This is a genomic window from Bacillus proteolyticus, from assembly GCF_001884065.1.
In the GTDB taxonomy this organism is placed as follows: Bacteria; Bacillota; Bacilli; order Bacillales; family Bacillaceae_G; genus Bacillus_A; species Bacillus_A proteolyticus.
The window spans coordinates 1-57,671 of the sequence record NZ_MACH01000072.1 but is presented as its reverse complement, the minus strand read 5'-3'; the positions used below and the strand labels follow the sequence as shown (position 1 = coordinate 57,671).

Sequence of the window (57,671 nt, the reverse complement as noted above, 5' to 3'; positions counted from 1 at the left end):
GGATACTTACCATATATTATCAAAAAATGGAGTGGAAGTTTCTATAACAACAGATCATCCCTATACACCCATTCAATATTTAAATGTTTGTGCTGCTGTCGCAGTAAGGGAAGGATTAGACGAGAAAACTGCATTGGAAGGAATCACTATATTTCCAGCGCGAAATTTACGTTTAGAGGATAGAATTGGAAGCATTGAGGTTGGAAAAGACGCCGATCTCGTGTTATGGACACATCATCCTTTCCATTATTTAGCCAAGCCTGTACTAACTATGATTGATGGGAAAATAATTTACAAAAAAAATAAAAAAAACTAGTTTATTTTTTTGACTAGATAAAGTATTATACGATTATAAACTGAATGAAACCATAATCAATTTGTGTCGTGATTATCATTTTCAAATTGATGAATGGGGAAGGCAAATGGTGCGCCACCAGCGTTATAAACTGGTTCTAGTGGGTTCGATTCCCACCCCGAAATTTTTTAAAGATTGATATAAAAATTTCGAGGGTGGGGTGCTTTTTCGTCATGCTACCCTCGTGTGAGGAGGAGTTAGTGTGTTGAAAAAACGCGACTTACACGACAGCCACGTTCTATACGAATTAATGGTGGATCCAGCTGTCTTCCCTTTTGTGCGTCAAAAGGCTTATTCTTATGAGGAATATTTATTTTTAACAAAACAAACGATTGAAGCTGAAGAGCGTGGGGAATTAATTTCACGCACAATTTTAGATGAATGGGGTAACCCTATCGGAACAATTACTTTATTTGATGTGCAAGAAAAAGCCGGATTCCTTGGAACATGGCTTGGAAAACCGTACCATGGCAAAGGCTATAATAAATTGGCGAAAGATTCATTTTTTAGCGAACTTTTCTATGAATTAGATATTGAAACAATTTTTATGCGTATTCGCAAAATAAATATTCGTTCTATTAAAGCTGCCGAAAAATTACAATATGTAAATCTAGCAAATGAAACAAGAAAAGCCGTTTATGATGAAATTAATGCAAATGAAGAAGTTTATAACTTATATGAAATTCCAAAAGATCAATATACACTTGCTACAATGCGAGATACAACATTCCAAGATGCTCATCAATTAAAAGAAGCATAGTCTAAATTTTTTGAAATGATAATTATTCAATACTAGTTTGACATATATGTATATCACCCCATGTCTTTGGAAACGATAGATAGTGACTTTAAGACACGAGGTGATTTGTAATGGATAAAAAGAAACGTGACAAAGCGAAAAACACATTATCTAGTACACAAGAAGTTCTTTATCAACGAGAATTTCGAAAAGCAGATCGTGCAGCGGGATATCGCTCAAAAAGTATTTAAAGTGAAACTGAATAATTAGAAGGTTTTCCCCCCTAATTATTCAGTTTCATTGCATAAGATTTTCCAATTAATTAGCAAAAAAGGTTCCTTATTTATAAGGAACCTTTTTTGTGAACAACTTTATCCACAAAATCCATAGAATTGTGCATAAATTCCAAAAATCTTTTGCGAATTCATTTATTTAACTAAACACCAAACACACGAATTGTGGATAATTTTCTAAAAATTGTGGACTATGTGGATATAGTTGTTAATATTCCGATTTTACTGTCTAATGAAAGCGCGATCCTTTGTGGATAAGTTAATAATTCAGGCTTACTTTTGTTACAATAATAAAAAAACCCTCTTTAAAAGTTTAAAAGAGGGGTTTCATATTAAGTAAAAGATTCGGCAAGAGCTGGTGATTTAATAGGTATACGACTCGGCTCTGCATGATTTTCTGCCAAAATTGCATCCACGATATGACCAGCTGGTTCAGGACGATAAATACTTTTCATCGCTTCTTTCATTTGGAGAAGCTTTATATCATCTTGCAATAACGCCTCTGTTTTTGCAAAAACTTCACTATCATCACGGATTACAACTGCAGCCCCTTTTCTTTCAAAATACAACGCATTTTCATTTTCTTGTCCTGGGACAGGCTTATATAAAATGACAGGTACTTGTAATGCTGCTGCTTCGCTTAATGTAATACCACCTGGCTTCGTAATCATACAAGAAGTAACACGGAATAACTCATCAATGTTTTCAACATAACCAAATACTTTTAAAGCATCAGAACTTTGCTCCTGCAGCCCCAATAATTCCTGCTTTAAAGCTTCGTTTTTCCCACAAACGACAACTACTTGTAAGTTTGGTACTGACATAAATGACTGGCATAGTTCTTTTACACTTCCTAGCACACCATGAGCACCTGCTACAATTAGTAAAATCTTTTTATCCTTACATAACTGATATTTATTATATATAATTTCTGGATTGATCTTTAGCTCAAAACTACTACGAATCGGAATCCCGGTTTCAACAATTTGCTCTGCAGGCACACCAATATCAACCATCACTTTTTTCACATGATCGGTTGCTACAAAATAACGATCTACTTCTCGATGGATCCATATTTTATGAACGCAAAAATCTGTTAATACGTTATAAACAGGAATAGAAATACCTATTTGCTTTTTCAATTCTGGTACAGCGATGATTGGAAAGGTATTAATAACAATATCCGGTTTCTCTACCTCTAATAGCAACTTCAAACGCTTTCTTCCAAAATTCGCATACCACGATGCTATTTTTTTATCATAAATTTTCTCTACACCATAATAAAACAAACGATATAATTCTTTTCCTATCGTATAGCTTTTTAAATATAAATATTTTGTAATATCGGTTATAACTGGATGTGATTCTCCAAACAAGTCGCATACAATTACATCTTTGATTCCTTTTTGGCGAAAGGTTTGTTCTAATGTTTTCGCTACTTGCACATGACCGTTACCGTAATGTGCAGTTAATATTAAAACCTTGGGGTTTTTTATCAAACAAATCCACTCCTAGCTTTTTGTTTCTCCATATTGCATATACGACAATAGGAAAAACATTTTCCTTAAACATTACATACTCGGATTCCAATATTCCCCTGTTAGCTATGTACCTGTCGTGGATATGCAAAGCATATAAGATTGACCCCTTAATCCTATCTGTGCTCATATCTTTACATTATACTTTCCTATAAGAGCTTTCGCAATAACTTACAAATGTTCTATATTCCATGATACTCACTCTTTTACTTCTTAATTCTTTTTACTATTTTGATTTCCCTTTACAATTATGTAAATTTCTCCGCTTACTCTTTACAAAAATATGGATATTCTTTCTTCAGTATACTCTGTTCTGAATATATACTCTAGATTTTATTATAAAGTGAAACTTTAATCAGTGGGGGTTTTATTCATCCCCCACTGATTATTAGCCTTCACCAATCGGGCGTTTACTGTCCACAAATAGCGGGATAAAGAAACAAAAAGTCTAATCCAATATTTGGATTAGACTGCTTTTAAAATATGTTTCGCATGCTCAACATTTTCTTCTGTCGGTGGATTCACATCCGCAAGTGGATACTTATGTCCAAGTGCCTCCCATTTATAAACACCAAGTTTATGGTATGGTAACACTTCCACTTTCTTAACATTCGATAGACTTTGAATAAAGCTTGATAATTTTTGCAGATCCTCTTCACCATCGGTAACACCAGGAACCAATACATGTCTTACCCAAATTGGTTTCTTTTTATCCGATAAATAACGAGCAAATTGTAAAATGTGTTCATTTGGTTTCCCTGTTAATTTACGATGTTTCTTTGAATCAATATGCTTCAAATCCAATAAAACTAAATCTGTATAATCCATTAAAATATCTAGCTTATTTTGGAATTCTGGTTCTTCAGAATAACAACCGCCAGAAGAATCGATCGTTGTATGGATACCATATTCTTTACACTTTTTAAACAACTCAATCAAGAAGTCTAGCTGTAATAGTGGCTCTCCACCGCTAACTGTTATACCGCCTCCAGAAGCTTCAATAAATGGAAGGTAACATGTCACATCCTGCATCACTTCTTCAACTGTTATTTCTTTACCTTTACCGATTTCCCACGTATCAGCATTATGACAATATTGACAACGTAATAAACACCCTTGTGTAAATATGACATAACGAATCCCTGGGCCATCAACAGTACCACAAGACTCTACAGAATGTATTCTTCCTTTTACCATGTTACTTCCTCCTTTATTGAAACAGCCTCCCCCCGCTATATATTAAAAGCGGAGGGACACTTTTTTCACTTACATGCTTTCATGCATTGTACGGTTAATTACATCAATTTGTTGTTCACGAGTTAATTTAATAAAGTTAACAGCGTAACCAGATACACGAATTGTTAATTGTGGATATTTTTCAGGGTGCTCCATTGCATCCATTAATGTTTCACGATTAAATACGTTAATATTTAAGTGATGTCCTTCTTTTATTGCATATCCATCAAGCATAGATACTAAGTTGCGTACTTGTACATCATCTTCTTTACCAAGTGCTTTTGGAATGATAGAGAATGTATTAGAAATACCGTCTTGTGCATCTTCATATGGTAATTTAGCTACAGATAATAGTGACGCTAATGCACCTTTTGTATCACGTCCATGCATTGGGTTTGCGCCCGGTGCAAATGGTTCTCCAGTACGACGTCCATCTGGAGTGTTACCAGTTTTCTTACCATATACAACGTTAGATGTGATTGTTAAGATTGACATTGTATGAACAGAATTACGGTATGTTTTATGTTTGCGAAGCTTGTTCATAAATGTTTTCACAAGATTTACTGCGATTTCATCTACACGATCATCATTGTTACCGTATTTAGGGAAATCTCCCTCAATTTCGAAATCAACTGCAATACCATTTTCATCACGAATTGGTTTTACTTTTGCGTATTTAATTGCACTTAAAGAGTCTGCTACTACAGATAATCCAGCGATACCTGTTGCCATTGTACGAAGAACATTTGTATCATGAAGTGCCATTTCAATACGTTCATAGCTATATTTATCGTGCATATAGTGAATTACATTTAATGTATTTAAATATAGACCAGCTAACCATTCCATTGTCATATCGAATTTATGCATAACTTCTTCATAATCTAATATTTCAGAAGTAATTGGTGCGTATTCAGGACCAACTTGTGCTTTTGACTTTTCATCTTTACCACCGTTAACCGCATATAGTAATGCTTTCGCTAAGTTTGCACGTGCTCCGAAGAACTGCATTTGTTTACCAATTCTCATTGCAGATACACAACAAGCAATACCGTAGTCATCGCCGTAATCAGGACGCATAATGTCATCATTTTCATATTGAATTGCTGATGTTTTAATAGACATTTTCGCACAGTAGTTTTTAAAGTTTTGCGGTAACTGTTTGGACCAAAGAACTGTTAAGTTTGGTTCTGGAGCCGGTCCTAAATTATCTAATGTATGCAAGAATCGGAATGAGTTTTTTGTTACTAACGGACGACCGTCTAACGCCATACCACCGATAGATTCAGTTACCCAAGTTGGATCACCAGAGAATAGTTCATTGTAATCAGGTGTTCTTGCAAATTTCACAAGACGTAATTTCATAATGAAATGGTCCACAATTTCTTGTGCTGCTTCTTCTGTTAAAGTACCATTTGCTAAATCTCTTTCAATGTAAACATCTAAGAATGTAGATGTACGTCCAAGACTCATTGCTGCCCCGTTTTGCTCTTTAATTGCTGCAAGGTAAGCAAAGTATAACCATTGGAAAGCCTCTTGTGCATTTGTAGCTGGCTTAGAAATATCGAATCCATGAGAAGCAGCCATCTGTTTTAACTCTTGAAGTGCACGCATTTGCTCAGATAATTCTTCGCGTAAACGCATTGTCTCTTCGCTCATTACACCGCCAGTTAAATTAAAATCAGCTTTTTTCGCTTCAATTAAACGATCTATACCGTACAATGCTACGCGGCGATAGTCACCGATAATACGTCCACGTCCATATGCATCTGGAAGACCAGTAATAACACCTGATTTACGAGCCGCTTTCATTTCTGGTGTGTATGCATCAAATACACCTTGATTATGAGTTTTACGCCAGTCTCTGAAAATACTGCTAAGTTCTTTATCCATTTCATATCCATACGCTTCACAAGCTTGTTCCGCCATACGAATACCACCATATGGTTGTAAAGAACGTTTAAATGGTTTATCAGTTTGGAAACCGACCACTTTTTCAATATCTTTATTTAAATATCCTGGTTCATGTGATGTAATAGAAGAAACAATTTTTGTATCCATATCAAGAACGCCACCGTTTTCACGTTCCTTTGTTGTTAAATCCATTACTTGATCCCAAAGTTTTTTCGTTTCTTCAGTTGCTTCCGCTAAGAAAGAGTCTTCTCCCTCGTAAACGTTTACATTATTTAAAATGAAATCGCGAACATCAATCTCTGCTTTCCATTTTTCACCTTTAAAGTTTTCCCACGCGTTTTTTACATTTTCTAATACTTGAGTCATCCTAATCTCCTCCATTTTTGATTAGTACAGGACTACGTTTTTTTATATAACAGCTTACACACTTAGAATACTACTTTTTTTCGAAAGTGGACGAAATAGTTGTGACATGTTTGTGAAATGTTGAGCAAATAACTACATACATAGTGTTAACCTCATGCAAAACTCTTTAGAATTAACCCTTTCTTTAATTGTATTTTTTTGGTATCCTTATATACGAGTCCTATTTTGTAATATAAAAACGATACCCATTGTAGAGCTGTAATACTCTTATCTCCTAATCTGTTATAGTTTTTATAACGGAACAAAAAAGTGTACATATGTTGTACACTTTTTTTGTTACCTATAAAACATCTCTTTTTCTATTTCCATCATAGAATCCACCACGACCGCCCTTTAATGCGATTAATTGCTCTACCCCTTCTATATGATCACCTATAATTCGCAAGACAGCTGGAGGATGACCTATTTTTGCAAAATGTTCACTAAGGCGAATACGGTTCATCTTATCGACCTCAACACGACTTACACATGCGATTTCGAATCCTGAAAGAATAGCTTTCACTTGCGCTACGCAAGGTGACAGTAAAGATCTATATCCAATTGATTTCAAACACGACCTGCTAAACGCATTAGGTACAGCAATAAGAGAGCCTACACCTAAATCTTTTCGATTACAAGCTACATTTAATGCATATTTAAATGCAGTTACAAAATGCAGTGGTACTCTCAAATCTAAATAATGATTTAAATCATTTAATGCGACATCTGTTCCATCTGCAATTGCTTTTGCAAAGGGATATAGCTCACTAGCAGGAATAACAAAATCGCCGTCTATAAATAACACAATTTCTCCTTTTGCAAAATAAGTTCCAAGCGAACGCCCCACATCGTTTCCAAGTGCTTCTTTATATACAATTGTTGTTGCTCCCTTGTCTTTTGCAATTGTTGCCGTTTTATCGGATGAACCATTTACAACAACGATGATTTCAAAAGGTTCAATTTTACGAAGCTCTTCTATAACGTTCCCAATTGTTTTCTCTTCATCTTGTACAGGAATAATTACCGATAATTGCTCTCCTTTATACAAATTAGATGTAACGCCCCATCCTTGAGAAAATCCTTCAAAATTTAAAGTATGATAGACACTCTCTCTTTTCCTATTCCCATCATAATATCCTCCGCGCTCATCGCTGCCTACTATCCGCTCTGCTACAGCTTCTATATGATCACCTATCATTCTTTTTTCAGATTGAGAAAGATCCGTGCCATATGCAGCATGCTCGAGTGGACGAAATTTATTCGGCGTAATAACGTCAATTGCACAATGACGACTAATTTTCCATTTACTTTGTGCTAAGCGTAAATGAGCCACAATAGGATTAACAAAACATTCATATCCAATACTTTGAGCGACTTCTTTCGTCAACGCATGGGGTACAGATAATAAAGAATCAATTTTTAATTCTTCGCGCTCTAACATTGCATTTAATATTTGGCGCCATACTGTAATAGAATGTGGTTTTTGATTCTTTAAAAATAATGCGTCCAAATTATTTAAAGCGATATCCGCCTGATCATGCAAAATCGGATTAAGGAATAATTGTAATTTTGAAGTTTGAATAGCAAAATCACCATCTACAAACAGTAATACATCACCTATCGCATGTTTCGCACCAACTGCACGTCCAACGTCGTTACCAAGTGACTCTTTATACTGGATTACTGTACATCCTAAGCTCTCAGCAATCGCTTCTGTGCCATCATTACAACCATTTGCTACTACAATAATCTCTACTGGATTTAGTGGTTTTACCGATTGAATCACATCTGAAATCGTATCCACTTCATTACATACAGGAATAATAACCGATAATGACTTAGCCATTGTTTTCTTCACGAAACCATTTAATAGTTTCTTTCAATCCCTGTTCCCACGTTACTGTCGCTTGAAATTGAACAAGTTCTCTTAATTTTGTTACGTCTGGTCTTCTATTTGGAATTTCCTCAAAACCATGTGGGTATACTTCTTCAAAAGGAACATGTACAATTTTCGAAGAAGAATTCGTTAGTTCTTTAATTACTTCTGCTACTTCTTTAATATTTTTTTCATTCTCAGAACCTATATTAATAATTTCACCATTTACATTCTCACCCATTGCGCGAATTGTTGCCTCGACCGCATCACTTACATACGTAAAGCAACGTGTCTGCTTTCCATCTCCATACACGAGAATATCATCACCTTGCAAAGCCGCACGAATAAATCGTGGTATTACTCCTGCATACGGACCATCTTTCGCTCTTGGACCATAAATATTAAAATAACGAACAATCGTTACAGGTAAACCTTCTAATGCGTATCCTAAACATAATGTCTCTTCTAACGTTTTACAAACTGCATAACTCCAGCGTATTTTAGAAGTTGCACCGTATAAACGATCTCCTTCTTCAAAGAATGGCGGCTCTCCCTTTCCATATACTTCAGAAGTAGATGCAAATACTACTTTCTTCTTCCCTTTTAACGCTGCTTGCAAAATGTTTCTCGTCCCATCAAAATTTGTTTCAATAAGCTCTACACTTTTTTCCATTGTCGTTTTAACACCTAATATTGCCGCTAAATGAAATACTACATCATGTTGATTTACTAATTCATAAATAGAACTTTTATCCAAAACACTTATTGGAATAACCCGAATTTCTTTCATTAATTCATCATGATATTTATTTTTCCCTTTATAGAAGTTATCCACAATCGTGACTTCATAACCTCTTTTCACCAATTCTTCAGCTAGATGCGACCCAATGAATCCTGCTCCACCTGTAATCAAACATTTCTTACTCATACACTCACCTTCTTTATAATTCCACGTGTATCTATTAATCGCTCAATGCCTTTAAATAGATTCCAATCGATATTAGAGTGATCCGTTACAATTAAAATACAATCCGCTTGTTTAATTCTTTGTTCATCTAATGGGACGGATTGATATAGTGTATCTCCAATTTTCGCTGTAGAAATATACGGATCATGATATTCTATCTTGTATCCTTCTTTTATTAATAATTGAATAATTGGCAACGCTGGTGATTCTCTCAAATCATTTACATCTTTCTTATATGCAATTCCTACAATTAAAATCGTTGCTGGTGATTGCACCACACCTTTTACTTTCCCGATTATTTTCTCTGGCATTTCTTCATTAATTACATGTGCTACCTCAATTAATTGACTAATTGCTCCAGCCTTTCTTATTCTCCATTGAAAATACAAAGGATCTACCGGGATACAATGTCCCCCTATTCCTGGTCCTGGCCAATACGGAGTAAATCCAAACGGTTTTGTAGATGCAGCTTCAAGCGCCTCATAAAAATTAATATTCAAACTTTCACAAAGTATATTTAACTCATTTACTAATGAAATATTAACTAAGCGCTGAATATTTTCAAATAGCTTACACATCTCGGCTACTTTCGGAGAGCTAACTGGAACGACTACATCAAATATAGTGCTATACAAATCCTGTACTTTTTGTTTACACTGCTCGGTTTGTCCACTAATAACTTTCGGAATTGTTTCGACTGAATACTGGCTATTCGCTGGATCAATTCGCTCTGGAGAATACCCAATATAATAATCTTCTCCTACCTTTTTACCTGTTTGAGAAATAATAGGAATGATAACTTCTTCCAGTGTACCTGGATATGTGGAGCTTTCAAAAATGAAGGTTTGTCCTTTTTGAAGGTGTTGTTGTATATAATAAGAGGCTGAAACGAGGGCACTTAAATCGGGTTCTTTATTCTCATTAATTGGCGTTGGCACAGTCACAATAACATACTCACTATTTTGGAACTCCGTAACACCTTTATCTGGTGTATTTACTATTAATTTTCTCTCGTTCAATAAATTTTGTAATACGTTAGAAGAAACATCAGGAATATAACTTTCTCCTTTGATTATTAATTCTATCTTCCTAGTATCTTTATCTAATCCAAGTACAGCATGTCCTCTTTCTGCAAAAAGGACAGCCAAAGGAAGGCCGACATATCCTAATCCAATAATAGTTACTTTACTACTAGCATCCATCTATATTTTCTTCTTCCTTTCTCAATTGTTGAATTATATCTCTATCCCGCTCTCCATCTGTAAATCCTCCGCGTTCGTCCGTATATTGTAATAAATACGCAATCGCCTCAAGCTGATCACCAAAAATACGGTCAAATGCTGGAATACGTCCATTTACAAACCCATGTTGCTCTGGGCGTACTCGATTTGTTTTTATAACATCTACAAATTCCACTGCTGTAATAGAACATTCTTCTAAAATAGCTTTCATTTGAGCTAATGGGGGAATGATAAGAGAATCATATCCAATTTTCTCTATTACCTTTTTACGCATAGCATGTGGTACTGCCGTTAACGAGTTGTTCCATAAGTCTGGTCGTTTTGCTACCAAATTCACGAAATATTTCCCCATACTAATTGGATCTGCCGGATGAAACATATCTAACAAACATTGTAAATCATTTAACGCCACATCATTCCCGTCTTCAATAGCATGCAAAAATGGAATTAGTTTTTTTGCCGGAATAGCAAAGTCACCATCAACAAATAAACAAATATCTGCCGTAGCATGCATAGCCCCTATCGCTCGTGCTACATTATGTCCAAGCGCCTTCGTGAATTCAACTACAATAACATTCTCTAACTTTGCTTGTTTAATCGTCTCACCATCTGCTCCATTTGCAACAACTATAATTTCATCTACACCTGCTTTTTTCACTTCTTGTATAACAGATCTTATAGTCATTTTTTCTTCTGACACTGGTATAATCGCACTATATTTCGCCTGTTCCTTCTTTAATAAAACTGGTTTATACTTCCCTATAAACTCTCTATCCCTGTTTCCCTCCGAAAAACCGCCACGTTTACCATATGTTTCGATTACATATTGCAAAGCACGTAAATGATCACCCATAATACGACTAGTCGCTTTCGGATAAGGAGAACCTGGTGATGTACCAGTATGCACAGGACGAACTTTATTTGTGTGAATTACATCGACCGAAGCCATATCAACAATATCTACTCCTCTAGACATCGCCATCGCTTGAAATAATGCTGGATCTGCTAAATTCCACCATCCAAGCCTCTCGATAACTTCTCTACTCATCGCATGTGGAATTGCGATTAATGATCCGACAACAAGCTCTTTTTTATTCAAATAACGATTCAACATACATTTTCCAACTGTCGTATAATGTGGTCTCACCTTTAAATACACAGACCATGTTAAATTATTCACAACAATTTGATGCCCCCGCTGGATTCCTTTCACGAAACGTTGTAGCTCTATATTATCAATAACGATATCACCATCTAAAAATAATACGATGTCACCATTTGCTTCTCTAGCTCCAATTGCCCTTCCAACATCATTGCCAAGAGAATGTTTATAATAAATCACGCGGCAATGATGTTGGAAGGCTATTTCTTTTGTCTCATCTGTCGATCCATTATCTACTACGATAATTTCATAAGGCTCGAGCTTCTCCACTTCTACTAAGACTTGTGATAAAGTACTTGCTTCATTATGCACCGGAATAACAACTGATACTTTCATACTTGCATCACTCTTACCCTTCCAAGCGAACATAAGAAATAATAGGAATACGTACAAGTACATCTTCCGGTGGTCCATAAGAAGGAGAAGTACGAACACTTACTGCCCCGTCCGTCACAGATAAAAGAATACCTGCAACGATTTCTACAGCTGTCACAACTTGCACTAACTCACCAACATGGTTACGCAATTCATCAGTAAATAACATATATAAGTCTCCTTTCTTACACTTCTTTAATTGATATAATACTTGTAAATGGTAATAAAACTTCAGTTCCTATTCCTTCTTGCAGCGTTAAGAAATCGTCACCAACTGCTACAATGACACCCGTTAACTGTCCAACTGTCACAGTAATTTCGACGTTTTTACCTAAATATTGCTTTGCAATTTCTTTAAATGGTGATGTATTACATTCTTTTAAAATGTTACAAATAATAGATTGGAATTGACTTGATTCTATAAAATCTTCCGTAGCTTGCTTAGAATTTCTTTGAATAAACCTTGCGAAGTTTTGCGAAAATAAAAGTCGTTCCACAGCAGGCAATAACTTATTATCTAAAAAATAATCTAATTGTCTATTAAACAATCTCGATAACTTTTTCCAATACTTACCGAACAGACACATACACTTCTCCTCCTATTATTTTTAAATTATAAAAATACATCCATACATCTTAATGTATACAAAACAAACTTTTTTGTGATAGGTAAGACATACATTTTTCAACGAAACAATATGTTCTAATCACATAAAAAAGATAGATGGTATCCCATCTATCTTTATATATATTTTAATTTTTAATTGTAACTATCGCAGAGACACTATAATAAACTGCTCGTGGTAATTCTGCCTGTTCACTTATATAAGCTGTAACAAGTGAACCACCACTTGCCGAGAAATACTTAGCAGCTTCTAACGGAATACCATCTTCTTTCACATCAATATGCGTGCCATCTCGCCAGTCTATTTTCTGCATTGTTGCTGAAAGGTCTCCAGTCACTTTACCCAATTCTTTACCATTCACCCCTAAAAAGATCCATTCCCACTTTGTTAAACTTAGTACTTGTTTCAACTCTCCAATTTTCTTTCCATCTACATCAGAAAAAATATAGAAATTACGTACTCCCATCTTCTTTTGAACACGCAACAATCTTTCTCCCGAGTGATTATATAAATAAAATTGTTGCTTATGTAGTCCCTTAAAAAGAAAAGAAAGTACAGCTTGCCATACACGTTGAATAACAAAATCATACTCTTCTTTTAAAAAACCTACTGTATTTCCATCTAATCCAAAGTACGTTATTACTTGAAATACCCCTACCTCTTTGCGAACAACAAATTTTTGTTGCTCAAATAATTCAGAAGTCTCTATATTATAATTTTCCTGTTTAAGCATTTTTGATCTTCGTTTTTCCGTAAAGCTATATATTAATAATCCAAATGCTGGTAGTACAACACCTATTAATTTTAGATTTTCTTTCTCCGAAGTGAATAGCATCCCTTTGTTATATTCCATCACTAATACAATTGCGACGATAATCCATACAATGACAGATACAAAGAAAATTCGTTTCGCATTACGTGCGTGATGCTTATGTATACTCATATCCCTCCCCCTTTTCCATTTATCCCGCATTAACGGGCAGTAAGACCCCCACTAATTAAAGTTTCACTTTATTTCATTATCCCATTGCACATACACTTCCTCAATAAAAAAAGACTATCCAAAAGGGATAGTCTTTTACACTTCAATATTTCGTAACATCGTATAAATATCGTTATTCACTTTACCAAACGATTTAATGTTATTTTGAATGTTAGATAATAAAACAACATATACACTACCATTTTTACTAAATCCATTTAAGCAATTCCAACCTGGCATTACACCATGATTTGAATAACTGCCCGGATCAACATACCAGCCAAATCCGTAATCTTTTTTGACGGCAGTAAACATTTGATTATAACTCTCTTTTGAAATTAATTTTCCAGAGAATAGTGCTTCATTAAATAAATATAAATCATGTGCGCTCGTATATATATCACCACAACCATATAGTTGTGACATGCTCGGAATGTTAGGTGTTGTCATATTATTATTTACTATTTTATAACCCGTTGATGGGAATCTTGTTTGTTCTAACGCTTTACCAAAACCAGAATGCTTCATACCAGCAATAGCAAAAATATGTTGTTCAATATATTCTTCTAATGGTTGTCCACTTACCTTTTCGGCAATGTAGGCAAGTATAGAGTAGTTCGAATCTGAATACTTCCATTTCTCTCCTGGGCCTGCAATACGCTTTTGATTGCCTATCCGCTTTATCAGTTCCTCATGAGAAATATCCTCTGTTCCCTGCTCATATTCCGGAATCCCTGATGTATGTGTTAATAGATGTTTTAGTTGAATGCTATTACCTTGAGGGAAATCTGGAATATACTTTGCAATCGTATCCTCTACCTGTAATTTATTTTGATCTTTGAGTTGCATAATAGTAGTCGCTACAAATGCCTTTGAAATAGAGCCAATATAAAAGGTCGTTTCTGAATTATTCGGTACTTGCTTCTCTTTGTTCGCCATACCGTATCCTTTATTCAAAAGAACTTTTCCGTTCTTCACAATAACAGCTGTCCCACTAAATCCTGTGTTTTGTAAATATTGATCCAATTGAGCGTTTTCATTAATTTCTTGAGGCGGCCCTTCAGCAGGTTTCTCTATAACTTGCGCCTGCTTTATCTGTTCTTCCTGTTCTTTTTGTTTTCTTTGTTTTTCAGCTTCTTGTCTTTTCATTTCTTCTTGCTTTTTTATCTCTTCTTGCTTCTTCATTTCTGCTACTGCTTTTAAAGTTTCCTCTTTTTTATTATGCGCAACAATTTTTGTATACATGAAATATACAAGTGAACATAGTAGGACGAGAATGATTGTTCTTTTTATGTATACAAACGGACGACGTACTTTCCCACTAACAGTATTTTTTTCCTGATCCATGATTACCCTTTTCCCCTTATTTACCGATAATTTAATTCATCTACACAAGACTTTTTTCAAATCATTTCAGTAGATTATAGACACTCCATTCTATGTCATCCCTACTTTATCACGCGCTGAACATATTACCAACCTATATGTATAAAAAAGAAAAAGAAAATTTACAAAAGTAAGATTCCCTTTAAAATTTCAACATAATAAAAGAGGATATCCTGTAAAAGACTGGTGTTATCAATCTTTTTGGATATCCTCTTATCTAACTATTTATACGTGTTTTTTCATATCATCGGCAACAGATTCAACATTTGTACCCACGATAACTTGTACACTTGTGTTACTTAATTTCATAACACCTTTTGCACCAGCACGTTTTAATGCTGCTTCATTTACTTGACCAGCATCTTTCACTTGTAAGCGTAGACGTGTTGCACAGTTATCAATAACTGTTAAGTTTTCTTTTCCACCTAAAGCTGCTACGTAAGTTTCACCAATTGAACCTGCAACTGGTGCATCACCCTCTTCAGCTAACTCATCGTCATCTTCACGACCAGGAGTTTTTAAATCGAACTTCTTAATTAAGAAGTAGAATACTACGAAGTAAATTGCTGCGTAAATTAAACCGATTCCCGCTAGCAATACTGGTTTTGTTGCAATGCCAAAGTTTAAAACGTAATCGATTGCACCGGCACTAAATGAGAAGCCATCGTGAATGCCAAGTGTTGTTGTAATGAATAAAGAAAGACCTGTTAATACTGCATGAATACCGTATAATACTGGTGATAAGAACATGAATGAGAATTCAATCGGTTCTGTAATACCAGTTAAGAATGAAGTTAATGCTAGACCACCTAACATACCTGTAACCATTTTACGCTTCTCTGGTTTAGCAGCCGCAATCATTGCGAAACACGCTGCTGGTAAACCGAACATCATGATTGGGAAGAAACCAGTCATGAACATACCTGCTGATGGATCTTTTGCAAAGAAGCGTGCAATATCACCATGAACGATATCACCAGCTGCATTTGTAAAGTCACCAAGTACAAACCAGAAGTATGTGTTCATTACATGGTGTAAACCGATTGGGATTAATAAACGGTTTAATAATCCGAATAAACCAGCACCAACTGACCCTAAGTTCACGATGCCGTGTGCTACCGCATCAATACCACTTTGAATTGTTGGCCAAATTTGACCGAATACTAATCCTAAAAGAAGCATTACAATAGAAGTAATGATTGGTACGAAACGTTTCCCCGCAAAGAAACCTAACCATTCTGGTAATTTAATCTTATGGAATTTGTTATATAGTAATCCAGCAACAACCCCAGCAATAATACCACCAAGTATGGCCATATTTATTTTTGGCGTTAACGCCGCTGCTTTTGAAACTTTTGTCATTGTATCTGCTAATTTAGTTGGATCTACTGAACCTACTAAATCCTGAACACTTTTTAATTTATCATTCAGCTCCGCTGCTGAATATGCCTTACTTAGAGCGTTCGTTGTATTTTGTAAAACAAGATATCCGATTGCCCCAGCAAGTCCTGCTGCTCCACTACCATCAATAGACAAACCGATTGCAACACCAATTGCAAAAATAAGTGCTAAATTATCAAAAATTGCTGCACCGGCCTGTGCCATAACAGGAATATTAAATACGTCTTCTTGTCCTAAACGAAGCAATAATCCTGCTGCTGGTAGTACGGCGATTGGAAGCATTAACGCTTTACCAATACGTTGTAAAAACTGCAACATTTTAATTCCCCCTATCAAATTTATGAAATCGTTATCATTATAAGTACGCCTTAGAAAACGCTTTCTATTACATAATCATAATAACATATAGTTGTATAGATGTGTAGTTTTTATTTTCGAACTTTTTATGGATAAGTTTTCTATTTCCAAACTGTTATATAAAAGGGAAATTCTCCTTGTTAGCTACACAATATACAGACAAAAAAACTTATTATAGCACAAATAACTTTCGTTTTATCATTCCACTTTTTCATGTTATTATTTATTTCTGAGCATATCGGGAAAAGTAAACTTAGTTAATTCGAAATAGGAGCGTTGGTACTATGCAGTGCATTGAAACAAACAACTTACAACAGTTGTTAGAACAAGTAAAACCATATACGAAAAAAGGAAAGCTTGCTACTTATATCCCCGAACTAGGAAATGCAAATCCAGATGATTTAGGGATTGCCATTTTCCATAAAGAAACAGAATATATCCATGCTGGCAACTCACAAACACTATTTACTCTTCAAAGTATTTCCAAAGTAATTACACTTGCACTTGCCCTTTTAGATCGTGGTGAAGAATATGTATTTTCTAAAGTTGGAATGGAGCCAACTGGTGATCCTTTTAATTCTATTATTAAGTTAGAAACGACAAGTCCTTCCAAACCTCTTAATCCAATGATTAATGCAGGTGCACTAGCTATTACAAGCATGTTGGCAGGAAAAAATAACGAAGAAAAAATGGAGCGTATTCTTCATTTTGCACGTGAAATAACAGATAATCCTACAATTAACTATTCTTCTAAAGTTGCCAATTCAGAATTAGAGACTGCTTACTTAAACCGTTCACTTTGTTACTATATGAAACAAAACGGCATTATAGATTGTGACATTGAAGAACTTATGGATTTATACACTCGTCAATGTGCAGTTGAAGTAAATTGTATCGATTTAGCACGTATTGGCTTAATTTTTGCAATGGATGGCTACGATCCATACAAGAAAAAACAAATTATCCCTAAACATATTACAAAAATTTGTAAAACATTTATGGTTACTTGCGGGATGTATAATGAATCTGGTGAATTTGCAATTCGCGTTGGAATCCCTGCAAAAAGTGGTGTAGCGGGCGGTATTTTCGGCTGCGTAAAAGGCGAAATGGGAATCGGCATTTTCGGACCCGCTTTAGATGCAAACGGAAATAGTATCGCTGGTTTTAAAATTCTTGAATTACTTTCTGCCCAAGAAGGCTGGAGTATATTTTAATTTCGGAAGTTATCCTGCTATACTAGCAGGATTTTTTATTTCACGAAAAATTTAGTTTCACCAATCATTAATAACAAAATAAAAACAATAATGAAAGTTTCGCTTTATTATGCATATTTGCTCCCCCCTCCTGAATAATATAGTACAACCTAACGCTATATGTGGAGGTGTAAAAGATGAAACTGATATTTCAAATGGAAAAACAACCTGTTCTTGAAAAAACAATTCTTCTTTTTATATTGAGTATTGTAGAAAGCTTGAAGTTAAAAGTTGTTTCACTCGATGAAGCTCACCGATACATATTCAATTTAGAGGTGCTTGAATTATTAATGGATCGGAACATCGATGATCAAGTACTAGAGCTTATTCATTTCGGAATGGGACTTGAAGACATTCATCATGTGCTTCCTGAAGAACTTGAGCATACTATCGAAGAATTAAAGTGGCTTTGCATCCAAGTATTAAGTGAGTACAGTATGCATGAAGAATCGGAACAATTAATTGAAGATATACGTTAAAAAAGCACCTATGTAGGTGCTTTTAATGTTTTTTTAAACTATTTTTATACGTTTCAATATTAACAGGTAATTCTTCCTCTTCTAATGTATGCTCATTTACATCTTTATGAATATGAGCACCTTTAGGCGGTTGATGATCATGCCCTTTTTTCTTATGATCAAATGCTTTCCCACGTCCCATACGGATCCCCCTTTCTTTAAAAGAAATCAGTATTAGTATGAAGAGAAGTATGTCGATATATGCAATCCCTTACCAAATTTCCAAGGAAATACTCGAACATTGTATTCTATTCTTCTTACAACAATTGGTCTATCCCAATGAGAATTAATAAAACGCCTGCAATTATAGTCGCCCATTTCCCTAAGTATTCAGCTAAAAATCGTTTTCCTACATACACAAAACCACTAATACAAATAAAACTAAACACCCCAGAAATACATGCTGTAAGCCAAAGATTTAAATTTGTTACTCCAGCATCAAATCCACCTGCAATATTATTTATAGATAATGCAACTCCTAAAACAATTGCTTCAGAAAAACCAATTGTTTTAGAACCATCAAAATCTGCTTTTTCTGGATCACGCAAAATCCCCATAAGTACACTACCATCCTTAAATTCTACGGTGTCTTTTTGACTCAAGAAAGGCTGACATAAAATAAATACCCCAATTATTCCTAAAACAATTGCTCCAATAAGGTTTGCTGTAAACTCCGAAATATATAATGCAATCCAATTCCCAAAAAATCCAGCTAGTAAAGTAAATGAAAATCCAAAAAATGCGATGATAAAATTGTTAAACCACGAAATTCGAATTTTACGAATACCATACGCAATCCCAACACCTGCATTATCTAAATTGGACGCAATTCCAATTAAAAGAATTGAAAATAAACTTGCCGTACTCATAGTACAGTCACCCCTTTTCTCATATTTCCATGTATATTATGAAAATGTTGAGCAACTGTGCCTGTCTGTTTCATATACTTGTAATAAATGCTCAACATTTTTTCAACAATAAAAAGGAGTGCCTTCACTATGCCTAAAGAAAACCCAAACGATCGACTTGGTACATTAATAAAAAAACTTTTAAAAGAACGTGCCTTATCAATGCGACAGCTAGGAATACTTACAAATATCGATCCTGCTACAATCTCAAGAATTATAAATGGCAAACAACCGCCAAAACAAAAACATCTGCAAAAATTTGCTGAGTGTCTTCAAGTTCCACCTCAATTGTTATTTGATGCGATGTATCCTGATTCTCCTCACATAAATAAAGAAAAGACGGATATGTACACATCTCTTGATACAATTCAGCAAACTCTGCAATCCTCTAACTTATTTGATTTCGACTACACAACAACGCGCGTAAAACAAGAACTTGAAAACTATGAACGCTATGCTCAAACAACAGAAGGTGAAAAACGTATTCACGAAAGTTTCGCAAGTAAATTAGAACAAATTGATAGCGCTGGTCCTTTTATTGAACAATTAACAGATATGTATCAACAATTTTGCAATGAGACTATTTCAAACGAAGAACGTGCGGTTCTCGGAGGCGCATTATTGTATTTCATTTTATCAACAGATATTATCCCCGATTATCTCTTTCCAATTGGTTATTTAGATGATGCGATTGCTGTTGAATTAGCAAAAGAGAAATTAATCGAATTAAAACGAAAGACATAGAAAAATAAAGAGCTATTTCAGTTGTTTCTATTCAACTCTGAAATGGTTCACTAAAAAATCGTACAAGTATACATACCTGTACGATTTCAACATACTCATCTATTTTTTCGTATGACACCATTCATATATAAACGCTGTTATTACTTTTGTAAATTCAATTAACTGCTCAACTTCAACTTTCTCATTTATTGAATGAGCTTCTTCTAATGTACCTGGTCCGTAAATTACAGCTGGAATGTTAAACTCACTAAACCATCCGCCATCAGTTACTGTAGCAGACATATCTAAAGTTGCGACTTTCTGTAATATATATTCATGTGCAGAACTTAGTTTCTGAATAGCCAGATGACTACTATCTACTTCTAAAGAGGGAAAAATTTCACCCCGATCAACAATCATTGATTCTCCGCCCCACTTAAATTGTAGTGGGTTCTCGCTTAACCATGGATCTGCTGCTGCCACTTTTCCTAAATACTCTTCTATTTCTTCTATTATTTGTTCATGCGTTTCATTTGGATAAAAGTGTACTGTTATCCATAACCGGCACTCATCCGCAATAAATGCTGCATGACGCCCCCCTTCAATGACAGCAGGATTAATTGTTGTCGCCCCTGATGGATATCCTTCATACGTTTTCATTACTGCCCAATGACGCTCTAACTCCTGTAAGCTTTGAACAATTTTCATCATTTTCTCAATAGCACTCGCTCCAAATAAACGTCCTCCAGCATGAATCATCTGTCTACGTGTTGCATCATGAAACGTTTGTGGGCTTTTCACTGTAATCCATCCAGTAATTACGCCGCCCTGCCCTTGCATATGTAAATTACTTGTATCAACTACTACTGCAAAATCAGCATCATATCCACGCTTACAACATTGAAGTGTTCCGGCTTCTCCCACTTCTTCTCCAATTACCGATTGAAACATTAGGTCACCTGGCAATTCAATTCCCGCTTCTTCTAAAAGCTGAATTGCAAATAAGGCTCCAGCTAGTCCACCTTTCATATCTGCCGCGCCTCTCCCAACTAACCAACCATCTTTTATAAACGGCTCAAACGGATTTGTTTCCCACGCCTCATCTACTGATACTTCAGCTACATCCATATGGCCATTAATAATAAGACTTTTATATAACTCACTTTCCGTCCCTTTTTTTACCCCAGCAACATTCGGATCATTTGGATATACATCCCATTTATCAATACTAAAATGTCGTTTTTTTAGAAACTCTGCAACAAATTCTTGCGCCTCATTTGTATTTCTCGCTGGCGGTGCTGGTGTTTCAAAACGAATTAAAGTTTTTGTAAGTTCTAGTAGCTCCTCTTTTCGTAAATCAATCTGTTCTAATAGCTGTGAAACTTCTTGATTCATTGCTAATTCCCCTTTGCATACGTAGTATGTTTCCAGCTTTATTTTCACAAAAAAAGAGACTGTTTACAATTCTACAGTCTCTAAATTAAGCACAAGTTTCGAATATATTTATAAACTTTCTACTTCTGTCGTATTTACTTTTTCAGTATGTTCTATTTTGCTATCCTTATTTCTTGTCGCACGATAAAACAGTAAACAAACAATCATAAATGGAATACCACAATACAATGCCATTCTTTGTTCCGGAATAAAAGCCATGCCAACAATTACTGTTAAATTTAAGACTAACGCGAGAAGTGGCACAAATGGATACAGCGGTGTTTTAAATTTCAAATCTTTAATATCCCCACCCTGCTTTACGTATGTCCTTCTAGCCAATAGATTAGATAGGGCAATAGATGCCCAAACTAATATCGCTCCGAACCCTGCAATGGAAAGAAGCCACAAATAAACTGTATCTTCCGCATAGATACCTGATAATAATGAGAGGCACCCTACAATCGTGCTTACAATCAATGCATAGATAGGAACACCGTTTTTAGATAACTTACCAAAAATCGGGCTAATCATTCCTTGATTAGACATCGACCATAGCATACGGGAAGTTGCATATAATCCTGAATTCGCAACTGATAGTACCGCTGTAATAATAACGAAATTTATAATATCAGCCGCATAAGGAATACCAATTTTATCAAATACAACTACGAATGGACTTTCTATCACGCCTGCTTGCTGCCAAGGAAATAGTCCCGCAAGAATAAAAATAGATAGTACAAAGAAAACAAGTATGCGCCAAACTGTATTATTAATTGCCTTCGGGATCGTTTTCTCTGGATTTTCACTCTCACCAGCTGCGATACCAACTAGTTCTGTTCCTTGGAAGGAAAAATTAACTGCAATCATCGTAATTAAAATTGCTGATAATCCATTCGGGAACAGTCCACCATAATCAGTAAAGCTAGAAAACATCGGTGCTGGCTCATTTCCTTTCATATCTAGAAAACCAAACATTGCTGCCCCGCCTAAAATGATAAATGCAATAATTGTAATTACTTTAATACTTGCAAACCAGAATTCAACCTCCGCAAAACTTCTTGAAGATAACGCATTAATAACAAAGAGCAATACGGCAAACACTACGCACCAAATCCATGATGATACATCTGGAAACCAACGTTTCATTAATATACTAACTGCAATTAATTCAATGCCTATCGTAGCCGTCCAGTTTAGCCACGACATCCATCCCACTACATAACCCGCTGCAGGTGAAATATGTTTTGTAGCATATGTTTGATACGATCCTGCATCAGGCATCGCAACCGCTAACTCTCCAAGACAGAGCATCGTTAAATACATAACAAATCCACCGACAAGATACGCTACAATTGCTCCTCCAGGTCCAGCTTCATGAATTGTATAACTGGATCCTAAAAAAAGCCCAGTACCAATAACCCCTCCGAGTGCAATCATAAATATGTGCCGACTTTTCAATTCCCTTTTTAATCCTTGGCTTTGATCCATCATATAAATCCCCCCTTTTCACTTTGCAAACCCATTTAATGTAAGCGTTTTTAAAATTCTTCATAGTAAAAATAATTATTTAAAAGAGCAAAATACATATTACTTCTATTAATCGCTACCTGTTATTAAAAGGTCATCTCTCACTGTTATTAATAGTTTTTGATCAGCGATAGCTTCTCCCTCTACCACTTCTAATGATTCGATATAACCACTGATTCCCACTTTGATTTCCACTTGCTGCTTATCTTTTGTTTCAATTAACGCTAATTTCTCCCACTCATATACGTAAGAACTTTCAGTAACAAATAATTTCTCTACTTTCCCGTAACAAGGACTATACACGCCTTCTATAACCGTCTTCACTTAATAAATTCCTCCTCTTAATTAATTTGCACTGAAATGTCGCATACCCTATGAAAAGTTCTAATTCCCCCACTCCTTCAATTTAAAGATTTCCATTATTATTTATGCAAGATACGTACCAACCTCAATATCTCTATAAAAATTAAGATTTCGTACAAAAAAATCTACATAACTGCAAAATTTTTCTATCGTTTGAAAAGTTTTAAAAGAAAATAGCAAAAAAATTTTGCGGTTTTATGGGAATTTTAATAAAATTATAAAAAGTCAGTCTTCATAGGGTGAAACGAGGAGAAGATAATACATGCATACAGAAGAAATCAATTTTAAAAAGATTATTGAAATGAATATGCTATATGAAAATTTACTCAATGAACTAGATATTGGGATTCATATTATTAATGAGGAAAGTAAAACGATTATCTATAACCGTAAAATGATGGAAATTGAATCAATGGACCGCTTAGATGTGCTATATAAAAGTCCTTTAGAGGTATTTGCATTTGAAGAAAATAAAAATAGTACTCTTATAGAGGCATTAAAATTTGGGAAAACAAAAAAAAATATAAAACAAACGTATTTTAACAATAAAGGGCAAGAAATTACGACGATTAACGATACTTTCCCTATAATAGAAAATGGAAAAATTAAAGGTGCTATTGAAATTTCCAAAGAGGTAAGCCATTTAAAACAAACAATGAAAACGAATCTTTCTCGAAAACAAAATACTAAGTTTACCTTTGATCACATAATTGGTGATTCTAAAGCGATTCAATCGGTCATTGCAGAAGCAAAAAGGGTAATACGTACACCATCCTCCATACTTATCATCGGGGAAACGGGAACTGGTAAAGAGTTATTTGCGCAAAGCATCCATAATGAAAGCCAGCGTTCAACAAAACCATTTATTTCACAAAACTGCGCCGCTATACCAGAAACATTAATGGAAAGTCTACTATTTGGTACGAATCGAGGTGCTTTTACAGGAGCAATAGATAAACCTGGTTTATTTGAAGAAGCAAACGGCGGAACTTTGCTATTAGATGAAATCAACTCGTTAAGCCCCGCACTTCAAGCTAAGTTACTCCGGGCTATACAAGAAAAAACAATACGAAGAATCGGAGGCACACAAGAAAAAGAAATTGATGTTCGTATTATAGCAACTATTAATGAAGACCCTCTTGAAGCTATTGCACATAATCGGTTAAGAGAAGATTTATATTACCGATTAAGCGTCGTTACTTTATGTCTTCCACCTTTACGGGAACGAAAAGAAGATATTGCATATCTTGTTCAGCACTTTATCGAAAAGTACAATATTCAATTTGGGCTCGGCGTAACCGATGTAGATGTACATGTAAGAGAATTCTTTTATGCATACGATTGGCCCGGAAACGTACGAGAATTTGAACATATAATTGAAGGTTCAATGAACTTAATAGAAGATGAAAATATCATTACAGCGTTTCATATACCAACTCGCTTTCGCGAACGAATAAAAAAAGAATTCAATATGCAACCTTCACTAACTAATTACAATGCTGATACACCTAAAACTTTAAAGCACACAATAGAAGAAATGGAAAAGAACTACATCCATCAAATTCTTAAAGAAAATAAAGGAAATATCTCACAAGCCGCAAAATTTTTAGGATTGAGTAGACAAAACTTACAATATCGAATTAAAAAATTGCATTTACACATATGAAATGAACCTTTCTCTAGGTGTAAAAAAATGGAAAAATATATTATAATAAACATATACCACGCTAGAAAGGGGCTATATATATATGAGTAATGAAAAAAAATTAAAGTTATTACACTACTTATACCTTCTCCCTGCCGTTCTATGTATGATGTTATTCATTAATGGTGATATGAGTAGCTTCCCTTATGCAAAGCTACTCGGAACAATTAGCGGCTCCTTTGCGGCTATTATGCTTGCTTCTTTTTGGAATTTGAAGTTGCGTATGAAGAGAGAGAAATCTTCTTAATTTCAGAGTGCAAAAAAATCGAGCCTTATCAGCTCGATTTTTTACTTATTATTAAAATTCAACATTCTCCAAATACAAACCACTCGCCTCAGCAAGGCAATTAATTTGATTACGCTGTTTTTCCTCTAAAATGTTTGGAATTGCTTCAGCATCTAATTGTCCTAATCCAACTTCAATTAATGCCCCAACAATTTTTCGCACCATGTTATGAAGGAATCCATTACCACTTACTCTAATTTGTACAAATCCTGCCTCTTCCATCACATCAAGTGTATACACTTCACGAACCATAGACTTTTTCTTAGACTTTGCATTTGAAAAAGCAGTAAAGTCATGTGAACCAACTAAATGTTTCGCAGCTTCTTTCATGCTTTCCACATTTAATTTTTTATTCACGTGCATGCTGTGTTTACGCATAAATGGGTTCGTATGCTCTTCATTCCAAATTTTATATAGATATGTTTTCGCCTTAGAATTGTAACGAGCATGAAAACGATCTGATACTTCTTCTACACTCGTAATACTAATATCATTTGGTAAGTATTGATTTAAATACTTTTTCACTTTATGTTCCACTAACTTTTCATCACTTTTAAAATTAGCTACTTGATTCAAAGCATGTACACCAGCGTCTGTTCTACTACAGCCGATAATTTCAATTTCTTTCCCGACCATTTCAGATATTACACTTTCGATTTTTCCTTGAATCGTATTATCATTATTACCGAGACGTTGCCACCCTTTATAACGCGCACCGTCATACTGAATCGTTAATTTATAATTGTGCATAGTATTCTCCTTCATAGAAAATATTCCCTCATACCATGAGGGAATATTAATAAACTTTACTTTCTAACAAGCTTCACTACATTTTCTACATGAGCAGTATGTGGGAACATATCAACTGGTTGTACATATTCCACTTCATAACTCTGCATTAATGCATTTACATCACGTGCTAGCGATGACGGGTTACAAGACACGTAAACAACTTGTTTCGGTTTCACTTTTAAAATTGTTTCCAGTAATTTATCATCGCAACCTGTACGTGGTGGATCGACAACAATTACATCTGGACGCCATCCTTCTTTTACCCACTTTGGTAACCATTGTTCCGCTTTACCAGCTTCATACTTTGTATTTGTGAATCCGTGGCGTTTTGCATTTTTCTTTGCATCTTCAATCGCTTCTGGAATTACATCCATACCACGTACTTCTGCTGCATCATTCGCAAGCCAAAGACCAATTGTACCAACACCACAATACGCATCTACAATTTTCTCATTTCCTGTTAAAGCAGCTGCTTTTTTCGCTTCATCATATAAAACAACCGTTTGCTCTGGATTCAATTGGAAGAATGCACGTGCTGATAATTCAAATGATAAATCACCAAGTGTTTCTTGAATTACTTCTTTTCCAGCTAATTTAAACGTTTTGTCGCCAAAAATAACAGATGTTTTACGCCAGTTTACGTTTTGCATAATTGATTTAACCGCTGGCATCTGTTTTTGTACTTCTGCGATAAATTGTTCTTTATTTGGCAATTCTTCTTTTGTTGTAATAAGTGTGACTTGTACTTCCCCTGTCTGAACTGCAGTACGTGTCACAATTGTACGTACTAAACCTTTTTGTTTTTTCTCATTGTAAATAGAAACATTTAACTTTTCTAATATACGTCTTACAACTTTTGTCGCTTCATTCGTTGCCTTATGTTGAATCATACAATGAGAAATATCAATTAACTGATGTGAGTTTTGTTTATATAGCCCTGTAATAACCTTTTCATCTTTACGTCCCACTTGTAATTGACTTTTATTACGATAATGCCATGGATTTTCCATGCCAAGCGTTGGACGAATTTTCTCTTCTAGACTGTTATTCATATACTTCTCGAATGCTTGTACAACGATATCACGCTTTTGATTTAATTGTTCTTTATAATCTAAATGTTGCAATTGACAGCCACCACATTCCTCATATACTGAGCACGGTGCTTTCACACGATGTGGTGATGATTTACGAACTTTTTTCACTTTTGCTTCAGCGAAGCCACGCTGAATTTTCGTTGCTTCTGCAACAACTTCTTCTCCTGGTAATGCCCCTGGAATGAAAACAACTTGTCTCTTAAAATAACCAACGCCTTCTCCGTTAATCCCAAGACGTTTAATTGTCACAGGGAACGTTTGACCAACTTCCAACTTACTCTCATGTTGCTTTTGTATCATTATTACACCTCTACTCTATACTTTTCCATAAATATAACGCTGCATAACTGCAGTATGGTTCACACTCTTGTTTCACTTTTTCTAAAAATGCATCATCAGGTTTATCATCTAATTGAAATACACCTTGCACTGCGCGCTGAATTCCAATGTCTGCTTTTGGAAACATATTTTTTCGTCCAAGCCCAAACATTAAAAAGTTTTGCACTGTCCATGCTCCAATACCCCTTATTGGTAACAATTGTGCCGATATTTCTTCTTCTGTTTCATTTTCTATCCTTGCTAAATCTAATTTACCGCCTACGATATGCTTTGCTAATCCTACCATATATTCAGCTTTTCGCTGACTAAACTTCTGCTCTCTCAATTCCTCTATTGGAATATTCGCTACTCTTTCTGGTGTTGGGAAAAATAAAACGCCATTTTTTTCTGTCCCATATCGTTTTACAAATTGCTCTGTTAGCACAGTAGCAAATTTCAAATTTATTTGTTGATGAATAATACAGCGAAGAAGACAAGCGAAATAATCGAATTCTAAAATAATTGGAGTATAAGCATATGTTTCAAATAGTGGACGTAATGATGTGTTTAAAAAATGATTTTGTATATTTTGAAACGGTTCATTCCAGTGAAAAATGGATCTCATTCGTTTCATTACTTTCTCTTGATCTCCTGCCTGACTAGAGATCCAAAACTGTGGATTTTGAACAGTACCAATCCCTTGCAAACGAACAACAATCTGTTCTTCGTCTATAAACATCGGGACATAAATTACTTTCTCGTCTAATTGAATGACGTTTAACGGGTCGAAAGATAAACGCTTTAGCACTTCCCCAAAATGGTACGGATATTCTAACGTAACATGTTCGCTCCACATACGTTTCCCCATCCTTTTTACACATCATTATAGCATGAGAAAACCGCAAGCATACATGCTTACGGTTGATTGCTGTTTACTAAATCATCTAGGCTTTTAAAATGATACCCTTTCTCGCGCAAATCATCAATGATTTTCGCAAGTGCTTCCGCATTATCTTTTGATATCGCATGAAGTAATAAAACAGATCCTGGATGAATCATAGTCATTACATTATTATGAGCGTATTGCCAACCTCTTTGCTGATCTACTTTCCAATCAAGAAATGCAAGCGACCAAAACACATTATAGTATCCCATTTCTTTCGTAAGAGCTAGCGTTCGTTCACTAAACACACCTCGCGGAGGACGTACATATTTCACTTCTTTTTGTCCTGTCACTTTTTTAATTTCTTCCGTTACACTTGTTAATTCTTCACGAAGCTTTGCATCGTTTACTGCTGTAAAATCAGGGTGACTCCAAGAATGATTACCAATAATATGTCCTTCATTTTTCATTCTTAATAATAAATCTTTTTGTGTTTTTATATAGTGCCCCGTCACAAAGAAAGTTGCTGGTACTTTTTTCTCCTTCAGTACATCTAAAATTTTTCCTGTATATCCATTTTCGTATCCATTATCGAATGTTAAATAAATGTCTTTTTTCTTCGTATTTCCTAAGTAAAACCCACCATTTTTTTGTAGTAATTCTGTATATAATTTCCCTGCATCTGGCACCGTTTCATTTTTAGGACGTGGGATTCCCCAGTTATGTGGTGTATTCGTATAAGCAAATGTTGAAACTGGAACAAGTGCCATCATAATTGAAAAAATGAGACCTATATATAACCATTTATATTTCATAAATAGTCTCCTTTCCATATATAATCGTACCTGTAGTTTCTGTTTCCCTGCTTTCTTTCATGCTGAACATGTTTTTCTATATATACCAAAAAATGTACCTCGAATCATTCGAGGTACATTTTTACTTACTTAAATACAGGCTCTTTAAAGCTAGCTAGTTTTTCAAGTGAAGTTTTATCAACATCAGCATGTAAGCTGTTACCATGAGAGTCCATCGTTACAACTGCTTTAAAACCTTCAATGCGTAAATGCCACATTGCTTCTGGAATTCCAAATTGTAAGAAATCAACATCTTTCACTTCTTTAATACATTCAGCATAATATTGCGCCGCACCGCCAATTGCGTTTAAATACACGCCGCCGTGTTCTTCTAATGCTGCTAATGTTTTTGCACCCATGCCACCTTTACCAATTACAGCACGAATACCGAATTTCTTCATAATATCCCCTTGGTATGGCTCTTCACGAATACTTGTCGTTGGTCCTGCTGCTTTAATTTGCCAATTGTCATTCTCGTCTTTCACTACAACTGGACCACAGTGATAAATAACCTGTCCATTTAAGTCTACTGGACAATCGTTATCCATTAAATGTTTATGGATTGCGTCACGGCCTGTATACATCATGCCATTAATTGTTACAACATCACCAACGCGAAGTTCACGAATTTGCTCTTCTGTAATTGGTGCTTGCAATACAATTTCACGTTGCTCTGTTTTTTCTTGTACTTCTTGCTGAAGTGTATCGTCACCTTCTTGATATAGCCAATCCATAATTTCTCCTGTTTCAGGATGGATTTTTACACCAAGGCGGCGATATGCCCAGCAATTATACGCAACAGATACATAGAAGCTAGCTGGCAGGCGATTATATACGCCAATTTTACAACCAAGTAAAGTTGTTTCTCCGCCGAATCCCATCGTACCAATGCCAAGCTTATTCGCATTTTCTAATACGTACTCTTCAAGTTTTTGTAACTCTGGTACTGGATTGATGTCATCTAATGTACGGAATAATTGATTTTTTGCTAATTCGTAACCTGATGTGCGGTCTCCCCCGATACCAACACCAATTACACCTGCACTACATCCTTGGCCTTGTGCTTGATATACCGCATGAAGAAGGCATTTACGAATTCCTTCTAAATCACGGCCTGCACGTCCAAGCCCTTCTAATTCACACGGTAAGCTATATTGAATATTTTTATTCTCACATCCGCCGCCCTTTAAAATTAAACGTGCATCAATGTAATCTTTTTCCCATTGCTCAAACTTAATAACTGGTGTTCCCGGTCCTAAATTATTTCCACTATTATCCCCAAAAAGAGAATCAACAGAGTTAGGACGAAGTTTACCATCTTTTGTCGCCCGCTCAAGCGCACTATAGATAGCTTCCTTCAGTTTTAATTGATTCACACCAACTGGCGTATAAATTTTAAACGTTGGCATCCCTGTATCTTGGCAAATTGGCGAGATATTATCATCTGCCATTTTAATGTTATTTGTAATTGTGCCAAGTGCCATCGCTGAACGAGTCCCTGCGTTTTCTCGCTCTTTCGCTTGTTGAATCGCACGACGAACATCTTTCGGTAAGTTCGTTGACGTTTCAACAACTAGTTGATACATGCTTTCTTGAAGCTTTTCCATTGTTACTTCCCCCTCAATTGTGAACGCTACCAAAACGTTATGAGATGAAAATTCCATTGTTATGCTCTTCAGCTTTTTATTTATTTCACGCTATTAAAGTATAAATGAAATTTTTCACAACTTGATTATACCTTTTTTTCTATATTCCTTCTATTATCCGTACAGAAAAAGGCTACCAATTTTGTATTGGCAGCCTTTTTAATATATTATTCGTCTTTTTTAAATTGCTCACATTTTAATTCTAATTCATCTAACATCGCAAGAAGACGATCTACATCTTCTAACTCTACTTCTTCAGGTTCAATTGTATCAATTACTTCAATGAACATATTTAAACGCTCTTTTAAATATACTAATTGTGTATCTTTATCTTGAATTGCTTTTCCCATGAAGGCACTCTCCTTTTAATTCGAGTTACTTTTATTATACCGCAAAAATGATTGCTATGGGCATGTAATTTCATCGATTTTGTAACAGTAATTCATTCTAATGTAAGCCCTCTCTCTTTTTCCACAAAAAAGTTTCACTTTATAAAAAGCACATATTCTTCTATTATAGAGAATGGACAAATTGTTATTTCAATAGTCAAAGGAGTATTTCATATGACGATATCACAAATAATGAAGCCGATTACTCCTTCTTACGATCCATGGGAAGCGTATATGGACCTTGAAGAGTACGGCAAACTACTATTAACAAACGTTGAGTTTACAACGACGACGTTATGCAATATGCGTTGCGAGCATTGCGCTGTTGGTTACACATTACAGCCGAAAGATCCAAATCCGCTTCCGATGGAGCTTTTATTAAAACGATTAGATGAGATTCCTCATTTACGTTCTTTAAGTATTACCGGCGGAGAACCTATGCTTTCCAAAAAATCCGTCGACAATTATGTAACACCACTCTTAAAATATGCCCATGAACGAGGCGTTCGCACTCAAATCAACTCAAACTTAACTATAGATTTAGCACGTTATGAACAAATTATTCCCTACTTAGATGTATTGCACATTTCACATAACTGGGGAACAATTGATGACTTCGTTGAAGGCGGATTTGCAATGATGGAGCGTAAACCTACTTATGAACAACGCGCAAAATTATTCGAAAGAATGATTACAAATAGTAAAGCTCTATCAAATGCAGGTGTACTCGTATCAGCAGAAACAATGTTGAACAAAAGAACCCTACCACATATGGAACATATTCATCGTCAAATTGTCGAAGAAATGGGATGTAAGCGTCATGAGGTTCATCCGATGTATCCGAGTGACTTCGCGAGCAATTTAGAAATTTTAACGAAAGCTGAAATTCGTGATGCAATTGAGCATTTACTAGAAATTCGCGATGAAAATGTATGGATGTTATTTGGGACTTTACCTTTCTACGCTTGTAGCGATGACGAGCGAGACGTCGCCACATTTAAGAAATTACAAGAGAGCAAAAATGTCACAGTTCGTAATGATCCAGATGGCCGTTCTCGTTTAAATGTAAATATTTTCGATGGAAATATTATTGTAACGGACTTTGGTGATGTTCCACTTCTAGGAAACATACAAACAAATACGTTACAAGAAGCGTATGAAAAATGGAGCGCTTCAAAAACAGCAAAATCATTAAGCTGTCACTGTCTTGCTGTAAAATGCCTTGGACCGAATGTTCTTGTAAAAAACAGCTACTATCCGACAGAAGATTTCTTATCAAAAACAGCAAATATTACATTATAAATAAAAACGTCAGCTTATAAGCTGACGTTTTTCATGTTATTGCGAATGCGATGAAGAAATAAATTTAAAAAACAAATGATCGTGAATTGGAATAGCTGCCCCAATTCCTTGAGATGTAATATTTTTCACGACAAGCCTTTTTTGATTCCCTTTTAACACAAGGTAGACTTCGCCAAATGTTACTTTTCCTTTTTCATTTACTGCTGGTGTATAAGCGTATAAATATCCAAGTTGACTCGGACTAATATTATACACACGCTCATGTCCTGTACCATAACCAATGGTCGTTTTAAATGCAAGTGGCAATTGTACTTTTTCAAGCGCTTTTAAAAGCATCATTTTTTTCACATCTGCAGCATCTTTCATATCTGCTGTTAAATCACCTTCGATTGTCTTTTGGGTTTCTTGTTTATAGCGAAGTGGGTATAAGCGATCCCCTCCGCGATTGTCATATACATTTCGATTCACTTGCTTATATTCCCAGTTAATCGATGTATCTATTGATTCATAATTTAATGCCCATTGACCTAAATAAATTTTTGCTCGGTATCCTACCGCAAGTGGTGCATTCGAAATTGTTGTTTCATTAAACATCCGAATTAAATCAGGGTTTTCAATTTTGATATTTGCTGTTTTCAATAGTTCTTGCGCAAACTTACTTGGCTGTAAACGCGGTAAATCTTGTGCGTCATTTGGAAATGTATTATCTTTTGAAATATTTAAAACAGATGAAGGCATTTTTACTTCTACCGTTGTCTTTGCAAAACTACTGTTAGGAAATAATAAAATAAACGAGACCATGGTTGAAAGACATATGCTGTATACTCGTTTCACCTGTCTGGCTCCTTCCTACATAAAGGTATATATACTACTTTGTTTATTGTTTTCTCTGGGCACAATTGTTATGCCTATTTTTCATAATAAATAAAAACCAATTCCCATAATGACATACGCCGCTAATAAAGTGCCTCCTTCAAACCAGTTTGTATCCCCATCATTTGAAATCGCAATCGTTAAGAAAACGGCTGTAATCATGGACACAAGTTCTGGTATTGTAAATACTAAAGGCATCCTTTGTGCAAAGAACATGGATAGTAGTACTAATACAGGAGCAACAAACATCGCGATTTGTAATGTAGAACCTACTGCAATTTCTACTGCGATATTCACTTTATTTTTATACGCCATAATAATCGCAGATGCATGTTCTGCTGCATTACCAACAATTGCAACGATAATAACCCCTATAAATAACTCCGACCAGCCAAACGACTTTGCGACCGTTTCAAAAGTATGTACGAGGGCCTCTGACACATAAGCAACTGCAAGTGTTGCTATCGCTAAAATGAGTAACGCTTTACCTTTGGACCACTCTGGCTCTTCCTCATGCGCTACCTCATCACTTTTATGTTGATATACACCACGGTGCGTAACTAACTTAAATAACAATGCAGCAAGGTACATAATAATCATGATAATAGAAACACCAATACTTAATTGATACGTCTTTCCAGCATCCATCTTCATTGAAAAAATCTCTGGAATAACAAAGGCTACAACAACAGCAAATATTAATAAAGCTGAATTGTGCCTTGCATCATAAACATTGAAGCTTTGCCTTTTATACTTAAGGCCACCTATAAAGAAAGATAACCCTCCTACCAGTAATAAGTTTCCAAGTACAGAACCAGTTAAGGAAGCTAAAACAACTTCTGTTAATCCTGCCTGAAGTGCAAAAATTGAAATGATAAGTTCAACAGCATTACCGAAAGTTGCATTCAATAAGCCACCTATCCGGGGCCCAGAAACGATTGCCAAACTTTCTGTCGCTCTCCCCATAAAACCCGCTAATGCAATAATCGTAATGCAATACACGGCGAACATAATTGTTTGAGGCCAATGAAGCGTTTTTCCAAGTACAGAAAGTGGTACCCCAATCAGCGCTACTATAAGAAATATTTTATTAAACATGCTTTCCATCCTTCCATCGTATGTATTTCTCCTCGATATTATTATTATTCATCTCCTAACTTGTCCGATTTCATCACAATTACGTTTAAAAAATCGGGTTGAAGAAAACAGTATGAAAGATATTTAAATTGTTTTGTGTAGACGAAACAATTACAAATTATGAAAAGAGGTTACAAGCATGCACTTAAAAGAAAAAATCGCAACTATTATTCAAGGTCAACGCACTGGTGTATTATCTACTGTACGTAACGATAAGCCACATAGTGCCTTCATGATGTTTTTCCACGAAGATTTTGTACTATATGTTGCAACAGATCGAAATTCAAAAAAAATAGCAGATATTGAAAAAAATCCAAATGTACATGCACTACTTGGACGTGAAGGAAAAAAATTAGATGAAGATTATATTGAAGTTGAAGGATTAGCTTCAATCGAGGAAGACTCCACATTAAAAAACAAGTTTTGGAATAATAGCTTAAAACGTTGGTTACTCGGCCCTGAAGACCCTAATTACGTATTAATAAAAATCAATCCCGATACAATTTATTACATCGATGGTGCTGGTACGACGGAGCCCGAGTTTTTACGACTATAAAACAAAACAAGCCCCCTTTAGGTGGGCTTGTTTTGTCGAAAAGTTCTTCTGAAAAAAACAATAAAATAGGTGGAACTTTCTAAAGATTCTGTTATATAATAGCAGTAACTTAAATAAACTGTATTAAAACAGATTGAGGGGAGAAATAAAATTGATGAAAAGAGAAGAACGAAAAAACATGATTGAGTTTATCGAAAAGAAAAAAGGGATTGAACGTGACGAATTATTATTTATGACTGATGATGAAGTAGAGCATATTTATAATGTAACGTACTTTTTATATGAGGAAATTGCAGAGTAGTATAATAATCCCCACCTTATTAAAAATATAAGGTGGGGATTATTTCGTTTTTATACATGAGAATAATTTTCATGTATAATAATGTAAGATTGGAGGAATTTTACTATGAGCTCATGGCTATTATTCGCACTATTATCAGCAATTGCTGCTGCCCTCGTATCTATTTTTGGAAAAATCGGCTTAGATGGAATCGATGCCAACGTCGCAACGACGATTCGTTCTATTATTATGGCACTATTTATGGTAGGAGTTATTATTATACAAGGTAAATTTCAAAATATCGGTGATGTCCTCCTAAATAAAAAAGCACTGCTATTTATCACATTAAGTGGAATCGCTGGTGCTTCGTCATGGCTATTTTATTTTCTTGCATTAAAAACAGGAAAAGTCTCACAAGTAGCACCTATCGATAAATTAAGTGTAGTATTTTCCATTATTCTCGCGATGATTATACTCGGTGAAAAGTTAAACTTTATGACTGGTATTGGTGTAGTCTTTATTACAGCTGGTGTATTATTTATTGCTTTCAGCTAAAAAACCGCTATTATTAGCGGTTTTTTCTTTTCCTTATGTAAATCCACACAATCAATGCTACAATTGCCGAAACTAATAAAATCCATATTCCATAATGATGTAAACTATATTCAACGAAGCGCCACTTCTCTCCTAGTTTCCAACCTAGGCCAATAAAAACACTTATCCAAATTAGTGCACCACCGTAAGCATACAGACAAAAACGCCACCATGTTAAATTCGAAACCCCAGCAAAATATGCTGTTAAGTGACGTACTCCCGGTATAAAGTAGCCAATCATTAAAAGAAACGGACCGTATTTTTCAAATAAAATATGTGTTTTTTCAATATGATGTTCTTTAATTCTAATTTTCGGTCCATATTTTTTTAAAACAGGGAGCCCAAGTTTTAACCCTAATATGTAACTTAATGTAATGCCAAGCATTGCACCTGCCATTCCACTTAAAAAAGCAGCTGTTCCTGACATAGCTCCTTTTGAAATGTTATAGCCTATAAAAGTCAATAAAAACTCATCCGGTATAGGTAATCCAACAATCCCGCCAGCTAAAGCTATAATAATTCCAAAATACCCATAATGTGCGATTAACTCGCCAATATGTTGCTCCATTCGGAAGACACATCCTATGCACGATCGTTATTCCATATTGTGCCCGTTCTATCTTCAAGCCAAACATGGTATACATATTCACTATACATTGTTTTTATAATGAACTCTACTTCTACTCCGTTCCTTTAACAGAGATTGAATCCGTAGTTTTTTGTCCCTCCCCACCGATTATTAGCCTGCACCAATCGGGATTTTACGGGCAGCAGGGCTCCCACTTAACTTCCCTGCATTCGCTAATTTTTGGAGTAGGAGTCTTACTGCCTATAAATAGCCAGATTAAAAAATAAAAATTCATGGGCTTATTTTTTTGTTACAATAAAGGAAAGTTACTTTTTGCAACGGTTTAACTCTCAGGAAAAATGATATATCTAGCAAAAACATAGTTTGGTCTATATGATGCAACTTCTACCTATTAGAGTAACACGCACCCTTTTACATACAACATCATTTTTCTAAATTATACAGGGGGAACGAACATGACCATTGAAAAACAATTTATCCAAAAGATTTACTATAAAACATTTTTAACAGAAGACTCTTCCATCCCGGTAACGGAAGTACTCGGTGAAGCATATATAAATGAATCAAAAAATGAATTCTCCAATATATCTAATATTCGCTTCGCACAAGGTGAAGTTTATTTTCAAACTAAAGACTTTGAAGCCGCTATATTCAAATGGGAGAAAGTAAATAATGAACTTGCTCTCTGGGCCATGAAGAATATTGCAGATGCTTATTTCGAATTAGATTTCTTACCAAAAGCAGAAGAAATTTATACATCTATCCAAACAGAAGATACAACTCTTACGATGGAAGTTTCCCTACAACTTCTTTCTCTTTATATCGAGCAAAATCGTTTAGGTCTAGCATTTAAGACGATTAGTGAAGCTGTTGCGTTTCAACCGGACTATCCAAATATTACCGCAATCGCTCGATCATTCTATGAAAAACAAGAAGATTGGAATAATGCTATTGAACTAGCGGTTCAAGAAGGAATTCGAACAAAATCATTACACTGGTTTGATACTTTAATCAATTATGTAAACAGAGGCTTTACCAACAAAATAAAACCTGAGTATTTCTATGAATCTTTAAAATCCTTATACGCTATTGATCAAGTTCAGTTTAAAGAACTTGTTATTTCACTTTGGAATAGCTATGAAAATGAATCATTCCATCTACCTTGGATTCAAACAATAAATCACTTATTCTTACATATTGAAGTAGATGCTAATGACGATTGGAATGAAATTTCTACTCGCTATCAAGAGACGTACTTCGAATTGATTACTGGACAACATTTCATGCACGAATTACAAGGACTTGTACCAGATTTATTAACAAATTGGTTTAGTTTAACAAAAGCGGAAGATTCTTTACTTGTCTCCGCAGCAGTATTAGCATGGAATGAAGTTTCACCGACAACCCTAGAATCATTACTTGTAAAAAGTGCAGGTGCCTTACTTTCAAATGCATCAGCTCATTCAAATGTTGATATGGCTGATGTATCAACATTATTTGAAACGATTGCTGTATGGGCTGAGAAGAATGATGTAGATTTAGGTCATCAATTCACACTACTTGTTCGTGAGTTATACGATCTAAACGTTGCACAACTTCTAGTAGCAGGAGCTAACGATTATGATAAATCAGCCTTTATTAACTCTATACTAGGCGAAAATATATTAAATGAGACTGTAACAACTGCAATTACATTTAAAGATGATAGTCAAACTGAAATAACTGAGCTTACAGAGCTAGATATACGAAATATACCAAACTTTGACGAACTTCATAACATACTGGCGGTACCTTCTCAGCCAGAACTAGAAAAAAAATGTATTGAAGTTAAATTACCAAGTAGATTTTTACGAAAAAATAAGTTTTCATTCCTTGTCACACCTACTATGCATGGACAACTTGACAAAAACAGCTCTCATTTCGAATACTTACAGGCAGCAGATAGTCTCATCTATGTACTAAATTCAGCTTCACCATTACATGATGAAGAGCTCAATACATTACTATATATTCGTGAACAAGTACCTAATTTACAGATTCAATTCATCTTACAAACAATTGATGCGAATACTAGCGAAAACATCACGAAAAACATTAAAAAGAAAATACTCGTACATTTCCCTGAAGCACAATTGTTCCCTTATTCTCCTTCCCAAGAGAGTAGTGAACAGCTAGGTAATGTAACAGACTCTATTCTTTCTAACCTTACTCAGCGTAACGTGGAAAAAGAACGCATTGAAAAATTATTATGGTTTATCCAAAAAACAATTGCATACCTTTTAAATGAACGTGTGGAATTAGAAAATACGTTAGTGAAATCAGTCCGCTGGAATAAGCATATTTTAGTAAAACTTGATGGTTTTATTAATAATCTTACTGCCATCCAAAAAGATAAAATTCGTTCTATTACAGAATCTTATCTTTTAACGAAAGAAGAGATTACGCGGGATATACATTCTCAAATCCCTGAATTGTTGCAGAGTTGCTCTGATCTTGTTCAAGAAGATAGTGATTTCAAATTAGTCCATGAAGAACTAAATGTAGCAATGAATGAAAGAATTCAAAAGCATGTACAGCAAGTCCTTCTTCCTAAGTTTACTCAGTCTATTCAAGAGTGGATTGAAACTGCTCATAATGAATTCATCCAAGCTCAGGCTTATTTAGATGAAATGGGCGATACCTTTAATAAACTCTATGAGGAAGAGCGTATTAAACTTCCTTGCGATTTCAAATTACTAGATGACTGGGATAGAGATGTTGCAAGAATGACGAACAGAATTACAGTGGCTAACATCAATATTTTATTACGCTTTACACCGACACAATTTTTCTTAAAAAGTGCAGGAAAGCTATTCGGTAATATGCAAAAAAATCAATCTATGCTATCAAATAAATATAAACAATATATTGAAACAGAAGATTATACAGAAGTTGCTCAGATGATTTCAAAACAATTCTTCCTACAATTTGAAGTATTTGAAGGTGCGCTAGAACGTGATATCATGATGTTCTTTAAAGACCCTCTTAGCATATTGAAACAAACTGTAGAAGCGGCTCAACTTGAAATACAAGAAGATGAGCACACTTTGACAAAGCTAAGAACAAACCCAGAAACTTATCATGATCCTTTAACACTATTTAAATTGCAATTGTTACAAAAAAAATTCATGTTAAATATTGAAACCATCGCTTCACAAGAAACAATAAAGTGAAACTTTAATCAGTGAGGATTTTTGTTCATCCCCCCACTGCCCATAAACGCCCGCACCAATCGGGCGTTTATGGGCAGTAGATCTCCCATCTAGCTTCTTTGCTCCACCTGAATTTTGAGGTGGGAGTTTTACTACCCACAGATAGCTGGATAAATACAACATCAACTGTTTAAATAAGAAAAACCAAGCGACTAATTCGCTTGGTTTTTCTTATTTTTAATTTACAATTTTCACATGTTCAAATGGATAATATATCGCCATGAGCTTTCCTAATACTTCAGTTCTATCAATGAGTCCTAAGCCGTTCCTACTATCCCTACTAACTAAACGATTATCTCCCATCACAAAAATTTTATTTTTAGGAATTGTAATCGGTCCAAAGTCTTCAGTTAAATTGATAAGTAATTTTTCTGCCTGTTTTTTATTATTATTTAAATACTCTTCGTTTTTCACTTGATGATTAACATATAATTGATCATTCTTCATCTCAATTACATCTCCTGGCAATCCAATAACTCTCTTCACGTAGAAATTATCTGTCTTCACGACAATAATATCCTCTCTCTCATAACTTTCAAATCTCTTGGCAAGTTTATTAATGATTACTTTATCTCCATCTTGTAAAGTCGGCCTCATCGATGCTCCTTTTACAGTCGTAGGAAAAAACAAAAAGATTTTTGCCAAAAACACCAATAAACATGCTATTGCAATTATTTCAAAGAATTCACGCAAACGTTTTTTCTTTTGCATCATTCCACCATCTCATCATCTTTTTATTTTTATTATAAATACTCCAACCGATTAATTTCCACAAAATTCTTATTTATAACATTAGAATATTATAAATATAAAATAATAATCATCGCAAATTTACTATTCTTATATATTACTAGACTGGCATTTTCCTATGAAATTCCTGCTTAGTAAATATACTATGCTGCATAAATTAAACAAACAAATATAGTAGCATAGCAATAAAAAAGATACTCTCAAAATAGCCTATCTACTATTTTTGAGAGTATCTTTTTATAATCCTACATATACAATACACATCTGCGCTGCGACATATGTAAACCAAATCCAAAGTGGTTCATACTTCAGTTTGCGCCCCCCGATATCTGTAACACCGATAATAAAATCAGAAATCACGAACAATAAACCACCAAGTGCTGGTACCCACCATATTCCTGTATTCTCGTAATATAAGGCGAATGCAAAACAAGCCATCCCTCCGACCCACAAACCGTAAATTAGAGCCCCTATCGTAAACAATTTATCCTGTTTTTCATTTCGGATAAAAAAGAACCATCCTATAATTAGAAAGAGTCCGTATACGAGTAAACCAATCCAAAAACCATTCCATGAAATACCTGTTTGTAAAAATGCTTTCACATAGAAACAATGTGCAAGAGCGAAAGTAACCATTCCTCCAATTAATCGATGACCAATTGGAATCAATCCTGCCATAAATAAATCTCCTATAGTTGATAAAGTCATACCAAGTGCAACCCATGTACTATATTCTACCGACGGATCTTGTAACCATATCCAAATTGCACTACCCGTTAAAGAAAAACTCAGAATAAGACGAACCGCTAACGGCAACGGCATATTATTTCTCGTTCTTTTCGTCTGTCCTATTGCATAAATTGCTCCCGTTAAAAAAAGAATAATTTGCCCGACTAACACAATGTAAAGTACATTCATAATATGTTCTCCTCAATAAATGCTTTTTCTATCTTTTTTTCGTTACATATAGCACGTTTTCCTTTTTCTATGCAAAAAAAGAAGAACATTGCTGTTCTTCCATTTTAATAGATTTTCTATTCTCTATGCTACCTGTTTTTCTTGCTCGATTTTTTGTTTAGCCGGAGTACGATTTACTACAATAATTCCCGCTGCGACACATACTAAACCAAATAGTACGAATGAATGAATTGCTTCTCCTAAAATCATACTTGATAATAACACACCAAACACTGGTATGAAGAACATATACATCGATACTTTTCCTACTTTGTTATATTTCATAATTGTATTCCATATACAGAAACCCGCTGCCGATAAGAAAGATAAATATATAAGCATAAGTATTGCTTGTAGGTTAAATGTAAATGGCATCACTCCGACTTGAAATGCACCGATACATAGTAACCCAATTGATCCAAAAATCATTTGGTATGCTGTCATATACCCAACATCTAATGTTTTACTTCCTTCTTTTGCTAGTATATTTCCATACGAATACATCATTGCTGCCCCAAGAAGTAATAAGCTACCTATCCCAAAATGGAATGATAAGCTTCCGTCACTCGGTACATTCACCAAAATCACACCACAAAAACCGATAGATACTCCAATTATTTTTCTCATATTTAGAGCATCATCTTTATATAAAAAGTGTGCGAGTAAAATTTGAAAGAATGATGATGTTCCTGAAATAATCGCTCCTTCAATTCCTGAACTGTAACTCATTCCAATATAAAAACATATATATTGAAGAAAAGTTTGGAACAAACCAATTTGTACTAACTGCTTTCCTGTCCCTTTTTTGAAATGCATATCTTTTCCTAACGCTTTAAAAAAGAATAAGAGCATTACACCAGATAAGAAAAAGCGATAGCCAGCAAATAATATTTGTTCTCCGACTTCATGTGGCTGAATTCCAAGTTCAGCATAACTTAATTTAATAAAGGGAAATGCGCTTCCCCATAAAAACGTTGCCACTATTGCAGCAATAAATACGCCAATCGGATGGGTGAAAAATTTCTCTGTCTTCAACTTGCTGTCTTCCTTTCCGATCTTTTTATGAACAATATTCATATATACCAAAGGAAGTGCAAAAACACAAGTTTTCCGTTTATAATAGAAACAAAAACATATCATCTCATAAAAACATATGCTATACTGTAGAATAATTACAACATAATAACTATTAAAATCAGTTTCAACAGAAATGCTGCTATCCGTTACGGATGGCAGCTTTCGTCGTTTTATAGGGGTTTCGATTTTGATTCTTTTTCTCAATAAGAATTCGGAAGGAGCGAGTATTAATGAACGCAGAAGTAAAAACATTAAAAGCACAAGAAGATATTTCTCATCCCTCTTTATGGGATACATTAAAGAAACATTATGAACTTATATTTGCAATCGCATCTGGTATTTTCATTTTAGCTGGTTGGTTATTCACAAAAAACGATGCAATAAGTGCAGGTATCACTTTCTATATCCTTGCTTATGTAATTGGGGGATTCGCAAAAGCGAAAGAAGGTATTGAAGACACAATTGAAGAGAAAGAGCTAAATGTTGAAATGCTCATGATTTTTGCAGCTATCGGTGCCGCAGTTATCGGTTACTGGGCAGAAGGTGCTATTTTAATCTTCATCTTTGCATTAAGCGGAGCAATGGAATCTTATACATTAAGTAAAAGCCAAAAAGAAATTTCAGCGCTTCTTGATCTACAACCGGAAGAAGCATTACGCATTTCCAACGGAGCTGAGGAACGTATTCCCGTTGGACAATTAGAAATTAACGATATTATTTTAATTAAGCCAGGTGAGCGTGTTCCTGCTGATGGCACAATTCATAATGGTGAAACAAATATTGATGAAGCAGCTATTACAGGAGAACCTATTCCGAATGAGAAAAAATTCGGCGATGAAGTATTTGCCGGCACTGTAAATTTACGTGGTGCTATCGAAGTTAAAATTACGAAGCCGAGCGATCAAACATTATTCCAAAAGATTATTCGTCTCGTTCAAAGTGCACAAAGCGAAAAATCACCATCACAACTATTCATCGAAAAATTTGAAGGAACATACGTAAAAGGTGTACTACTCGTTGTTGCACTTATGATGTTCGTTCCTCATTTCTTACTTGATTGGAGTTGGAATGAAACATTTTATCGCGCTATGATCTTACTTGTAGTCGCTTCTCCTTGTGCGCTAGTTGCAGCCATTACACCAGCAACTTTATCAGCAATTTCAAACGGAGCGAGAAATGGTATTCTCTTTAAAGGTGGTATTCATTTAGAACGTCTAGCTTCAGTAAAGGCGATTGCCTTTGATAAAACAGGAACATTAACACAAGGAAAACCTACTGTTACAGATGTATATGTTCGAGAAGGCATAGCAGAAAGTGAAGTACTTTCTATTACAGCAGCGATTGAGAGTCACTCTACACATCCTTTAGCAGAAGCGATTGTTAAATATGCAAAACATGCTTACGACATTACGATAAAAAAACCAGAAAACGTTGAAGATGTAACTGGTTTTGGATTAAAAGGAATACTAGAAAACAAAGCTTATAAAATTGGTAAAGCTGATTTTATCGGGGAAGAAATAAAGACATTTCATAATGGCATTTCTGCTTCACTTGAAAAAGAGGGAAAAACTGTCGTTTATATTAGTGATGAGGATGGTATTCTTGGACTAATCGCTTTAAAAGATACCCTTCGGCAAGAAACGATATCTGCTATTCTTGATTTGCAAAGCATTGGTGTAGAAGCAATCATGATTACTGGTGATAATGAAGAAACAGCAAAGGCAATTGCCCATGAAAGTAATATAAAAGAATATTACGCATCATGTTTACCCGAAACGAAAGTTGAAACGATAAAGCAGTTAAAAGAAAAGTACGGCATAGTCGCCATGGTTGGAGATGGTATAAACGATGCACCTGCCCTCGCTACGGCTAGTATTGGTGTTGCAATGGGTGAAGGAACAGACGTGGCATTAGAGACTGCAGACGTTGTTCTCATGAAGAACGAATTATCTCGTCTCTCTCAAGCAATCCGTTTATCCAAACGAATGAACCGTATTGTGAAGCAAAATGTAATCTTTTCTCTAGCTGTAATTGCAATGCTGATTTGTTCTAACTTCTTGCAATTTTTAGCTCTTCCATTCGGTGTTATTGGCCATGAAGGAAGTACAATTCTTGTCATTTTAAATGGTTTGCGATTATTAAAAGGAAATAAATAAAACGGGTCCCTCATAAAGGACCCGCTTTTTTTAATGGTAGCTATTGTGACCGTTCGCACTGCTGCTCGTTTTATGCTTTGGATGCGAACTGCTCTTTTGTTTGTTATTTTTATTATTGTGGTTCTTTTTATTATTACTCATGAAATATCCCCCCTGTTCCCTTTTATTATGGAACAAGAGCTCATTTTTCATTACGGGAATTATTGTCACCCGTTCTATAATGATGGAGTAAACCATTAATTTCACCGCCAAGTAAAATTACCCACCCAGTTAAGTAAAACCATAACATTAAAATAATGATACCACCGAGACCACCATATGTATTAGCGTAATTTGCAAATTTATCTACATAATAGGCAAATGAGTACGATACCACAATCCATCCTACAGTAGCAAATAAAGCCCCCGATATGACTTCTCTTCGCTTTAATTTCCGATCAGGCGCAAACGTATATAAAAAGCTAAATAAGGCGAACAAAACGAAGAAACTCGCTACTAATCGTGTAATACTCCACACGTAAGAAAAACTATCCGATAAACCAATTGCTTTAAATACAGCTGCCCCAATCACTTGTCCAAATACTGGGACGATTAGTGCAAACACAATCATAAAAATTATTGCTAACGTAAACACGATAGATAAAGCTCTTGTTTTAATAAAGGAACGGGTTTCTGTTACATCATAAGCACGATTAAAAGCATTCATAACCGCATTCACCCCGTTTGAAGCAAACCATAGCATCGATAGTAAACCGAATGATAATAAACCACCATTTTGCTCGTTTACAACTTTATCTACGTTTACCTCAATTAAGTTCATCGCATCTTCTGGTACGTACGGTTCTAATAAATTGAGCACACTTTCTGTTTGAAGGTCAATAAAGCCAAGAAGCGTAATTAAGAAAACAAGCCCAGGAAAAATCGCAAGCAAGAAGAAATAAGCGAGCTGTGCTGCCAAGCCCGCTACATCATCGCGCATCGTCCGGTCATATAAATCTTTCCCAAACGAAAAAGTACGATGTCTTCTTACTTTTTCTATAAATTTTCTCATATATTTTTAAACGCTTTTCTTCTCTTCTTTATTTTGCTTTAGCTCAATGTATGCTTCAGTTTTTTTTTCCTCTGCATTTGAGTCTTTCATAAATAATTCACGCGCTTCTTTCATACCACCATCTTCAGCTACCACTGGCTCTTCTTCCGCTTTAAGCTCATCTACCTTCGGAGATACAGCCTGAATTTCGATCGTTTCTGGTTTTTCTACTAGCTCAACTTTTTTCTTACTAAAAATTTCTTTCGTTTCTTTTAACGTCTCTACAACAGACGGCGTTAATTTTTTAATTTCTGCTACTTTCGCTTTCACTACATTAAAATCAGCAAGTTCGCGTCCTTTATCTGTAACAGTTTGCACTTTTTCTTTTATCTTCGCATTTTCACCAATTTCAATCATCTTTGTTTTTGCTTTTTCTGCTGTATTTTTTACTTTTTCACGATTTTCTTTCTTTAACATAGATACAGCTACACCTGCAGCTACACCAAGCGCAATGTTTCGAGCAATATTATTTTTCTTTGCCATATTCCTTCACCCTTTCATTTCTTATATTAGAAAGTATTACTTTCTAAGCTTCCTCATATTCCTTGTTCATTTCGAATGAAAGCTAATAGCTTTGCACACCCTTCTGTTACAAGGTCATACACTTCTTGGAAGTTCCCTGTAAAGTAAGGGTCAGGAACGTCTGTCCAGCCACCGTCTGGAACAAAATCGGACAGCATACCAATATAGCCTCCAGTTTTACCTAAACTTTTTAAATCTGCTATATTCTTGTTGTCCATGGCAATAATATAATCAAACTTTGTTAAGTCTTCTTTTTCTACTTGCCTTGCTTTAATTCCTTTAAAAGTGACTGCATTTTCTTTTAAAATTTTTTGTGTCCCTTTATGTGGCGGATGACCAATATGCCAATCTCCAGTTCCTGCAGAATCAATGACAATTTTCTCTTCGAGTCCCTCTTTTACGACAAGATTTCGAAAAATCGCTTCTGCCATCGGAGAACGGCAAATGTTCCCAAGACAAACAAACAATACTTGAACCATATATTTGTTTCTTCCTTTCTTGGTGCATTTCTTAATATATACTTATAGTATAAACAACCAATTATTAAATATAAAGGAAATCCCTACTAATTTAATAGGATTGAAAAGATTCATTAACGAAAATGATAAAAAATGTTAAGATAGCCTTATGTTATTTTAAAGGGGGACACTTCGGTGGATTTATCCGTAAAGTCAGAAGAAAACGTTGAATATATGGTCGAAGCTATTAAAGAAAAATTACGTATGGTTAATGCTGGAGCGATGAGAGCTGCTAGCTTTAATGAAGAAATGTACGAAGACTTACGTGACATTTATGATCATGTTATGAAACGTGAAACATTCAGCATTAGTGAAATGCAAGCTATTACAGAAGAATTAGGTACATTAATTAAAAAGTAAGAAGCCTCACTTATGAGGCTCTTTTTTATTTCCAACAAATTCATGACAACTCTTCTCTTTCCCTCAACCAACTGTAAAATATTGTACAATAGAAGTAGAACCTCACCTTAGATTTTTTCTCCATACATACTACTCACAAATAATAGCAACACTACCATTGCTAACTGTTTTTACTGGAGGTGCTTACTTATGAGCAATTGGTACAGTAAGACGAAAGATCAAACATTAATCGACTTAGAAACAAATGAACAACACGGTTTAACAGATGAAATCGTAAATGAGCGTTTAAAGCAATACGGTTTTAATGAATTAGCTACAAAACAAAAACGCACGTTATGGCAGCGTATTTTCGCCCAAATTAATGACGTCCTCGTATATGTCCTTATTATTGCTGCTCTTATTTCAGCCTTTGTAGGTGAATGGGCTGATGCCAGTATTATCGCGCTCGTTGTAGTTTTAAACGCTGTTATTGGCGTCGTCCAAGAATCAAAAGCAGAACAAGCTTTAGATGCATTGAAAAAGATGGCGACACCTAAAGCTATCGTTAAACGAGATGGCGAACTACAAGAGATCCCATCTGAGCACGTCGTTCCAGGTGATATCGTTATGCTCGACGCCGGACGATATATCCCATGCGATTTGCGACTTATCGAAACCGCAAATTTAAAAGTGGAAGAATCTGCTCTAACTGGTGAATCCGTCCCTGTTGATAAAGATGCAATCTACCACCCTTCCATGCAAAGTGAGGAGCAAGTACCATTAGGCGATCAAAAAAACATGGCCTTTATGTCTACTCTTGTAACATATGGCCGAGGCGTCGGTGTTGCTGTTGAAACTGGAATGAACTCGCAAATTGGTAAGATTGCTACCCTTTTACATGAAGCAGACGATGATATGACACCACTTCAAAAAAGTTTGGCACAAGTCGGAAAGTATTTAGGCTTTGTCGCTGTAGCTATTTGTATCGTTATGTTTCTCATCGGCTTTTTACAAGGCCGGGATACGTTAGAAATGTTTATGACTGCTATTAGTTTAGCCGTTGCAGCTATTCCTGAAGGGTTGCCAGCTATCGTTTCCATCGTTCTTGCAATTGGTGTTCAGCGTATGATTAAACAAAATGTTATTATTCGTAAACTACCAGCTGTTGAAGCTCTCGGTTCTGTCACAATTATTTGTTCAGATAAAACGGGTACATTAACTCAAAATAAAATGACTGTTACTCACTTTTATAGTGATCACACATATGATCATTTAGAAAATTTGAATGTAAATAATGATATACACCGCCTACTATTAGAAAATATGGTTTTATGTAACGACGCTTCTTACGGTACCGACTCACAAACAGGGGATCCTACAGAAATTGCCCTTCTTGTTGTCGGAAGCTCTTTTAACATTCAAAAAGATCAATTAGAAAATACACATGAACGTATTAACGAACTACCTTTCGATTCTGATCGTAAAATGATGTCAACTGTACATACGTACGATGAAAGCTACTATAGCATGACTAAAGGTGCTATTGATAAACTTTTACCTCACTGTACCCATATCTTTATAAATAATAAAATTGAGGTCTTAACAGATTCTGATAAAAATCAAATATTAGAAGCTGCCGGGTCAATGTCGCAAGAAGCCCTAAGAGTACTTTCATTCGCATATAAACGATACGATTTAAACGCTGTGGATATAAATCATCTCGAAGAAAACCTCATCTTTATCGGTCTTGTCGGTATGATTGATCCACCACGCACAGAAGTAAAAGATTCAATTACAGAATGTAAAAAAGCTGGTATTCGCACAGTTATGATTACTGGTGATCATAAGGATACCGCCTTTGCAATTGCCAAAGAACTTGGTATTGCTGAAGAAAAATCTGAAATTATGATTGGAACTGAATTAGATAACATTTCAGATACAGAACTAGCAAATAAAATTAATCACTTAAATGTCTTTGCTAGGGTCTCTCCAGAACATAAAGTGAAGATTGTAAAAGCATTACGTGCTGAAGGAAATATCGTTTCGATGACTGGTGACGGTGTAAATGATGCTCCTTCTTTAAAGCAAGCAGATGTTGGCGTAGCGATGGGCATTACAGGAACAGACGTCGCAAAAGGAGCAGCAGATGTCGTGTTAACAGATGATAACTTCTCATCTATCGTGAAAGCTGTTGAGGAAGGTAGAAATATTTATCGTAACATAAAAAAATCAATTCTCTTCCTACTCTCTTGTAACTTCGGAGAAATTATCGCTTTATTTTTAGCCATTTTACTCGGCTGGGCAACACCACTACGACCTATTCATATTTTGTGGGTCAATTTAATTACAGATACACTGCCTGCATTATCACTTGGTGTTGATCCTGAAGATCCAGATGTGATGAAGGAAAAACCACGACATGCGAAAGAAAGCTTATTTAGTGGTAGCGTTCCTTTCCTTATTTTCAATGGCGTTGTCATTGGACTTTTAACGCTAATAGCCTTTATCGTCGGGGCAAAATTCTATACCGGAGATACAAATTTATTCCCTCTTTTCCCAGAACAAATTGATGAAGATGCCCTATTACATGCTCAAACGATGGCATTTGTCGTTCTTAGTTTTTCTCAGCTCGTTCATTCATTTAACTTACGTTCAAGAACGAAATCAATTTTTTCAATTGGGATATTTACAAATAAATATTTAGTCTTCTCACTTCTTATCGGTGTTCTTATGCAAGTTTGTATTATCTCCATTCCTCCTCTTGCAAATATATTTGGTATACATGCATTAACAATGCGAGATTGGGGATTCGTTCTCTTATTAAGTATCATTCCGCTTGTTGTGAATGAAATTATTAAATTATTTAAGAGAAAATAAAAGGCAATGAGGAATATTCCTCATTGCCTTTTCATTTACCCCGCTATTTGCCAGGCAGTAAAACTCCCACCTCAAAATTCGGCTGGAGCAAAGAGGTTAGGTGGGATTGGGGCTGCCCGTAAACGCCCGATTGGTGAAGGCTAATAATCAGTGGGGATGAACAAAACCCCCACTGATTAAAGTTTCACTTTAGCCTTGTAATTCTTTTTTGATGTTCTCTGTTAATGCAGCCATACGCTTACGGCTTTCTTCACGCTCACGTTTATTTTGTTCTTCAATTTGTTGTGTTTCTTGCATACCTCTTGAAATAATGTTCCAAGTCTCCTCAAGTGTTTCCATCTTAATACTAGAAGAACCTGATAATCTCGCCACTTCCACACTTTGAGTCGCGATATTTTGTGCATTTTTCTTAAGTAATTCATTTGTACGACGATCAAGTTCCGCCATAGAGTCTGCAACCAGCTTTTGACGTTTTGCATTTACGGCTTGAATAATACCATTTTTAAAGATAGGAATCGTTGTAATAAATGCTGTATTGATTTTACCGATTAATTTATTGTTACCGCGTTGAATCATACGAATTTGTGGCGCTGTTAATAGAGCAACCATACGTGCTTTTTCTAAGTCATCAATACGTTGTTCTAAAATTTCAACAGAGTTTTTAAGCGATTCTAATTCGATACCTGCTAACTGATCATTATTACGTATGCGCTCTTCGTACATCGGAACTAACTCTGTATTTAAACGTTCTAATAACATTTCCCCTGCTACTACGTATTTTTCTAAATCTAAATAATACTTTAAGTTTTGCTCATACAGGCCATCTAATGTACCAATTGATTTTTTCATTTCATCTTGATACTTCGTAATCTCTACGTATACTTTATCCATTTCGCGACCCATTGTCTGATACTTACTAAAGATTTGTTCGATCATTTTATCTGCTTTTTTGAACATGCGTGAGAAGAAACCACTTTTCTCTTCCGCAAAGTCTTTGCTATCAAATCTGTCCATAATTTTACCAAGCTGTTTTAATAATTCACCAGAGTCTTCTATTTTTGATAAAGACATTGTATGTAAAATTTGATCAGCGAAACGTGAAATTTCCATAGATGGTTCTTTTCCAAGCTCGATTAATTCTAATTGATCTTTAATATCTACCGCATTATAAATACGTTGCACTTCCGCATCTTGTCTAAGTTGTAAACGAACATCTTGTGCAGTTTGCTCATTTAGTTCTGTTTTCGAATCTAGTACGACTGGGTTATTCATATGGTATTCTCCCTTTCCTTATAAAAATGGACGAAATAGTCCTTTTATTGTTTGTGATAAATTTTTATAGGCTGATGAACCATGAAACTCAAGGTCGAAATTAACTTCTTCAAGCCAATGTGAATCAAATGCTCCTACTTCAATATACGGTTCAATATCGTTTCTCCCCGTTGGATTGAAGTGGAATACATCTACTCCAATTTGATTTAAAAACAATAATAAAACAGCATCAGAACGGCTTAATTCTCCGCTCTTCTCATTATTAAATATAACAATTTTCGGTACTTCTTGCGAATAATCAAATTTCTCAAGTTGCTCTAAAATGTTCGGTGGGATTTGAGAAAGCTGTGCAAAAACATACAGTGCTACATCTTGTTTCGTCTCTTTCGCAATTGGTTTACACATTTCACTTTCGCACGTATGAATGATTGCCTCTGCAATACCATGTTGTAAACCTTCTGGTAAACGTTTATGTGGCCACCAATGACTATTCATAATTAAATCTGGATGTAATTTTCCCCCGCGGTCCAATGCATCTCGATAATGATATTGGAAATTCGCTTTTTGTTCTTTCGTAAACGGAAATGTATTAATTAATAAACTGTTATCAAATGATGTAACAGCCTTTAATCGTTGAAAATATTCTTTATCATTCTTTGACACACCTGATATTTTTGCAAATAAAGAAGGAATATAAATATGCTTGTTTTCAACAAAGAAGGTTGGGCGTACAAATGCCTTTTCTTTCGTAATTAAAAAGAGTTCATCATATGTTGTTTTTAATGTACGTGCTACAGGTGTATATGAACGGAATTGCCACGGCTTGTACAGCAGTGAATTATCGTGGTGAAGTACTTGCTCGATTTCTTTTGAAGCTTGATAAGCTACTGTTGCGACGCGCTCACGACGCCGATCGGGAAATGATTCCAATGAAATACGGCCCGAATGAGATACGACAAAAGTCCTTCCTTCCTCATCTATATTCTCAAACCCATCTTTTCCTTCAGGGTGATAATAAAGCACATCGCAGCCGAGCATAATAATAAAGTATAAGAAATATATACGACTCTCCGTCGCATCACCGTACCAAACGATACGCGGCATTTGTTTCTTATAATTAATCGTAGAGAACCACTTCGTTACGTAATTTTCACTTAATTTAATCATATCGATTAAGAAACGACGGAACCCTTCTGTTTTTAAAGATTGATTATGTTGTTTTTCATACAATTTTAATACCGAAATAAACGTCGTATGTATATAATGCTGTAAGTCAGGATTGTCTACTTGCGGTAATAGTTGTTTTCCAGACAAATGGGCTACAAGTCTATTTACTGTAAGTCCATTCGGTGCTTCTTGATGTAATGTAAAAACTTCTTGAATATGGCGCAGTTTTTCGGGATCAATTACCTTATTTAAATTTTGTTCATGCAAAACCTCGATCCCTTTTGCTTCACTATAATCAAATAACTCATTGAAATATTCATCTACATCATTGGGAACACCAAGAATACGAGTTGCTATATAACTAAATTTCATCTCATTCTCTGTCAGTTCATATTGTGGACGTTTTTCTAAAAGCGCTTCAAATTGCTTTAAATCTGATTCTTCTTTTAATGCGCATGGTTGAAGTGTAAAACGTGAAAACACAACAGTTCACCCCCAAAAACATTTACGTTTTTTATAAAGTCTCTCTTCTATTATAAACTATTTTTAGTTATAAAAAATGGGCGCTCGCATAACGAGCAAACCCATTTCAATTATTTATGTTCATTTTTAGTAGCTGCAACTTCTTCTTTAGCTTGTCCAGAATTCTTCATGTAGTGAAGTATAAATGTTGCTCCAAACGCTACAACTAAAATAATAAAGAACGCTGTATGACTTACTTCAATATGAATAACAGACAGTAGCATTTTTACTGCAATAATTAAGATTAAAATATAGGCTGTCGTTTCAAGTTCTGGAATACGCTCTAACAATTTTAAAAATACGCCAGCGATACCACGCATCATTAAAATACCGAGCATTCCACCTAATAGTAAAATCCAAACTTCATTCGATACACCAAACGCAGCAAGTACGCTATCTACAGAGAACGCGATATCCATTAATTCAACCATCGCCACCGTTCCCCAGAAAACACCGAACATTCTGAAGAGAATACTATTTTGGTTCATACCATCAGCTTCCTCTTCTTCTGCATTACCTTTTCGTTTATCAATGAAGTATTTAATTGAAAGCCAAGCTAAGTAAAGTGCACCTAACACTTTTACCCATGCTAATTTAATTAAGTACATTCCAATTCCAATCGCGATAAATCGGAATACATACGCTCCAATAAGTCCATAGAATAATGCTTTTTTACGTTTCTCTTCCGGAAGGTGTTTTACCATTACCGCTAACACAAGTGCGTTATCAGCAGATAGTAACCCTTCAAGTACAACAAGTGTACCGATTAATCCCCAAGATACTGGATCTTGCAACACTTTAATCCACATGTCCAAGTCAAAAAACTGAGCATACGTATCAAGGATTCCTTGCAAAATACTCATCTTACCTTTATCCCCTATTCTTTGCTAGATTTATAGAAAGGTCAAAAAAAGGAAACGAATGTCGTTTCCCTTCTTATGCATCCAAGCCATACGCTCTTACAAGCGCACCTAAGCCACCTTGGAAACCACTTCCTACTGCATTAAACTTCCACTGTCCATTATGACGGTATAATTCACAAAAGACAACTGCTGTTTCAATGGAGAAATCTTCCCCTAAATCAAAACGAAGAACTTCTTCGTTTGTTTCTTCATTTGCTAAACGAACGAATGCATTTGCAACCTGTCCAAAGTTTTGATTACGACCTTCACCATCATAAATTGTAACTGTAATAGCAATTTTATGAACATCTGCTGGAACCTTTTTCAAATCTACAACAAGTTGCTCATCATCACCGTCACCTTCACCTGTACGGTTATCTCCTGTATGTAAAACTGATTCACAAGGAGACTGTAAATTATTATAGAAAATAAAATCAGTTTCCTTCGTACATTTCCCGTTCGCATCTAATAAAAAGGCAGATGCATCTAAATCGAAATCAGATCCACCATCATAAGATTTAATATCCCATCCAAGACCAATTACCGCTCTTGATAAACCTGGGCTTGTTTTAGCTAAATCAATTTTCTGTCCTTTTTGTAATTGAATAACCATGCATATTCACCTCTATATTTTAATTTCAAAAAATATATCCATCAGTAAATATACATTTCACTGATGGATATATAAGTCTATTACTCTACATCTAAACCAAAGTTATTACATAGAGAACCTAATCCACCTTGGAATCCACTTCCGATTGCATTGAATTTCCACTCACCTGCGTGACGGTATAATTCACTTACTACTACTGCAGTTTCAATAGAGAAATCTTCTCCTAAATCGTAACGAATTAATTCTGCATTCTTTTCTTCATCCATAATGCGTACGAAAGAGTTAGAAACTTGTCCGAAGTTTTGGCTACGGCCTTCACCTTCATAAATTGTGATTGTGAAGCAAATACGTTCGATATGTGCAGGAACATTTTTTAAGTCTATTTTAATTGTTTCATCGTCGCCTTCACCTTCACCTGTACGGTTATCTCCTAAATGCTCTACAGCACCATTCGCACCTTTTGGATTATTATAGAAAACGAAATCCTCTGCTCCTGAAACTTTACCGTTAGCACCTACTAAGAAGATACTAACATCTAAATCGAAATCGCTTTGTCCGTCATAACGATTCGTATCCCAACCAAGTCCTACAAGAACTTTCGAAAGACCTGGGTTTGTTTTTGTTAAGTCTACCTTTTGTCCTTTTTTCAATGAAATTGATGCCATATACAATTCCTCCTTGGTTTATCTTATTGGTAACGTGATACAATCTCACTTAAGTTTTTATCTTGCGTTCCTTCTCCAACTGCTGAAAACTTCCATTCGTTTCCGTCTCGATACATTTCCCCTGCAATTAAAGTCATTTTGCCAGCGTAATTATCTGACAAGTTATAACGTGCTAATTCTTCACCTGTTTGTGGGTTTTGAATACGAATATATGCATTGCGAATCATTCCAAAATCTTGACGACGATTTACACAGTCATAGATATTTACAACGAATACTAAACGATTAATACGGCTCGGAACTTTATGTAATTCTACGAAAATTGTTTCGTCATCACCAGCACCTTCACCTGTTAAATTATCTCCTGAATGAATGATACTACCACAAGTAGAAAGTTTGTTGCCAAAATAAACTAGATCATTTTTGTTTAAAAAACGATCTCCTTCTAACATAACAACAGATGCATCACAATCTACATTTGGTTTACTTCCAAATAAAGAAGACAGAAAACCACCTGATTGCCCAATTGGATCCCAGCCCAAGCCAACCTGCAGTTTTGCCACTCTCGGTTGTCCTTTCGTTAAATCGATCTTTTGTCCTTTTTCTAAAATAATAGGCATGAAGTTTCTTCCTTTCTACAAAGCATTTTCCGAATCGGAAAATATTGTATTCTTCTCTTATATTGTAGCATTATTTATCTAGTGAGAAAAAGGATAAATTCTCAATTATATGAAAACATCCATATAATTTACTTATGATGATGTAAGAAGTGGTAAATGGAACCAATCATTCCTGCACAATTGCCGCTTTGCGCAAGTTTAATCTCACAATTACTATAAATCTCTTGATTTAAGTATGTTCCTATCTCTTCCTTCACTTCATTTAAGAAAGCATCTCCTCTTTCAGTAATTCCCCCACCAATAATAATCATTTTCGGATTAAAAATATAAGCAAGGTTACTAATTCCAATCGCCAAATGTTTAAAGAAAATCTTCACGGCTTGAGTAACACCACTATCACCCTTATCATATAATTCAAAAATTGTTTTGCCATCCCACTCTTCTTCACCTTTATATCTTCGTACAAGATGAATTAATCCCGAAATTGAGGCAACCTCCTCAAAAGTTTTCCCTTCTATTATCATATTCCCCCATTCCCCAGCTCCAAACGAATGTCCACGGTATAACTCCCCATTTATAACAATCGCTCCACCAATCCCCGTTCCAAGCGTGAGCATAATAAAATCACTTTCTCCCCTCCCAGCCCCTTTCCATTTCTCACCAAAGGCTGCACAATTAACATCATTTTCAATAGATACAGGAACTTTTAATATTTCTTGTAATCTCTCAACAATAGAAATATCAGCATAATGTGGAATATGATCCACCCCTCCCGTTATAACTCCTTTATCAATATCAACAATTCCGGCTGTACTAATACCAATTCCGGAAATATCATGTTCAGTCATTAACTTTTTTGATAAGTATATAAGCTTTTGAACAATTTGTTCCCCTCCCAAATGAATTTCTGTTGGGATTTTTTTATGCATTAGTACTACCCCTATTTCTGAAACAATTCCATATTTAATTTGCGTACCACCAATATCAAATGCAATATATCCTTTCATCCGTTGCCACTTCCTCTACTGTTATGAGTGTAAATTCTCCATCACTCTACTATTTGTAGGGAATTTACATTAACTCTTTTCTCTCTTTAGAAATACACCACCTTTTTCTATATATAGTTTTTTTTGCATAAAACTCTTTTTCCTATGAAATATTACAAAAGGGATATTTTTTAGATGGAACAATAATTTTTTCTTCAGGAGGAAAACAATGACAAAAATCTTCATTTTAGCATCTACACTTTCTTTATCCTTTTTTAGCGGCTTAAATATTGGTAATGCTGCAACGGAGAACTTCCACCCAATAACAAACGCTATTGTACAAAATAACGATAATTTAGCAGAAGGTAATTCAAAAGATAATAATAAACCTCCAGGAAACAATGGTTCTCAGGACGATAGTGGTTCTGACGGCAACGTTTCTGGTGGCAGCGGTTCTGGTGGCAGTGGTTCTGATGGCAGTGGTTCTGGTGGCAGCGGTTCTGGTGGCAG

At 35.3% G+C, this 57,671-nt stretch carries 56 protein-coding genes and 1 pseudogene (1 of these 57 running past the window's edge); 18 read left to right on the top strand and 39 right to left on the bottom strand.

Annotation, left to right across the window (positions count from 1 at the left end):
• The 3 genes from BAQ49_RS11295 to BAQ49_RS11285 all read left to right on the top strand — a co-directional run.
• Positions 1 to 316, top strand: partial view of an amidohydrolase gene (locus BAQ49_RS11295; RefSeq protein ID WP_000698292.1) — the end only. 815 nt of this gene lie to the left of the window's left edge; only the last 316 of its 1,131 coding nucleotides appear in the window; its start codon lies beyond the left edge, outside the window; its stop codon occupies positions 314 to 316.
• A gap of 241 nt (positions 317 to 557) precedes the next feature.
• Positions 558 to 1,115, top strand: a complete 558-nt coding sequence (locus BAQ49_RS11290) for a GNAT family N-acetyltransferase (protein WP_000914737.1) — start codon at positions 558 to 560, stop codon at positions 1,113 to 1,115.
• Between the two features lie 110 nt (positions 1,116 to 1,225).
• The gene (locus tag BAQ49_RS11285; RefSeq protein ID WP_000358484.1) at positions 1,226 to 1,345 is read left to right on the top strand and encodes a YfhE family protein; all 120 of its coding nucleotides are present in this window, start codon (positions 1,226 to 1,228) and stop codon (positions 1,343 to 1,345) included.
• Between the two features lie 374 nt (positions 1,346 to 1,719).
• On the opposite strand, the gene BAQ49_RS11280 is transcribed toward BAQ49_RS11285, so the two are convergent.
• The 12 genes from BAQ49_RS11280 to nagE all read right to left on the bottom strand — a co-directional run bounded on the left by BAQ49_RS11280 (position 1,720) and on the right by nagE (position 16,814).
• Positions 1,720 to 2,886: a diglucosyl diacylglycerol synthase gene (locus BAQ49_RS11280; RefSeq protein WP_071745389.1), complete on the bottom strand. Its 1,167-nt coding sequence runs from the start codon at positions 2,884 to 2,886 to the stop codon at positions 1,720 to 1,722.
• 504 nt (positions 2,887 to 3,390) lie between these two features.
• Positions 3,391 to 4,122: a pyruvate formate-lyase-activating protein gene (gene pflA / locus BAQ49_RS11275; RefSeq protein ID WP_071745388.1), complete on the bottom strand. Its 732-nt coding sequence runs from the start codon at positions 4,120 to 4,122 to the stop codon at positions 3,391 to 3,393.
• Between the two features lie 69 nt (positions 4,123 to 4,191).
• Positions 4,192 to 6,441: a formate C-acetyltransferase gene (gene pflB / locus BAQ49_RS11270; protein ID WP_071745387.1), complete on the bottom strand. Its 2,250-nt coding sequence runs from the start codon at positions 6,439 to 6,441 to the stop codon at positions 4,192 to 4,194.
• A 340-nt stretch (positions 6,442 to 6,781) separates the two neighbouring features.
• Positions 6,782 to 8,326, bottom strand: a complete 1,545-nt coding sequence (locus tag BAQ49_RS11265; protein WP_071745386.1) for a glycosyltransferase — start codon at positions 8,324 to 8,326, stop codon at positions 6,782 to 6,784.
• Positions 8,319 to 9,284: a UDP-N-acetyl-alpha-D-glucosaminuronate decarboxylase gene (locus BAQ49_RS11260; RefSeq protein ID WP_071745385.1), complete on the bottom strand. Its 966-nt coding sequence runs from the start codon at positions 9,282 to 9,284 to the stop codon at positions 8,319 to 8,321. Before BAQ49_RS11260 ends, BAQ49_RS11265 begins: the two co-directional genes overlap by 8 nt.
• Positions 9,281 to 10,525, bottom strand: coding sequence for a nucleotide sugar dehydrogenase (locus BAQ49_RS11255; protein ID WP_071745384.1), 1,245 nt, complete (start codon positions 10,523 to 10,525; stop codon positions 9,281 to 9,283). The genes BAQ49_RS11260 and BAQ49_RS11255 overlap by 4 nt, the downstream gene beginning before the upstream one ends.
• On the bottom strand, positions 10,515 to 12,125 hold the full coding sequence (locus BAQ49_RS11250; protein WP_116733448.1) for a glycosyltransferase family 2 protein: 1,611 nt from the start codon (positions 12,123 to 12,125) through the stop codon (positions 10,515 to 10,517). Before BAQ49_RS11250 ends, BAQ49_RS11255 begins: the two co-directional genes overlap by 11 nt.
• Positions 12,076 to 12,270: an LSm family protein gene (locus tag BAQ49_RS11245; RefSeq protein WP_000899472.1), complete on the bottom strand. Its 195-nt coding sequence runs from the start codon at positions 12,268 to 12,270 to the stop codon at positions 12,076 to 12,078. The genes BAQ49_RS11250 and BAQ49_RS11245 overlap by 50 nt, the downstream gene beginning before the upstream one ends.
• 16 nt (positions 12,271 to 12,286) lie before the next feature.
• Complete coding sequence (locus BAQ49_RS11240) at positions 12,287 to 12,688, bottom strand: LSm family protein (RefSeq protein ID WP_071745382.1); 402 nt, start codon at positions 12,686 to 12,688, stop codon at positions 12,287 to 12,289.
• Between the two features lie 166 nt (positions 12,689 to 12,854).
• Complete coding sequence (locus BAQ49_RS11235) at positions 12,855 to 13,670, bottom strand: sugar ABC transporter ATP-binding protein (protein WP_071745381.1); 816 nt, start codon at positions 13,668 to 13,670, stop codon at positions 12,855 to 12,857.
• Positions 13,671 to 13,805: 135 nt separating this feature from the next.
• Positions 13,806 to 15,056, bottom strand: coding sequence for a serine hydrolase domain-containing protein (locus BAQ49_RS11230; RefSeq protein ID WP_071745380.1), 1,251 nt, complete (start codon positions 15,054 to 15,056; stop codon positions 13,806 to 13,808).
• Between the two features lie 264 nt (positions 15,057 to 15,320).
• Entirely contained in the window at positions 15,321 to 16,814 is a 1,494-nt protein-coding gene (gene nagE / locus BAQ49_RS11225) for an N-acetylglucosamine-specific PTS transporter subunit IIBC (protein ID WP_071745379.1), read from the bottom strand.
• Between the two features lie 323 nt (positions 16,815 to 17,137).
• On the opposite strand from nagE, the gene glsA reads away from it, so the two are divergent.
• Together glsA and BAQ49_RS11215 are read left to right on the top strand one after the other, a co-directional pair.
• Positions 17,138 to 18,067, top strand: a complete 930-nt coding sequence (glsA, locus tag BAQ49_RS11220; RefSeq protein WP_071745378.1) for a glutaminase A — start codon at positions 17,138 to 17,140, stop codon at positions 18,065 to 18,067.
• Between the two features lie 176 nt (positions 18,068 to 18,243).
• Positions 18,244 to 18,585, top strand: a complete 342-nt coding sequence (locus tag BAQ49_RS11215; RefSeq protein ID WP_000766602.1) for a DUF3969 family protein — start codon at positions 18,244 to 18,246, stop codon at positions 18,583 to 18,585.
• Positions 18,586 to 18,607: 22 nt separating this feature from the next.
• On the opposite strand, the gene BAQ49_RS32885 is transcribed toward BAQ49_RS11215, so the two are convergent.
• Both BAQ49_RS32885 and ytaF read right to left on the bottom strand, forming a co-directional pair.
• On the bottom strand, positions 18,608 to 18,766 hold the full coding sequence (locus BAQ49_RS32885) for a hypothetical protein (protein WP_080743487.1): 159 nt from the start codon (positions 18,764 to 18,766) through the stop codon (positions 18,608 to 18,610).
• 115 nt (positions 18,767 to 18,881) lie between these two features.
• Positions 18,882 to 19,493: a sporulation membrane protein YtaF gene (gene ytaF / locus BAQ49_RS11210; RefSeq protein WP_071745377.1), complete on the bottom strand. Its 612-nt coding sequence runs from the start codon at positions 19,491 to 19,493 to the stop codon at positions 18,882 to 18,884.
• 129 nt (positions 19,494 to 19,622) lie between these two features.
• Between ytaF and BAQ49_RS11205 the strand changes: the two genes are divergently transcribed.
• Complete coding sequence (locus tag BAQ49_RS11205) at positions 19,623 to 20,276, top strand: DUF1232 domain-containing protein (protein WP_071745376.1); 654 nt, start codon at positions 19,623 to 19,625, stop codon at positions 20,274 to 20,276.
• 99 nt (positions 20,277 to 20,375) lie between these two features.
• On the opposite strand, the gene BAQ49_RS11200 is transcribed toward BAQ49_RS11205, so the two are convergent.
• The 3 genes from BAQ49_RS11200 to BAQ49_RS11190 form a co-directional block, all read right to left on the bottom strand.
• A complete protein-coding gene (locus BAQ49_RS11200) occupies positions 20,376 to 21,650 on the bottom strand; it encodes an acetylornithine deacetylase (protein ID WP_071745375.1) in 1,275 nt (424 codons plus the stop codon).
• A gap of 108 nt (positions 21,651 to 21,758) precedes the next feature.
• A complete protein-coding gene (locus BAQ49_RS11195) occupies positions 21,759 to 23,180 on the bottom strand; it encodes an amino acid permease (RefSeq protein ID WP_071745374.1) in 1,422 nt (473 codons plus the stop codon).
• 105 nt (positions 23,181 to 23,285) lie between these two features.
• The gene (locus BAQ49_RS11190; protein WP_071745373.1) at positions 23,286 to 23,540 is read right to left on the bottom strand and encodes a biotin/lipoyl-containing protein; all 255 of its coding nucleotides are present in this window, start codon (positions 23,538 to 23,540) and stop codon (positions 23,286 to 23,288) included.
• Positions 23,541 to 23,841: 301 nt separating this feature from the next.
• Here BAQ49_RS11190 and BAQ49_RS11185 point away from each other — a divergent pair, with 301 nt between their 5' ends.
• Together BAQ49_RS11185 and BAQ49_RS11180 are read left to right on the top strand one after the other, a co-directional pair.
• Positions 23,842 to 25,245 carry a sigma-54 interaction domain-containing protein gene (locus tag BAQ49_RS11185; protein WP_071745372.1) on the top strand — a complete coding sequence of 468 codons (1,404 nt, stop codon included), beginning with the start codon at positions 23,842 to 23,844 and terminating at the stop codon, positions 25,243 to 25,245.
• An 82-nt stretch (positions 25,246 to 25,327) separates the two neighbouring features.
• Positions 25,328 to 25,531 carry a hypothetical protein gene (locus tag BAQ49_RS11180; RefSeq protein WP_071745371.1) on the top strand — a complete coding sequence of 68 codons (204 nt, stop codon included), beginning with the start codon at positions 25,328 to 25,330 and terminating at the stop codon, positions 25,529 to 25,531.
• Between the two features lie 51 nt (positions 25,532 to 25,582).
• Here the strand turns inward: BAQ49_RS11180 and truA are convergent, their stop codons facing one another.
• The 6 genes from truA to BAQ49_RS11150 all read right to left on the bottom strand — a co-directional run bounded on the left by truA (position 25,583) and on the right by BAQ49_RS11150 (position 31,507).
• On the bottom strand, positions 25,583 to 26,320 hold the full coding sequence (gene truA, locus BAQ49_RS11175; protein WP_071745370.1) for a tRNA pseudouridine(38-40) synthase TruA: 738 nt from the start codon (positions 26,318 to 26,320) through the stop codon (positions 25,583 to 25,585).
• Positions 26,321 to 26,376: 56 nt separating this feature from the next.
• Positions 26,377 to 27,756 (bottom strand): 23S rRNA (uracil(1939)-C(5))-methyltransferase RlmD, encoded by a 1,380-nt coding sequence (gene rlmD / locus BAQ49_RS11170; protein WP_000615190.1) that lies wholly within the window; start codon positions 27,754 to 27,756, stop codon positions 26,377 to 26,379.
• A 10-nt stretch (positions 27,757 to 27,766) separates the two neighbouring features.
• Positions 27,767 to 28,630, bottom strand: coding sequence for a DNA-3-methyladenine glycosylase family protein (locus tag BAQ49_RS11165; RefSeq protein WP_071745369.1), 864 nt, complete (start codon positions 28,628 to 28,630; stop codon positions 27,767 to 27,769).
• Between the two features lie 59 nt (positions 28,631 to 28,689).
• A complete protein-coding gene (gene pdaA, locus BAQ49_RS11160) occupies positions 28,690 to 29,472 on the bottom strand; it encodes a delta-lactam-biosynthetic de-N-acetylase (RefSeq protein ID WP_071745368.1) in 783 nt (260 codons plus the stop codon).
• Between the two features lie 125 nt (positions 29,473 to 29,597).
• On the bottom strand, positions 29,598 to 31,118 hold the full coding sequence (gene fumA, locus BAQ49_RS11155) for a class I fumarate hydratase (RefSeq protein WP_084667397.1): 1,521 nt from the start codon (positions 31,116 to 31,118) through the stop codon (positions 29,598 to 29,600).
• A 206-nt stretch (positions 31,119 to 31,324) separates the two neighbouring features.
• Positions 31,325 to 31,507, bottom strand: coding sequence for an SE1561 family protein (locus tag BAQ49_RS11150; protein ID WP_000513558.1), 183 nt, complete (start codon positions 31,505 to 31,507; stop codon positions 31,325 to 31,327).
• 213 nt (positions 31,508 to 31,720) lie between these two features.
• Between BAQ49_RS11150 and yfkAB the strand changes: the two genes are divergently transcribed.
• Positions 31,721 to 32,848, top strand: coding sequence for a radical SAM/CxCxxxxC motif protein YfkAB (gene yfkAB, locus BAQ49_RS11145; protein WP_071745366.1), 1,128 nt, complete (start codon positions 31,721 to 31,723; stop codon positions 32,846 to 32,848).
• A gap of 36 nt (positions 32,849 to 32,884) precedes the next feature.
• Here yfkAB and BAQ49_RS11140 read toward each other — a convergent pair whose 3' ends face one another.
• Both BAQ49_RS11140 and cax read right to left on the bottom strand, forming a co-directional pair.
• On the bottom strand, positions 32,885 to 33,682 hold the full coding sequence (locus BAQ49_RS11140; protein WP_071745365.1) for a YfkD famly protein: 798 nt from the start codon (positions 33,680 to 33,682) through the stop codon (positions 32,885 to 32,887).
• Positions 33,683 to 33,763: 81 nt separating this feature from the next.
• Positions 33,764 to 34,819 carry a calcium/proton exchanger gene (gene cax / locus BAQ49_RS11135; protein ID WP_071745364.1) on the bottom strand — a complete coding sequence of 352 codons (1,056 nt, stop codon included), beginning with the start codon at positions 34,817 to 34,819 and terminating at the stop codon, positions 33,764 to 33,766.
• A gap of 178 nt (positions 34,820 to 34,997) precedes the next feature.
• Between cax and BAQ49_RS11130 the strand changes: the two genes are divergently transcribed.
• The 3 genes from BAQ49_RS11130 (at position 34,998) to BAQ49_RS11120 (ending at position 36,249) form a co-directional block, all read left to right on the top strand.
• A complete protein-coding gene (locus BAQ49_RS11130) occupies positions 34,998 to 35,414 on the top strand; it encodes a pyridoxamine 5'-phosphate oxidase family protein (protein ID WP_071745363.1) in 417 nt (138 codons plus the stop codon).
• A gap of 154 nt (positions 35,415 to 35,568) precedes the next feature.
• Positions 35,569 to 35,715, top strand: a complete 147-nt coding sequence (locus tag BAQ49_RS11125; RefSeq protein ID WP_000817786.1) for a BH0509 family protein — start codon at positions 35,569 to 35,571, stop codon at positions 35,713 to 35,715.
• Between the two features lie 105 nt (positions 35,716 to 35,820).
• Positions 35,821 to 36,249 carry an EamA family transporter gene (locus tag BAQ49_RS11120; RefSeq protein WP_002115869.1) on the top strand — a complete coding sequence of 143 codons (429 nt, stop codon included), beginning with the start codon at positions 35,821 to 35,823 and terminating at the stop codon, positions 36,247 to 36,249.
• Positions 36,250 to 36,262: 13 nt separating this feature from the next.
• Here BAQ49_RS11120 and BAQ49_RS11115 read toward each other — a convergent pair whose 3' ends face one another.
• Positions 36,263 to 36,856 carry a DedA family protein gene (locus BAQ49_RS11115; protein WP_071745362.1) on the bottom strand — a complete coding sequence of 198 codons (594 nt, stop codon included), beginning with the start codon at positions 36,854 to 36,856 and terminating at the stop codon, positions 36,263 to 36,265.
• Positions 36,857 to 37,332: 476 nt separating this feature from the next.
• Here BAQ49_RS11115 and BAQ49_RS11110 point away from each other — a divergent pair, with 476 nt between their 5' ends.
• Entirely contained in the window at positions 37,333 to 40,089 is a 2,757-nt protein-coding gene (locus BAQ49_RS11110) for a tetratricopeptide repeat protein (RefSeq protein WP_071745361.1), read from the top strand.
• A gap of 216 nt (positions 40,090 to 40,305) precedes the next feature.
• Here BAQ49_RS11110 and lepB read toward each other — a convergent pair whose 3' ends face one another.
• The 3 genes from lepB to BAQ49_RS11090 form a co-directional block, all read right to left on the bottom strand.
• Entirely contained in the window at positions 40,306 to 40,842 is a 537-nt protein-coding gene (lepB, locus tag BAQ49_RS11100) for a signal peptidase I (RefSeq protein WP_000983287.1), read from the bottom strand.
• Positions 40,843 to 41,115: 273 nt separating this feature from the next.
• Entirely contained in the window at positions 41,116 to 41,796 is a 681-nt protein-coding gene (locus BAQ49_RS11095) for a lysoplasmalogenase (protein WP_071745359.1), read from the bottom strand.
• A 123-nt stretch (positions 41,797 to 41,919) separates the two neighbouring features.
• Positions 41,920 to 42,870 (bottom strand): DMT family transporter, encoded by a 951-nt coding sequence (locus BAQ49_RS11090; protein WP_071745358.1) that lies wholly within the window; start codon positions 42,868 to 42,870, stop codon positions 41,920 to 41,922.
• A 272-nt stretch (positions 42,871 to 43,142) separates the two neighbouring features.
• On the opposite strand from BAQ49_RS11090, the gene BAQ49_RS11085 reads away from it, so the two are divergent.
• On the top strand, positions 43,143 to 45,068 hold the full coding sequence (locus tag BAQ49_RS11085) for a heavy metal translocating P-type ATPase (protein WP_071745357.1): 1,926 nt from the start codon (positions 43,143 to 43,145) through the stop codon (positions 45,066 to 45,068).
• A gap of 181 nt (positions 45,069 to 45,249) precedes the next feature.
• Here BAQ49_RS11085 and BAQ49_RS11080 read toward each other — a convergent pair whose 3' ends face one another.
• Genes BAQ49_RS11080 through BAQ49_RS11070 form a run of 3 tightly spaced genes read right to left on the bottom strand, consistent with a single transcriptional unit; the run spans position 45,250 to position 47,159 of the window.
• Complete coding sequence (locus tag BAQ49_RS11080; RefSeq protein ID WP_001224543.1) at positions 45,250 to 46,119, bottom strand: YihY/virulence factor BrkB family protein; 870 nt, start codon at positions 46,117 to 46,119, stop codon at positions 45,250 to 45,252.
• Between the two features lie 6 nt (positions 46,120 to 46,125).
• A complete protein-coding gene (locus BAQ49_RS11075; RefSeq protein WP_071745356.1) occupies positions 46,126 to 46,641 on the bottom strand; it encodes a DUF4075 domain-containing protein in 516 nt (171 codons plus the stop codon).
• Between the two features lie 53 nt (positions 46,642 to 46,694).
• Positions 46,695 to 47,159: a low molecular weight protein-tyrosine-phosphatase gene (locus BAQ49_RS11070; RefSeq protein WP_071745355.1), complete on the bottom strand. Its 465-nt coding sequence runs from the start codon at positions 47,157 to 47,159 to the stop codon at positions 46,695 to 46,697.
• Positions 47,160 to 47,333: 174 nt separating this feature from the next.
• Here BAQ49_RS11070 and BAQ49_RS11065 point away from each other — a divergent pair, with 174 nt between their 5' ends.
• The 3 genes from BAQ49_RS11065 to BAQ49_RS32880 all read left to right on the top strand — a co-directional run bounded on the left by BAQ49_RS11065 (position 47,334) and on the right by BAQ49_RS32880 (position 50,558).
• Complete coding sequence (locus BAQ49_RS11065) at positions 47,334 to 47,558, top strand: DUF1128 domain-containing protein (protein ID WP_000366196.1); 225 nt, start codon at positions 47,334 to 47,336, stop codon at positions 47,556 to 47,558.
• A gap of 189 nt (positions 47,559 to 47,747) precedes the next feature.
• Positions 47,748 to 50,414 (top strand): cation-translocating P-type ATPase, encoded by a 2,667-nt coding sequence (locus tag BAQ49_RS11060; RefSeq protein WP_071745354.1) that lies wholly within the window; start codon positions 47,748 to 47,750, stop codon positions 50,412 to 50,414.
• Positions 50,415 to 50,420: 6 nt separating this feature from the next.
• A complete protein-coding gene (locus BAQ49_RS32880) occupies positions 50,421 to 50,558 on the top strand; it encodes a hypothetical protein (RefSeq protein ID WP_165616039.1) in 138 nt (45 codons plus the stop codon).
• A 45-nt stretch (positions 50,559 to 50,603) separates the two neighbouring features.
• Here BAQ49_RS32880 and BAQ49_RS11055 read toward each other — a convergent pair whose 3' ends face one another.
• The 7 genes from BAQ49_RS11055 to BAQ49_RS11025 form a co-directional block, all read right to left on the bottom strand.
• Positions 50,604 to 51,686 carry a toxic anion resistance protein gene (locus BAQ49_RS11055; RefSeq protein WP_071745353.1) on the bottom strand — a complete coding sequence of 361 codons (1,083 nt, stop codon included), beginning with the start codon at positions 51,684 to 51,686 and terminating at the stop codon, positions 50,604 to 50,606.
• An 18-nt stretch (positions 51,687 to 51,704) separates the two neighbouring features.
• Positions 51,705 to 53,336, bottom strand: coding sequence for a YceG family protein (locus BAQ49_RS11050; RefSeq protein WP_071745352.1), 1,632 nt, complete (start codon positions 53,334 to 53,336; stop codon positions 51,705 to 51,707).
• A gap of 110 nt (positions 53,337 to 53,446) precedes the next feature.
• Positions 53,447 to 54,238: a TerC family protein gene (locus BAQ49_RS11045; protein WP_071745351.1), complete on the bottom strand. Its 792-nt coding sequence runs from the start codon at positions 54,236 to 54,238 to the stop codon at positions 53,447 to 53,449.
• Between the two features lie 73 nt (positions 54,239 to 54,311).
• A complete protein-coding gene (locus BAQ49_RS11040) occupies positions 54,312 to 54,890 on the bottom strand; it encodes a TerD family protein (protein WP_071745350.1) in 579 nt (192 codons plus the stop codon).
• 80 nt (positions 54,891 to 54,970) lie between these two features.
• On the bottom strand, positions 54,971 to 55,555 hold the full coding sequence (locus BAQ49_RS11035; RefSeq protein ID WP_071745349.1) for a TerD family protein: 585 nt from the start codon (positions 55,553 to 55,555) through the stop codon (positions 54,971 to 54,973).
• A gap of 23 nt (positions 55,556 to 55,578) precedes the next feature.
• Positions 55,579 to 56,175 (bottom strand): TerD family protein, encoded by a 597-nt coding sequence (locus BAQ49_RS11030; protein WP_001121596.1) that lies wholly within the window; start codon positions 56,173 to 56,175, stop codon positions 55,579 to 55,581.
• Between the two features lie 128 nt (positions 56,176 to 56,303).
• Positions 56,304 to 57,182 carry an ROK family protein gene (locus BAQ49_RS11025; RefSeq protein WP_071745348.1) on the bottom strand — a complete coding sequence of 293 codons (879 nt, stop codon included), beginning with the start codon at positions 57,180 to 57,182 and terminating at the stop codon, positions 56,304 to 56,306.
• Positions 57,183 to 57,390: 208 nt separating this feature from the next.
• On the opposite strand from BAQ49_RS11025, the pseudogene BAQ49_RS11020 reads away from it, so the two are divergent.
• Positions 57,391 to 57,671: pseudogene (locus BAQ49_RS11020) on the top strand (cell wall anchor protein); the annotation flags it as partial.

Coding starts and splice junctions, on each gene's coding strand:
- BAQ49_RS11285 (WP_000358484.1), top strand. CDS start 1,226: ATGGATAAAAAGAAACGTGACAAAGCGAAAAACACATTATCTAGTACA.
- pflA (WP_071745388.1), bottom strand. CDS start 4,122: ATGGTAAAAGGAAGAATACATTCTGTAGAGTCTTGTGGTACTGTTGAT.
- pflB (WP_071745387.1), bottom strand. CDS start 6,441: ATGACTCAAGTATTAGAAAATGTAAAAAACGCGTGGGAAAACTTTAAA.
- BAQ49_RS11265 (WP_071745386.1), bottom strand. CDS start 8,326: ATGGCTAAGTCATTATCGGTTATTATTCCTGTATGTAATGAAGTGGAT.
- BAQ49_RS11260 (WP_071745385.1), bottom strand. CDS start 9,284: ATGAGTAAGAAATGTTTGATTACAGGTGGAGCAGGATTCATTGGGTCG.
- BAQ49_RS11255 (WP_071745384.1), bottom strand. CDS start 10,525: ATGGATGCTAGTAGTAAAGTAACTATTATTGGATTAGGATATGTCGGC.
- BAQ49_RS11250 (WP_116733448.1), bottom strand. CDS start 12,125: ATGTACTTGTACGTATTCCTATTATTTCTTATGTTCGCTTGGAAGGGT.
- BAQ49_RS11245 (WP_000899472.1), bottom strand. CDS start 12,270: ATGTTATTTACTGATGAATTGCGTAACCATGTTGGTGAGTTAGTGCAA.
- BAQ49_RS11240 (WP_071745382.1), bottom strand. CDS start 12,688: ATGTGTCTGTTCGGTAAGTATTGGAAAAAGTTATCGAGATTGTTTAAT.
- BAQ49_RS11235 (WP_071745381.1), bottom strand. CDS start 13,670: ATGAGTATACATAAGCATCACGCACGTAATGCGAAACGAATTTTCTTT.
- BAQ49_RS11230 (WP_071745380.1), bottom strand. CDS start 15,056: ATGGATCAGGAAAAAAATACTGTTAGTGGGAAAGTACGTCGTCCGTTT.
- nagE (WP_071745379.1), bottom strand. CDS start 16,814: ATGTTGCAGTTTTTACAACGTATTGGTAAAGCGTTAATGCTTCCAATC.
- glsA (WP_071745378.1), top strand. CDS start 17,138: ATGCAGTGCATTGAAACAAACAACTTACAACAGTTGTTAGAACAAGTA.
- BAQ49_RS11215 (WP_000766602.1), top strand. CDS start 18,244: ATGAAACTGATATTTCAAATGGAAAAACAACCTGTTCTTGAAAAAACA.
- BAQ49_RS32885 (WP_080743487.1), bottom strand. CDS start 18,766: ATGGGACGTGGGAAAGCATTTGATCATAAGAAAAAAGGGCATGATCAT.
- ytaF (WP_071745377.1), bottom strand. CDS start 19,493: ATGAGTACGGCAAGTTTATTTTCAATTCTTTTAATTGGAATTGCGTCC.
- BAQ49_RS11205 (WP_071745376.1), top strand. CDS start 19,623: ATGCCTAAAGAAAACCCAAACGATCGACTTGGTACATTAATAAAAAAA.
- BAQ49_RS11200 (WP_071745375.1), bottom strand. CDS start 21,650: ATGAATCAAGAAGTTTCACAGCTATTAGAACAGATTGATTTACGAAAA.
- BAQ49_RS11195 (WP_071745374.1), bottom strand. CDS start 23,180: ATGATGGATCAAAGCCAAGGATTAAAAAGGGAATTGAAAAGTCGGCAC.
- BAQ49_RS11185 (WP_071745372.1), top strand. CDS start 23,842: ATGCATACAGAAGAAATCAATTTTAAAAAGATTATTGAAATGAATATG.
- BAQ49_RS11180 (WP_071745371.1), top strand. CDS start 25,328: ATGAGTAATGAAAAAAAATTAAAGTTATTACACTACTTATACCTTCTC.
- truA (WP_071745370.1), bottom strand. CDS start 26,320: ATGCACAATTATAAATTAACGATTCAGTATGACGGTGCGCGTTATAAA.
- rlmD (WP_000615190.1), bottom strand. CDS start 27,756: ATGATACAAAAGCAACATGAGAGTAAGTTGGAAGTTGGTCAAACGTTC.
- BAQ49_RS11165 (WP_071745369.1), bottom strand. CDS start 28,630: ATGTGGAGCGAACATGTTACGTTAGAATATCCGTACCATTTTGGGGAA.
- pdaA (WP_071745368.1), bottom strand. CDS start 29,472: ATGAAATATAAATGGTTATATATAGGTCTCATTTTTTCAATTATGATG.
- fumA (WP_084667397.1), bottom strand. CDS start 31,118: ATGGAAAAGCTTCAAGAAAGCATGTATCAACTAGTTGTTGAAACGTCA.
- BAQ49_RS11150 (WP_000513558.1), bottom strand. CDS start 31,507: ATGGGAAAAGCAATTCAAGATAAAGATACACAATTAGTATATTTAAAA.
- yfkAB (WP_071745366.1), top strand. CDS start 31,721: ATGACGATATCACAAATAATGAAGCCGATTACTCCTTCTTACGATCCA.
- cax (WP_071745364.1), bottom strand. CDS start 34,819: ATGTTTAATAAAATATTTCTTATAGTAGCGCTGATTGGGGTACCACTT.
- BAQ49_RS11130 (WP_071745363.1), top strand. CDS start 34,998: ATGCACTTAAAAGAAAAAATCGCAACTATTATTCAAGGTCAACGCACT.
- BAQ49_RS11125 (WP_000817786.1), top strand. CDS start 35,569: ATGAAAAGAGAAGAACGAAAAAACATGATTGAGTTTATCGAAAAGAAA.
- BAQ49_RS11120 (WP_002115869.1), top strand. CDS start 35,821: ATGAGCTCATGGCTATTATTCGCACTATTATCAGCAATTGCTGCTGCC.
- BAQ49_RS11115 (WP_071745362.1), bottom strand. CDS start 36,856: ATGGAGCAACATATTGGCGAGTTAATCGCACATTATGGGTATTTTGGA.
- BAQ49_RS11110 (WP_071745361.1), top strand. CDS start 37,333: ATGACCATTGAAAAACAATTTATCCAAAAGATTTACTATAAAACATTT.
- lepB (WP_000983287.1), bottom strand. CDS start 40,842: ATGATGCAAAAGAAAAAACGTTTGCGTGAATTCTTTGAAATAATTGCA.
- BAQ49_RS11095 (WP_071745359.1), bottom strand. CDS start 41,796: ATGAATGTACTTTACATTGTGTTAGTCGGGCAAATTATTCTTTTTTTA.
- BAQ49_RS11085 (WP_071745357.1), top strand. CDS start 43,143: ATGAACGCAGAAGTAAAAACATTAAAAGCACAAGAAGATATTTCTCAT.
- BAQ49_RS11080 (WP_001224543.1), bottom strand. CDS start 46,119: ATGAGAAAATTTATAGAAAAAGTAAGAAGACATCGTACTTTTTCGTTT.
- BAQ49_RS11075 (WP_071745356.1), bottom strand. CDS start 46,641: ATGGCAAAGAAAAATAATATTGCTCGAAACATTGCGCTTGGTGTAGCT.
- BAQ49_RS11070 (WP_071745355.1), bottom strand. CDS start 47,159: ATGGTTCAAGTATTGTTTGTTTGTCTTGGGAACATTTGCCGTTCTCCG.
- BAQ49_RS11060 (WP_071745354.1), top strand. CDS start 47,748: ATGAGCAATTGGTACAGTAAGACGAAAGATCAAACATTAATCGACTTA.
- BAQ49_RS32880 (WP_165616039.1), top strand. CDS start 50,421: ATGAGGAATATTCCTCATTGCCTTTTCATTTACCCCGCTATTTGCCAG.
- BAQ49_RS11055 (WP_071745353.1), bottom strand. CDS start 51,686: ATGAATAACCCAGTCGTACTAGATTCGAAAACAGAACTAAATGAGCAA.
- BAQ49_RS11045 (WP_071745351.1), bottom strand. CDS start 54,238: ATGAGTATTTTGCAAGGAATCCTTGATACGTATGCTCAGTTTTTTGAC.
- BAQ49_RS11040 (WP_071745350.1), bottom strand. CDS start 54,890: ATGGTTATTCAATTACAAAAAGGACAGAAAATTGATTTAGCTAAAACA.
- BAQ49_RS11035 (WP_071745349.1), bottom strand. CDS start 55,555: ATGGCATCAATTTCATTGAAAAAAGGACAAAAGGTAGACTTAACAAAA.
- BAQ49_RS11030 (WP_001121596.1), bottom strand. CDS start 56,175: ATGCCTATTATTTTAGAAAAAGGACAAAAGATCGATTTAACGAAAGGA.
- BAQ49_RS11025 (WP_071745348.1), bottom strand. CDS start 57,182: ATGAAAGGATATATTGCATTTGATATTGGTGGTACGCAAATTAAATAT.